66 protein-coding genes (1 of these 66 running past the window's edge) are annotated in these 57,671 nt (G+C 33.8%); 55 read left to right on the forward strand and 11 right to left on the reverse strand.

Annotated elements, in window-relative coordinates:
- Positions 1-67 precede the first annotated feature (67 nt).
- Together QQS35_RS09540 and QQS35_RS09545 are read right to left on the reverse strand one after the other, a co-directional pair.
- On the reverse strand, positions 68-598 hold the full coding sequence (locus tag QQS35_RS09540; protein ID WP_285930886.1) for a M50 family metallopeptidase: 531 nt from the start codon (positions 596-598) through the stop codon (positions 68-70).
- A 389-nt stretch (positions 599-987) separates the two neighbouring features.
- Entirely contained in the window at positions 988-1,869 is an 882-nt protein-coding gene (locus QQS35_RS09545; RefSeq protein ID WP_285931824.1) for a polysaccharide deacetylase family protein, read from the reverse strand.
- A gap of 187 nt (positions 1,870-2,056) precedes the next feature.
- On the opposite strand from QQS35_RS09545, the gene QQS35_RS09550 reads away from it, so the two are divergent.
- From QQS35_RS09550 to QQS35_RS09595, 10 genes are all read left to right on the forward strand, one after another.
- Complete coding sequence (locus QQS35_RS09550; protein ID WP_285931825.1) at positions 2,057-2,911, forward strand: MBL fold metallo-hydrolase; 855 nt, start codon at positions 2,057-2,059, stop codon at positions 2,909-2,911.
- 16 nt (positions 2,912-2,927) lie between these two features.
- Positions 2,928-3,494, forward strand: coding sequence for a nucleotidyltransferase family protein (locus QQS35_RS09555; RefSeq protein WP_285932048.1), 567 nt, complete (start codon positions 2,928-2,930; stop codon positions 3,492-3,494).
- A 59-nt stretch (positions 3,495-3,553) separates the two neighbouring features.
- Positions 3,554-4,036, forward strand: a complete 483-nt coding sequence (locus tag QQS35_RS09560; RefSeq protein ID WP_285931826.1) for a DinB family protein — start codon at positions 3,554-3,556, stop codon at positions 4,034-4,036.
- Between the two features lie 294 nt (positions 4,037-4,330).
- The gene (locus tag QQS35_RS09565) at positions 4,331-4,561 is read left to right on the forward strand and encodes an excisionase family DNA-binding protein (RefSeq protein ID WP_285931827.1); all 231 of its coding nucleotides are present in this window, start codon (positions 4,331-4,333) and stop codon (positions 4,559-4,561) included.
- Between the two features lie 32 nt (positions 4,562-4,593).
- Positions 4,594-5,496: an RluA family pseudouridine synthase gene (locus tag QQS35_RS09570; RefSeq protein ID WP_285931828.1), complete on the forward strand. Its 903-nt coding sequence runs from the start codon at positions 4,594-4,596 to the stop codon at positions 5,494-5,496.
- A gap of 225 nt (positions 5,497-5,721) precedes the next feature.
- On the forward strand, positions 5,722-6,639 hold the full coding sequence (locus QQS35_RS09575) for a glycerophosphoryl diester phosphodiesterase membrane domain-containing protein (protein WP_285931829.1): 918 nt from the start codon (positions 5,722-5,724) through the stop codon (positions 6,637-6,639).
- A 33-nt stretch (positions 6,640-6,672) separates the two neighbouring features.
- A complete protein-coding gene (locus QQS35_RS09580) occupies positions 6,673-7,335 on the forward strand; it encodes a DUF4129 domain-containing protein (protein ID WP_285931830.1) in 663 nt (220 codons plus the stop codon).
- Between the two features lie 7 nt (positions 7,336-7,342).
- Positions 7,343-8,476 (forward strand): DUF4350 domain-containing protein, encoded by a 1,134-nt coding sequence (locus QQS35_RS09585; RefSeq protein WP_285931831.1) that lies wholly within the window; start codon positions 7,343-7,345, stop codon positions 8,474-8,476.
- Positions 8,473-9,402, forward strand: a complete 930-nt coding sequence (locus QQS35_RS09590) for an AAA family ATPase (protein WP_285931832.1) — start codon at positions 8,473-8,475, stop codon at positions 9,400-9,402. Before QQS35_RS09585 ends, QQS35_RS09590 begins: the two co-directional genes overlap by 4 nt.
- Entirely contained in the window at positions 9,353-10,711 is a 1,359-nt protein-coding gene (locus tag QQS35_RS09595; protein WP_285931833.1) for a DUF58 domain-containing protein, read from the forward strand. Before QQS35_RS09590 ends, QQS35_RS09595 begins: the two co-directional genes overlap by 50 nt.
- 156 nt (positions 10,712-10,867) lie before the next feature.
- Here QQS35_RS09595 and QQS35_RS09600 read toward each other — a convergent pair whose 3' ends face one another.
- Positions 10,868-11,863: a stage II sporulation protein M gene (locus tag QQS35_RS09600; protein ID WP_285931834.1), complete on the reverse strand. Its 996-nt coding sequence runs from the start codon at positions 11,861-11,863 to the stop codon at positions 10,868-10,870.
- A gap of 103 nt (positions 11,864-11,966) precedes the next feature.
- Here QQS35_RS09600 and QQS35_RS09605 point away from each other — a divergent pair, with 103 nt between their 5' ends.
- The 4 genes from QQS35_RS09605 to QQS35_RS09620 all read left to right on the forward strand — a co-directional run bounded on the left by QQS35_RS09605 (position 11,967) and on the right by QQS35_RS09620 (position 17,429).
- Positions 11,967-12,794: an RDD family protein gene (locus QQS35_RS09605; RefSeq protein ID WP_331490721.1), complete on the forward strand. Its 828-nt coding sequence runs from the start codon at positions 11,967-11,969 to the stop codon at positions 12,792-12,794.
- A gap of 139 nt (positions 12,795-12,933) precedes the next feature.
- Positions 12,934-13,932, forward strand: a complete 999-nt coding sequence (locus tag QQS35_RS09610; protein ID WP_285931835.1) for a BMP family ABC transporter substrate-binding protein — start codon at positions 12,934-12,936, stop codon at positions 13,930-13,932.
- A gap of 27 nt (positions 13,933-13,959) precedes the next feature.
- Positions 13,960-15,756 carry a sensor histidine kinase gene (locus tag QQS35_RS09615; protein WP_285931836.1) on the forward strand — a complete coding sequence of 599 codons (1,797 nt, stop codon included), beginning with the start codon at positions 13,960-13,962 and terminating at the stop codon, positions 15,754-15,756.
- Positions 15,757-16,220: 464 nt separating this feature from the next.
- A complete protein-coding gene (locus tag QQS35_RS09620) occupies positions 16,221-17,429 on the forward strand; it encodes a DUF4179 domain-containing protein (protein WP_407933957.1) in 1,209 nt (402 codons plus the stop codon).
- Between the two features lie 72 nt (positions 17,430-17,501).
- On the opposite strand, the gene QQS35_RS09625 is transcribed toward QQS35_RS09620, so the two are convergent.
- Together QQS35_RS09625 and QQS35_RS09630 are read right to left on the reverse strand one after the other, a co-directional pair.
- Positions 17,502-17,810, reverse strand: a complete 309-nt coding sequence (locus QQS35_RS09625; RefSeq protein WP_285931838.1) for a DUF5634 family protein — start codon at positions 17,808-17,810, stop codon at positions 17,502-17,504.
- 69 nt (positions 17,811-17,879) lie between these two features.
- Positions 17,880-18,047, reverse strand: a complete 168-nt coding sequence (locus QQS35_RS09630) for a hypothetical protein (protein WP_285931839.1) — start codon at positions 18,045-18,047, stop codon at positions 17,880-17,882.
- Positions 18,048-18,192: 145 nt separating this feature from the next.
- On the opposite strand from QQS35_RS09630, the gene QQS35_RS09635 reads away from it, so the two are divergent.
- The 7 genes from QQS35_RS09635 to QQS35_RS09665 all read left to right on the forward strand — a co-directional run bounded on the left by QQS35_RS09635 (position 18,193) and on the right by QQS35_RS09665 (position 21,395).
- On the forward strand, positions 18,193-18,330 hold the full coding sequence (locus QQS35_RS09635) for a hypothetical protein (RefSeq protein WP_285932058.1): 138 nt from the start codon (positions 18,193-18,195) through the stop codon (positions 18,328-18,330).
- Between the two features lie 17 nt (positions 18,331-18,347).
- Positions 18,348-18,527, forward strand: a complete 180-nt coding sequence (locus QQS35_RS09640) for a hypothetical protein (RefSeq protein WP_285931841.1) — start codon at positions 18,348-18,350, stop codon at positions 18,525-18,527.
- On the forward strand, positions 18,520-18,648 hold the full coding sequence (locus QQS35_RS09645) for a hypothetical protein (RefSeq protein ID WP_285931842.1): 129 nt from the start codon (positions 18,520-18,522) through the stop codon (positions 18,646-18,648). Before QQS35_RS09640 ends, QQS35_RS09645 begins: the two co-directional genes overlap by 8 nt.
- Before the next feature lie 116 nt (positions 18,649-18,764).
- Positions 18,765-19,097, forward strand: coding sequence for an aminoacyl-tRNA hydrolase (locus tag QQS35_RS09650; protein WP_285931843.1), 333 nt, complete (start codon positions 18,765-18,767; stop codon positions 19,095-19,097).
- Between the two features lie 227 nt (positions 19,098-19,324).
- The gene (locus QQS35_RS09655) at positions 19,325-19,756 is read left to right on the forward strand and encodes a BrxA/BrxB family bacilliredoxin (protein WP_285931845.1); all 432 of its coding nucleotides are present in this window, start codon (positions 19,325-19,327) and stop codon (positions 19,754-19,756) included.
- 101 nt (positions 19,757-19,857) lie between these two features.
- Complete coding sequence (locus QQS35_RS23005; RefSeq protein WP_285932050.1) at positions 19,858-20,820, forward strand: aromatic acid exporter family protein; 963 nt, start codon at positions 19,858-19,860, stop codon at positions 20,818-20,820.
- Between the two features lie 71 nt (positions 20,821-20,891).
- Positions 20,892-21,395 (forward strand): L,D-transpeptidase, encoded by a 504-nt coding sequence (locus QQS35_RS09665; RefSeq protein WP_285931846.1) that lies wholly within the window; start codon positions 20,892-20,894, stop codon positions 21,393-21,395.
- A gap of 46 nt (positions 21,396-21,441) precedes the next feature.
- On the opposite strand, the gene prli42 is transcribed toward QQS35_RS09665, so the two are convergent.
- Positions 21,442-21,573, reverse strand: coding sequence for a stressosome-associated protein Prli42 (gene prli42, locus QQS35_RS09670; RefSeq protein ID WP_285931848.1), 132 nt, complete (start codon positions 21,571-21,573; stop codon positions 21,442-21,444).
- A gap of 131 nt (positions 21,574-21,704) precedes the next feature.
- On the opposite strand from prli42, the gene QQS35_RS09675 reads away from it, so the two are divergent.
- The 4 genes from QQS35_RS09675 to QQS35_RS09690 all read left to right on the forward strand — a co-directional run bounded on the left by QQS35_RS09675 (position 21,705) and on the right by QQS35_RS09690 (position 26,313).
- Entirely contained in the window at positions 21,705-23,345 is a 1,641-nt protein-coding gene (locus QQS35_RS09675; RefSeq protein WP_285931850.1) for an acyl-CoA mutase large subunit family protein, read from the forward strand.
- Complete coding sequence (locus tag QQS35_RS09680) at positions 23,332-23,757, forward strand: cobalamin-dependent protein (protein WP_285931851.1); 426 nt, start codon at positions 23,332-23,334, stop codon at positions 23,755-23,757. Before QQS35_RS09675 ends, QQS35_RS09680 begins: the two co-directional genes overlap by 14 nt.
- A gap of 67 nt (positions 23,758-23,824) precedes the next feature.
- Positions 23,825-24,943, forward strand: a complete 1,119-nt coding sequence (locus QQS35_RS09685; protein WP_285931853.1) for a M20/M25/M40 family metallo-hydrolase — start codon at positions 23,825-23,827, stop codon at positions 24,941-24,943.
- Between the two features lie 122 nt (positions 24,944-25,065).
- Positions 25,066-26,313, forward strand: coding sequence for a DNA polymerase IV (locus tag QQS35_RS09690; protein ID WP_285931854.1), 1,248 nt, complete (start codon positions 25,066-25,068; stop codon positions 26,311-26,313).
- Positions 26,314-26,491: 178 nt separating this feature from the next.
- On the opposite strand, the gene rnz is transcribed toward QQS35_RS09690, so the two are convergent.
- Genes rnz through QQS35_RS09705 form a run of 3 tightly spaced genes read right to left on the reverse strand, consistent with a single transcriptional unit; the run spans position 26,492 to position 29,230 of the window.
- The gene (rnz, locus tag QQS35_RS09695) at positions 26,492-27,415 is read right to left on the reverse strand and encodes a ribonuclease Z (protein WP_285931855.1); all 924 of its coding nucleotides are present in this window, start codon (positions 27,413-27,415) and stop codon (positions 26,492-26,494) included.
- A gap of 15 nt (positions 27,416-27,430) precedes the next feature.
- Positions 27,431-28,453 carry an NADPH dehydrogenase NamA gene (gene namA, locus QQS35_RS09700; RefSeq protein ID WP_285931856.1) on the reverse strand — a complete coding sequence of 341 codons (1,023 nt, stop codon included), beginning with the start codon at positions 28,451-28,453 and terminating at the stop codon, positions 27,431-27,433.
- Positions 28,454-28,477: 24 nt separating this feature from the next.
- Positions 28,478-29,230 carry a glycerophosphodiester phosphodiesterase gene (locus QQS35_RS09705; RefSeq protein WP_331490722.1) on the reverse strand — a complete coding sequence of 251 codons (753 nt, stop codon included), beginning with the start codon at positions 29,228-29,230 and terminating at the stop codon, positions 28,478-28,480.
- A gap of 72 nt (positions 29,231-29,302) precedes the next feature.
- Here QQS35_RS09705 and QQS35_RS09710 point away from each other — a divergent pair, with 72 nt between their 5' ends.
- From QQS35_RS09710 to QQS35_RS09725, 4 genes are all read left to right on the forward strand, one after another.
- Positions 29,303-30,922 (forward strand): M20/M25/M40 family metallo-hydrolase, encoded by a 1,620-nt coding sequence (locus QQS35_RS09710; protein ID WP_285931858.1) that lies wholly within the window; start codon positions 29,303-29,305, stop codon positions 30,920-30,922.
- Between the two features lie 756 nt (positions 30,923-31,678).
- Positions 31,679-32,470, forward strand: a complete 792-nt coding sequence (locus tag QQS35_RS09715) for an SDR family NAD(P)-dependent oxidoreductase (RefSeq protein ID WP_285931859.1) — start codon at positions 31,679-31,681, stop codon at positions 32,468-32,470.
- A gap of 109 nt (positions 32,471-32,579) precedes the next feature.
- The gene (locus QQS35_RS09720) at positions 32,580-32,918 is read left to right on the forward strand and encodes an iron-sulfur cluster biosynthesis family protein (protein ID WP_285931860.1); all 339 of its coding nucleotides are present in this window, start codon (positions 32,580-32,582) and stop codon (positions 32,916-32,918) included.
- Entirely contained in the window at positions 32,915-33,148 is a 234-nt protein-coding gene (locus QQS35_RS09725; RefSeq protein ID WP_285931861.1) for a YqkE family protein, read from the forward strand. Before QQS35_RS09720 ends, QQS35_RS09725 begins: the two co-directional genes overlap by 4 nt.
- A 375-nt stretch (positions 33,149-33,523) precedes the next feature.
- On the opposite strand, the gene QQS35_RS09730 is transcribed toward QQS35_RS09725, so the two are convergent.
- Positions 33,524-34,435 (reverse strand): aldo/keto reductase, encoded by a 912-nt coding sequence (locus QQS35_RS09730; RefSeq protein WP_285931866.1) that lies wholly within the window; start codon positions 34,433-34,435, stop codon positions 33,524-33,526.
- Between the two features lie 135 nt (positions 34,436-34,570).
- Between QQS35_RS09730 and QQS35_RS09735 the strand changes: the two genes are divergently transcribed.
- The 13 genes from QQS35_RS09735 to sigF all read left to right on the forward strand — a co-directional run bounded on the left by QQS35_RS09735 (position 34,571) and on the right by sigF (position 45,394).
- A complete protein-coding gene (locus QQS35_RS09735; RefSeq protein WP_285931867.1) occupies positions 34,571-35,116 on the forward strand; it encodes an NUDIX domain-containing protein in 546 nt (181 codons plus the stop codon).
- Between the two features lie 3 nt (positions 35,117-35,119).
- Positions 35,120-36,283 (forward strand): endonuclease Q family protein, encoded by a 1,164-nt coding sequence (locus QQS35_RS09740; protein ID WP_285931868.1) that lies wholly within the window; start codon positions 35,120-35,122, stop codon positions 36,281-36,283.
- A gap of 88 nt (positions 36,284-36,371) precedes the next feature.
- The gene (spoIIM, locus tag QQS35_RS09745; protein WP_285931869.1) at positions 36,372-37,010 is read left to right on the forward strand and encodes a stage II sporulation protein M; all 639 of its coding nucleotides are present in this window, start codon (positions 36,372-36,374) and stop codon (positions 37,008-37,010) included.
- 106 nt (positions 37,011-37,116) lie between these two features.
- On the forward strand, positions 37,117-37,608 hold the full coding sequence (gene fur, locus QQS35_RS09750) for a ferric iron uptake transcriptional regulator (protein WP_285931871.1): 492 nt from the start codon (positions 37,117-37,119) through the stop codon (positions 37,606-37,608).
- Between the two features lie 233 nt (positions 37,609-37,841).
- The gene (locus QQS35_RS09755) at positions 37,842-38,060 is read left to right on the forward strand and encodes a YqzK family protein (protein ID WP_285931872.1); all 219 of its coding nucleotides are present in this window, start codon (positions 37,842-37,844) and stop codon (positions 38,058-38,060) included.
- A gap of 6 nt (positions 38,061-38,066) precedes the next feature.
- A complete protein-coding gene (gene xerD, locus QQS35_RS09760; RefSeq protein ID WP_285931873.1) occupies positions 38,067-38,954 on the forward strand; it encodes a site-specific tyrosine recombinase XerD in 888 nt (295 codons plus the stop codon).
- A gap of 107 nt (positions 38,955-39,061) precedes the next feature.
- Positions 39,062-40,237, forward strand: a complete 1,176-nt coding sequence (gene deoB / locus QQS35_RS09765) for a phosphopentomutase (RefSeq protein ID WP_285931874.1) — start codon at positions 39,062-39,064, stop codon at positions 40,235-40,237.
- A gap of 11 nt (positions 40,238-40,248) precedes the next feature.
- On the forward strand, positions 40,249-41,070 hold the full coding sequence (locus tag QQS35_RS09770; protein ID WP_285931875.1) for a purine-nucleoside phosphorylase: 822 nt from the start codon (positions 40,249-40,251) through the stop codon (positions 41,068-41,070).
- Between the two features lie 49 nt (positions 41,071-41,119).
- Positions 41,120-42,421: a pyrimidine-nucleoside phosphorylase gene (locus QQS35_RS09775; RefSeq protein WP_285931876.1), complete on the forward strand. Its 1,302-nt coding sequence runs from the start codon at positions 41,120-41,122 to the stop codon at positions 42,419-42,421.
- Positions 42,422-42,530: 109 nt separating this feature from the next.
- Positions 42,531-43,730 carry a D-alanyl-D-alanine carboxypeptidase family protein gene (locus QQS35_RS09780; protein WP_285931877.1) on the forward strand — a complete coding sequence of 400 codons (1,200 nt, stop codon included), beginning with the start codon at positions 42,531-42,533 and terminating at the stop codon, positions 43,728-43,730.
- 107 nt (positions 43,731-43,837) lie between these two features.
- The gene (spoIIAA, locus tag QQS35_RS09785; protein WP_285931878.1) at positions 43,838-44,191 is read left to right on the forward strand and encodes an anti-sigma F factor antagonist; all 354 of its coding nucleotides are present in this window, start codon (positions 43,838-43,840) and stop codon (positions 44,189-44,191) included.
- A complete protein-coding gene (gene spoIIAB / locus QQS35_RS09790; protein WP_285931879.1) occupies positions 44,188-44,628 on the forward strand; it encodes an anti-sigma F factor in 441 nt (146 codons plus the stop codon). Before spoIIAA ends, spoIIAB begins: the two co-directional genes overlap by 4 nt.
- Positions 44,629-44,638: 10 nt before the next feature.
- Positions 44,639-45,394 (forward strand): RNA polymerase sporulation sigma factor SigF, encoded by a 756-nt coding sequence (gene sigF / locus QQS35_RS09795; RefSeq protein WP_285931880.1) that lies wholly within the window; start codon positions 44,639-44,641, stop codon positions 45,392-45,394.
- A 190-nt stretch (positions 45,395-45,584) separates the two neighbouring features.
- On the opposite strand, the gene QQS35_RS09800 is transcribed toward sigF, so the two are convergent.
- Entirely contained in the window at positions 45,585-45,866 is a 282-nt protein-coding gene (locus QQS35_RS09800; protein ID WP_285931881.1) for a hypothetical protein, read from the reverse strand.
- Positions 45,867-46,147: 281 nt separating this feature from the next.
- Between QQS35_RS09800 and QQS35_RS09805 the strand changes: the two genes are divergently transcribed.
- The 13 genes from QQS35_RS09805 to QQS35_RS09865 all read left to right on the forward strand — a co-directional run.
- Positions 46,148-46,783 (forward strand): stage V sporulation protein AA, encoded by a 636-nt coding sequence (locus QQS35_RS09805; RefSeq protein WP_285931882.1) that lies wholly within the window; start codon positions 46,148-46,150, stop codon positions 46,781-46,783.
- Positions 46,761-47,180 carry a stage V sporulation protein AB gene (locus QQS35_RS09810; RefSeq protein ID WP_285931883.1) on the forward strand — a complete coding sequence of 140 codons (420 nt, stop codon included), beginning with the start codon at positions 46,761-46,763 and terminating at the stop codon, positions 47,178-47,180. Before QQS35_RS09805 ends, QQS35_RS09810 begins: the two co-directional genes overlap by 23 nt.
- 136 nt (positions 47,181-47,316) lie before the next feature.
- The gene (locus QQS35_RS09815) at positions 47,317-47,883 is read left to right on the forward strand and encodes a stage V sporulation protein AE (protein WP_285931884.1); all 567 of its coding nucleotides are present in this window, start codon (positions 47,317-47,319) and stop codon (positions 47,881-47,883) included.
- Positions 47,880-49,349: a spore germination protein gene (locus QQS35_RS09820; protein ID WP_285931885.1), complete on the forward strand. Its 1,470-nt coding sequence runs from the start codon at positions 47,880-47,882 to the stop codon at positions 49,347-49,349. Before QQS35_RS09815 ends, QQS35_RS09820 begins: the two co-directional genes overlap by 4 nt.
- Before the next feature lie 165 nt (positions 49,350-49,514).
- A complete protein-coding gene (gene lysA / locus QQS35_RS09825) occupies positions 49,515-50,810 on the forward strand; it encodes a diaminopimelate decarboxylase (RefSeq protein ID WP_285931886.1) in 1,296 nt (431 codons plus the stop codon).
- A gap of 154 nt (positions 50,811-50,964) precedes the next feature.
- Complete coding sequence (locus QQS35_RS09830; protein ID WP_285931887.1) at positions 50,965-51,399, forward strand: peptidylprolyl isomerase; 435 nt, start codon at positions 50,965-50,967, stop codon at positions 51,397-51,399.
- Between the two features lie 523 nt (positions 51,400-51,922).
- Positions 51,923-52,270, forward strand: a complete 348-nt coding sequence (locus QQS35_RS09835) for a GNAT family N-acetyltransferase (protein WP_285931888.1) — start codon at positions 51,923-51,925, stop codon at positions 52,268-52,270.
- A gap of 416 nt (positions 52,271-52,686) precedes the next feature.
- Positions 52,687-53,433: a segregation/condensation protein A gene (locus QQS35_RS09840; RefSeq protein WP_285931889.1), complete on the forward strand. Its 747-nt coding sequence runs from the start codon at positions 52,687-52,689 to the stop codon at positions 53,431-53,433.
- On the forward strand, positions 53,424-54,011 hold the full coding sequence (scpB, locus tag QQS35_RS09845; RefSeq protein WP_285931890.1) for an SMC-Scp complex subunit ScpB: 588 nt from the start codon (positions 53,424-53,426) through the stop codon (positions 54,009-54,011). The genes QQS35_RS09840 and scpB overlap by 10 nt, the downstream gene beginning before the upstream one ends.
- A gap of 332 nt (positions 54,012-54,343) precedes the next feature.
- On the forward strand, positions 54,344-55,234 hold the full coding sequence (locus QQS35_RS09850; RefSeq protein WP_285931891.1) for a superoxide dismutase: 891 nt from the start codon (positions 54,344-54,346) through the stop codon (positions 55,232-55,234).
- A 620-nt stretch (positions 55,235-55,854) separates the two neighbouring features.
- The gene (locus QQS35_RS09855) at positions 55,855-56,967 is read left to right on the forward strand and encodes a D-alanyl-D-alanine carboxypeptidase family protein (RefSeq protein WP_285931892.1); all 1,113 of its coding nucleotides are present in this window, start codon (positions 55,855-55,857) and stop codon (positions 56,965-56,967) included.
- Entirely contained in the window at positions 56,967-57,554 is a 588-nt protein-coding gene (locus tag QQS35_RS09860) for a nucleoside recognition domain-containing protein (protein ID WP_285931893.1), read from the forward strand. Before QQS35_RS09855 ends, QQS35_RS09860 begins: the two co-directional genes overlap by 1 nt.
- Positions 57,551-57,671 carry the 5' end (the start) of a spore maturation protein gene (locus QQS35_RS09865; RefSeq protein ID WP_285931894.1) on the forward strand. 413 nt of this gene lie beyond the right edge of the window, so 121 of the gene's 534 nt are visible here — the first part of the coding sequence; it begins with the start codon at positions 57,551-57,553; the stop codon falls past the right edge of the window. The genes QQS35_RS09860 and QQS35_RS09865 overlap by 4 nt, the downstream gene beginning before the upstream one ends.

The following is a 57,671-nucleotide window of genomic DNA, read 5'->3' on the forward strand; positions in this document are numbered from 1 at the left end:
TAATGTTGATAATTAAATGAAATTGGAGGGAAAGCTGATACATTCAGGTTTCCTCTCGATTGTTTAGCTATTTATCTTTATATTCTTTAGGATTATCCCTACTCATAATTAGTTTCATAACTCTATATCCATCGCTTGGCATTCCTTTATAAGCCCTTAAAAATGATGGATATTTTATAGGGAGAATTGTAATAATGAATTGTACCAAAGATGCATTCATAATAGACTTTAATAAAAAAATTATAATGTATTGACTGTCTGAAAATGTAATTGAAATATAACAAATTAAACCTAGTATAAATGAAAAAAATGGACCTGCAATCATAATCATAGCATTGGACACAATGTTATTCTTACCTTTAGGTATGTTATATTCGACAAAACCAACCCACCCACTTAAAGGCTGAATTTTAAATGTTAGTTTACCTACTTTAAAACCAGTACCCTTGAAAGAGCTTCCCAATCTAACTCCTACTGGCTCTTTGAACAATATTAATGCTGTAAGTGCGTGACCAAGTTCGTGAACTAAAGTAGTAAGCGGAAGTATCAAGGAGACGAACAATAAAAAAGTGATTGTGAATTGTATATAGCTATCCATAAGTTCCCCCAATCAATCCAATTATCTTATGGATACATTCTACATTGACCAAAAGACTCCTGCACCTTATTAAATAATGAGGAGCTAAATATTGAATTTTGCCAAACGTAAACTATCATAAGTATCTGTCATTTCAAATACAAATTATGTAAGCAATAGCAATAACTCTTTCATATTGTGTTTTGTACTTTCGTGGCTTTGGCTATCGACAAACAAAAACCAAGCTAGGTAGTTGTCGAGGTATTTCGTATGGAGATTTAAAAGAAAATCTATCAAATCAACAACCTTACAATATTGCAGTTTATATAAAGGGAAAAGAAAATATGATCTTAGAAATTGAACGACAAGCTATAGTGTGGTATAAGCAGTAATAATATTATTTTGGTTATTTATTTTAATTCATAACTATCTAGTTTTACAAATTTAAACCCTTGATCTAGTAAGTTAGGAATTGCCATTTTTATGCCTTCAGCTGTTTGAGAGTTTGGTTGATTCATATGTAAAATAGCAATAGTCCCTGCTTTAGACTTCAATAACTCATGTTTGACTTCATTCGCTGATAAAGTTGCTCCTGCATCACCATTAATATTAAAGTTCACTGCTTCCATACCGAGTTCGTTAAGTAAGGAAACAGAGGAATCATCATAATGGGCAGTTCCCGAGCGGAAGTACTTAGGTTGGTGACCTGTTAATTGATAGATTGTTTTATAATTGGATATGATTTCTTGGATGGCTTCTTTTGAAGAGAGAGTACCTTTTATCCCATAAGCTGATTGACCATTTATGCTAAGTGGCTTATGATTTGTTCCATGATTCTCAATCTGAAATTGATCTAAGCTTGCTAAATATAAAAATACCTCTTTGTTTTCCTCTATCCAACGTTCATTAATAAAAAGGGTTGCTGGAATATTATTTTCTACTAGAAAGTCTATTAATTGCTGATCATAATTGCTACCAGACGATGAACCACATGCATCAAATGTTAAAGCAATGACATGATCATTTGTGTTTAATTGATTTTTAACTCCTCTAACATCCAATCCCCATTCCGATGGAAGTGAAGAATTATCCTGTGATATATCTGATGCTTTTCTGATGGTAGTTGAAAATGATAAAACTTGTAATAATGGAAACTCTTCTGAAATGTTTTTCATAACTGGAGACCTGGAAGACTCTACTGCCAATGTAGCAGATAAAGCGTCTCTTTCTATAGGAAAGAAGATAATCAATAATATAATTATGCTTGTACAAATAGTGACCCACTTTTTCATCACATACACCTAATTTCTACTAATTTATTCTATTATAATTGAAAAATATGGTAAATACTTATATTTATGTTGAATTTGGTGAAAAGTTCAGTAATGATAGAGGTAAACAGTATAGAAGTGTCAAATAATACTTAATGAAACGTAGCTAAAACACAAAGTGAATCTAGTGAAAGGCAGGAGGATTTGAATGAAAATTGAATTTCTAGGGACCGGAGGAGCTATGTCTATTCCTCGTCCACTTTGTAATTGTATTGTATGTAAGGAAGCTAGAGAAAAAGGTGTTCCTTATAGTCGTACTGGTCCTAGTTTATTTATACACGGCCCTAATGTATTAATTGATACACCGGAAGATATATACTATCAAATAAACCGTTCAACTATTAAAAATATAAATGCGGTGTTCTATTCACATTGGCATCCAGATCATGTCATGGGCAGAAGAGTACTCGAGTCTTTAAATGCTGATTGGGTAGGAAATCCTCCAAAGCCTAGTCAAACGGATGTGTACTTACCAGAGCAAGTAGGAAAGGACTTTGAGAATCGTCTTGGAAGTGGAGAACATTTACAATTTTTTGAAGAACAAGGTTTTATCAAGCTCCATCAACTTAGTGATGGTGATAGCATTGTTTTAAATGACACAACCATATCTCCCTTTCGTCTAGCTGAGAATTATGTTTATGCGTTTTTATTTGAAACCTCTAACAAATTTATATTAATTGCACCAGATGAATTAAACAATTGGGAGCCATCAAAACAGATGAAGGGTGTTGACTTAGCAATCTTGCCGATGGGTATTTGTGATTTCCATCCATTAACTGGTGAACAACAAATAGATGTATTACATCCTGTGCTAAATGCTGAAGCCACTTTTAGTGATACAATTGATATTATTAAGAAACTACAAGCCAAACGAACAATACTTACACATATCGAAGAGGTGGATGGCTTAGGTTATGAAGAGCTTGAGAAGTTGAAAGTAAAACTGAAATTAGAAGGTATACAAATTGAGTTTGCTTATGACACGTTGATAGTTGACATTTGAGGTGAGATGATTGCGTCTGGAATTAAAATCAGAAAACGATATTGTGAAATCTATAGAAACAGACGCTTGGATGATGGATATCTTAAAGGCTGCGAGTCAATTGAATTTGCCTGATTGGTGGATATGTGCGGGTTTTATTCGTTCCAAAATATGGGATGCGCTACATGGATTTGATGAAAGAAGTCCAATTGAAGATATTGATGTTATTTATTTTAATGAAATAGAAATGGATGAAGAAGTAGAAAAAAGTTATCAACAAAAATTGTTAGAGATTTTACCGAACATACCATGGTCTGTTAAAAATCAGGCAAGAATGCATATTGTTAACGATATTAAACCTTATACTTGTTCGATTGACGCTATTTCTAAATTTCCAGAAACTGCTACAGCAATTGGTGTGAAATTAGATTCAAATTATCAAGTGGTTCTAACAGCTCCACATGGTGTAACAGATGTCATCAATCTTCATGTAAAACCAACTAATTTGTTTTTGGAAAATGAAAAATTGCACGCAGTATATAGGGAAAGGGTTATAAGGAAAAATTGGACATCAACATGGAAAGAAATAAAAATTAACTTTTGAAAAATTAATCTCTAATAAAAAATGATTACTTTTAACAAAATGACACGAGGAGTGATAATATGGTAAATATGTATATGAATGAGTTGATTCACGAACTTGAGTTGGTAACAAACACAACACGAAATTTGATTGAGAAAGTTGACTACAAAGACTGGGATTTTCGACCTCAAGATAACATGCGAACGTTAATTGAGTTAGCCCATCATTTAGTACTCATACCTAAGTCAGACTACTATTGTCTGATGAAAGAAGTTCCTCAAGATGAATATGAAAAGTTAGAAACTGATTTACTAGATGTTACAGATTCAAAGACTTTATCTGAGCAACTAAACCAGAATTATAAACTTCTAACTGATTACATATTAAGTTTAAGTGAACAAGAACTATTAAATATAAAGACCGCTCCGTTTTATCTGGAAGATAAATCAACACAATTAAAATGGTTTATAGAAATCATTACACATATGTTTCATCATCGTGCTCAATTTTTTAATTATTTAAAAGAGCTTAAGTACGAAGTGAATATGTTTGATTTGTATTAATGCGTTGTTTTTTACAAGCGGATTCACTTTAAACAAGTGATGTGCTTTTATATGTAGTTGGAATTTTTTTAACACCTGAGTCAATTTCATAATTACCTTATTCAGTCATCTACGACAATAGATAGTTTGGAAATTGTTTTATCCAATTATATATTGTTGTAGGTGACGACAAAATTGGTATTATGAAATTGATTAACCTTAGTAGTATAGTTTTTGAATCTTTCTGGTAAATCATATGAAATGACGTATAATAAAAAAGCAGCACATTTTTGGATTGCAAAGGAATGAATTCTAGTGTATTTAACTGTTGAAGAAACTGCAGATTATCTTAATATGGAAGAAAAGTATTTGAGGAAATTAATTACACAAGGTAAAGTCCGAGCTATTTACGATGGTGAACGATATATTATAAATAAAGACCAATTTGAAACTCATTTGGAACAGATGGACAAGTACAAAGCGTTAATGGAAGAAATTTTAAATGAGCCAATCCCAGAAGATATTGATGTGAAGGACGAGGATTAAAGGGAACTGTTTTAAAGAATAGGAGTTTATATATGAACAAAAAAACAAAAAAAAATCAAGCAACTGCATTAGAATTTACTGTTAATGAGCAATCTGAACTACTACCGTTTTTGTTAGAAGTTCTTTCAAATAGAAGTCGAAACTCAGTTAAATCAATATTAACAAGAGGTCAAGTCACGATTAATGGGAAAGTAATAACGGCACATAATCATATGCTTCAAATTGGTGAGAAGGTCACTATACAAAAGAATAAGGTGGCAAAAGCAAAAGCCGATTCACCAATCGATTTGAATATTTTATATGAGGATTCTGATGTAATCGTGATTGACAAGCAGCCGGGATTATTATCGGTTGCATCTTCTAAGGAAAAGGACGTAACCGCTTATCGGCAATTAATGACACATGTGAAAAGTGAGAATACGAACAACCGAATTTTTATTGTTCATAGGCTTGACCGAGATACTTCAGGTGTGATGATGTTTGCTAAAAATGAAAAGGTAAAACGTATATTGCAGGATGCTTGGAAAGAGAAAGTGGAAGAACGTACATATATCGCACTAGTTGAGGGTGCTGTGAAAAAGCAGTCTGATACGATCTCAACGTGGTTAAAGGAAAGTAAAACGTTAAAAATGTATTCAAGTGATCAACCGAACGGTGGACAGCATGCTGTAACACATTATAAAGTACTCAAAACAAATGATAAAACCAGCTTATTGGAAGTGCAATTGGAGACGGGGAGAAAAAATCAGATTAGAGTACATATGGAAGCAATAGGTCATCCAATTGTCGGAGATAAGAAGTATGGTGCAAAAAATCTCGGAATTGGCAGATTAGGTCTCCATGCAAAAGTATTAGCTTTCTCTCATCCAATAAGTGGTAAAATACTGCGCTTTGAATCAGCTACACCAAAAGTTTTCTACAAATTATTTAAATGAATTGAGACTAAAAGGTTGATGACATTAAGTCATCAGCCTTTTTCAGGAGCTAAGAAAGATAAAAAATTTGAGATGTCTAGCTCTAGCTTGTTGGGGTTGAGCAAGGCACCCCGAGCTTTTCTAAATGAACTAGACTAAAAAAAATACATATTTTTACACCAAGTGAAGCTAATTAATGATAAAATATTCGTTGTAACACTTTGTTATTTTAAGGAGGTTGTCAATATGAATAATCAATTGAATAAGCCAAAGGGATTTGGAGAAATATTAGATCTTACCTTTCGTTTGAGTAAAAACCATTTTTCTAATTTCATTTTAATATTTTTAGTAATTATGGGACCGTTATATCTACTTCAATCGTTTGTTGAGTTGCTTTCTGGAACAAGTTTTTTTCGAGAAGTTGGCACAGGGAGTAATCCTTTTGAACAATTTGCATCAAGTTTTGATATAGCAGAAGCAGAAGCAACAAGCAATTTAGGCGCGGACCTTGGAATTGTTTTCTTGGGGTTGTTGACTATGGTTGTACTACCATTCGCTTATGCATCTATATTAATTGCCGTAAATGATATAAAAAAAGGACTAGAATTCACCGTTAAAGATGTTATGAAGCGAGCGTTTTCTGAATTTTGGACCATCTTTGGAAGTAGTCTTCTATTTGGATTGCTTTTCTTTAGTTTAGTATTTGTACCACTTTTCTTTATTATAATTATTGGTGTGATTGGTGCAGTTGCAAATCCAATAGTAGGCATTATCCTTTCTATTATTTTATTTTTAGCTGTTGCAGCAGTAGCCATCTTTCTATTAACAAGATGGAGCTTCTTTCTAGGTGCGGTCGTATTTGAGCAAGATGCCCCAGGTTTAGGGAGAAGCTGGAGACTTACTCGAAAAAGGACATGGTTTGTAATTGGGTTATACATTGTATTGTTTTTAATCACATTTTCCATTAGTATTTCGGTCGAAACTGTTTTAGGAATGTTGTTAGGTTATAGTGTATTATTTACGGTATTAGTTAATGTTGTAGCATTGGTTACATCTATGTTTCTCGCTGTCGGATATGCAATCGTTTATCTCGATTTAAAAGCAAGGCATGATGCAGATGATTTAAAAGAATTAATTGATGATTATAACTCAGTAAATAATTAATTTCTCTTAAATGATAGTTAGGTGATGATTTAGTTGAAAAAAGATGAAGAAGCAAGAGATCAATTGCGTAATATATTGGATGAAAAAGAATACACCGTTTATTATCAAGATAATCGGAGTTTTATTGAGGTATGGTGGGATAAAGGCAAAGCTTGGATATTAGATATGCTTGAAAAGTTGTTTTCTTCCTTTCAACCTTCTGATACGGCCACTAATGGTGTTCTTATTGGTATTATTATTGTTACAATCGCTCTTATTGCACTAACCATCTATTTTAGTGTGCGAACGTATAGGCGTAAACGTATATTTCAGGATAAGAAGCCATTACAGTTCATGGATGAAATACATTGGTCTTATCACAAACATTTAGAAGAGGCGAACAAACGTGAGGAATTGTTAGCTTATAAGGAAGCGATTCGGCACATGTTTTTAGCAGTCCTATTATTTCTTCATGAAAAAAGTCAACTTGAAGCTAGAATTTGGAAAACAAATTGGGAATATTATGACGAACTTAAAAAAGTTAGTCAAAAGCAAGCGGATCTTTTCTTTAAGCTTGCAATACTATTCGATGAAGTAACTTACGGAGAACGTCAAGTAAATCAAGAAGAATATTTGCGTTTCAAACAAGAAACAATGAAGTGGTTTAATAAAGATGAAGCTGAAAATGTTCTTCACTCGGATGAAAAGGAGGAATGAGGAAACGTTGCAAATATCATCAAAAAGCAAAACATGGATCATCCTTGCTGTTGTGCTCCTAGTATTTACTGTGATTAGTTTTATTCTAACTTCACAACGTCCAGAAGAATATCCTAATTTTGTTTCTCATTCTCCTTCACCATCTGGAGTGAAGGGAATCTATACTTATTTAGAGAATGAAAATGGATTGACAAACCATTGGCCACACCCACCAACAAGTTTAACCGCAGAGAATCAAAATCAGATGTTGATTATGATTGAACCGTTTTTTATTCCTGACCAAGAAGAAATGGATGCTTATTTTAGTTTTATGGAAGCTGGAAATACGATTTTTTTACATATGGTTAATCCGGATGGCATGCTCAACGTGGAGACATTACCACTTATAGAAGAACCATCTAATCCTAATCAAGTAGTTGGTTCAAATGGTATCAATTATAATGCTATTGTGTCATCATCAGTTAGATTAAACGTAAATACAGATGATGAGAAATTATATTCAGACGAACAGGGAGTACTTGCATTTAAAAGATCGGTTGGAAAGGGGCAATTAATTGTTTCAGTAACTCCAGAGTGGATGACAAACGATAGGATACTAGACAAGGATCATTTTGAAATTATTCTATCACTGATCAATCAAGAAAATCCAACTGATATCTTTTTTGATGAATACATTCACAATGGGAAAAATGCTTCTTCGATGCTAGAAATTTATCCTAAATGGCTTTTAGTAGTTCTTCTGCAAGCTATTATTATTTCGATTTTATGGGTGTGGTTAAAAGGAAAGAGATTTGGACCAATTTACATTCCTAGAGAAGAGACAGTACGTTTTAGTGATGAACGAATAAAGGCATTATCAGCTTGGTACCTAAAAAAGCATAGGTACGCTGAGGCATTAATGATTCAATCAGATTATCTGAAGCAAAGTTTACAAGAGCACTGGGGAATCTCCTATAGTAAAGAGGGATTATCATTACAGATTTTATTAGAACGTAAATGTAAGTACCTATTAAAAGAAGAAATCAGCCAACTTACACAAGAGCTACCTAACGTCTTATTAAAACAGGAGCTTAGTAAGCAAGAGTTTTTATTATGGTCGAAAAAAATCAATCGATTACGGAAAGAGGTGGAAGAAGGATGAGAAATGAACTAACATCCTTGCTTGAAAAATACGAACAACGAATTATAGGCCAAAGTAAGAATCTAAGACTACTACTATCTGCAATTCTCGCGGGAGGTCACGTATTAATTGAGGGGGTTCCTGGCACAGGGAAAACGCAGATGGTTAAAACACTAGCTAATTTGATTAGTGGAAAGTTTAATCGAATTCAATTTACGCCTGACTTACTTCCTAGTGATATCACAGGTAGTACAATTTACAATATGAAGGATAGTAGTTTTCAAACATTAAAAGGACCTATTTTCACAAATATCTTGTTAGCTGATGAAATTAATAGGACTCCCGCTAAGACCCAAGCAGCTCTCCTTGAAGCAATGGAAGAAAAACAAGTAACAATACAGGGAGAAACTTATCTATTACCTGATGTTTTTTTTGTAGTGGCAACACAAAACCCAATCGAATTCGAAGGTACTTATCCTTTGCCGGAAGCACAACAAGATCGTTTCTTGTTTAAATTAAATGTTGATTTTCCATCTTTTGAAGAAGAAGCGGTCGTATTGAAACAGGTGATAGAAGATAAAAACATATCGAATAATATAGAAGCAATTATTGATTTAGAAACATTTTTAGCGATCCGTAAAGAGATTGAAGAAGTTACGATAAGTGAGAGTATCCTGCATTATATAATGCAAATTGTTCGGAATACGAGAGAGACTGAATCGATTCGTTTTGGCGCTAGTACACGGGCGGCAATTTCTATCGCAAAAGCTTCACAAGCGTGGGCTTATTTAGCTGGCAGAGACTATGTAACCCCTGATGATATTAAAATGGTAGCTAGACCAGGTTTAAGGCACCGTGTCCAGATATCCCCGCATATGGAATTGGAGGGAGCGACCGTTGACCAAATCATTGAAGAACTTGTGGGGTCGATTCCTGTTCCGAGGTAAAGGCATTTTACCAACGAAACGATTAATCGTCTTAATTATTGCAGTATCCCTGTCACTTATTGTTGTTACAGTATGGAATAAATCATTACTTTTTGTTATTGGTGTAGACACTCTTGTATTGTTGTTAAGTTTAGTAGATTTAGCTGTCATTCCGAGTAAGCATGCCTTTCATTTTAACCGGACAATTCCCGCAGAACTGGAAAGAGGACTAACTTATTCGGTTCAGGTTAAAATTAAAAATTTATCAAATCGTCCCATCTCATATCGATTTATCGATGGATTGCCACAAAGTTTTAAGAAAGTTAATCCTGTTTTTGGAAAAGTTGAAAAAGAAGAAACAATGGTAGTTTCCTATCAAATTATTGCTCCTGTTAGAGGAAAGTACCAGATAACAAACTTACATTTTCGTTTCTCAAGCATGTTAGGATTATGGGAAAAACAATTTACCGTGGAACTTGAGGATACAGTGAAAGTAATTCCAGATTTGACTGATACAAAGCAATATTTAGAAAGCGCACAAAGATTTTTACAATACGAAGGTACGATTATTCGCAAGAGACAAAAGGGCGTAGGTGAATTTGCTAAAATCCGTAATTATGTTGTTGGGGATGATCCAAGAAAAATTAATTGGCGGCAAACAGCAAAGTTGCAAGAAGTAATGACAAATGAATACGAGCCTGAGCATGGTAAATATATTACAATCTTGATTGACTGTGGCCGGATGATGGGAGCAGAGCTTAAAGTTGGAAATCGATTGGAAAAAGCGTTGGAAGCTGTTCTTACAGTTGCAGCTGCTGCTCTGAAAAAAGGTGACTATGTTTCTGTCCTAGCGTTTTCAAAGGATATAAAAATGTATGTTCCACCGGCAAAAGGAATGGAGCACTTACAAAAGATTCTTCAAGCTATTTACAATCTACAAGTAGATGCCAATGAATCAAACTATGCTGCTGTTTTTCAATATCTTGAATCTGTTCAGAAAAAACGCAGCCTTATTTTACTATTTAGTGATGTGCATACATTTCTTCATGAAGAAACTACGCTTATTTTCTTAAAACGATTGAGGCTTCGTCATTTGTTTTTCATGATTGGAATAGAAGATCATACATTATTACAAAGAGTTAAAGATGAGCCGAGAAATGTACAAATAGCAATGATGAAAAGTATTGCTCAACAACAACAACAAATTAAAAAACGGGAAAAAAACAAATGGGAGAAACAAGGATTACAAATGATTGAAGCAAAAGAGGAACAATTAGCGATTGCAGCCGTCTCTTATTATATTGACACAATGAATCGAGATCTGCTTTAGAATATACCATTAATTAGGTGAGGAAATATGTAAGTTAACCTTTAAAACACTATTAAATCCGACGTAACTGCAATGTTTACTTCCACTCTGGGCAGTCGCTTTTCGTAGAGTTACGTCGGATTTTCTATTAACTCTGAAGACTGCTTAACGAAACGTTTAACTTGTGTGTGGGGGAAGTGAGTTGGTGTTACTGGAAAGTTTTTTATTTAACAAAAACTTTCCACTTATTATATAAAGGATTAGACCTAGAACTGTTACGAATGCGACAATATATTTTGTTTCAAGTGAAAAGGATGCGGGTGTAATAAACCCTTCAATTATCCCTGCAATTACAAATAAAGGAATGGTTCCTAACAAAAGTTGAACAGAACGTTGTGCTTGCCGTTTTAATTGAAACACTCTGGAATACACACCAGGAACAAATAACTTATATCCCATTAATAAGCCGGCACCGCCTGCAATAAAAATAGCTGTTAATTCAATCATTCCGTGAGGTACAATATGAGCCCAAAATTCATAAGATTTTCCGTGATGCCAGAATAATCCTGCCAGAGCGCCAACGATAATTCCATTATAGATTAATAAATATATAGTTAGTAATCCGAATGTAATACCACCTGCAAAAGCTAGGACTGCAACTCGTATGTTGTTCGTCATTATGTAAGCTGACATAAAAGAAGAGTCAACTGCACCCGTATTTTCTCCCAATTGCTCTGGGGCTACACTTTGCGCCATTTCTGCAGGAAGTAAACTATAAAGATGGAGTGGTTCATTTAGTATGGTTATAAAACTTGCTATTGCTCCAAATACAAATAAAATCATTGCAATTACAATGAATTTCCACTGCTCAAAAAGTAACCCTACAAATTTTGTGCTGAAAAAATGCTGTATTTGTTTTAAACTTGAAATTTGATCTTTGTACAGTAAGTTGTGAGACTTTGATACGAGCCCATTTAAATAAGCGGTTACTTCTTCATTAGCAAAATATGTTTGACTATATGAAAGATTTTGGGTCGTTTTTTGATATAGACGATGAAACTGATCGATGTCCTGCCCGGTTACATGATTTCTTTTACTGTCAAGGGAGGATAATAGTTGTTCTAATTGTTGCCAATCATTGCGATGCAATTTTATGAACTGTTTTACATTCATTGTGTCACCTTCTTTTTTAGAGTTAATACATAGACCGAAGTCCGTAAAATTTTTAATAATACTCTTTATATTATAATAAGTAAGTCATAAAATAGAAACCTTTATGGAAAAATTTACTATGAAAGTGGTGTTTACCATTAATCAAGAACAAGTCAACATAAAAACGCCTGAATATGTATCCTTACAATTTCAATCAGCAGGACTAGGAAGTAGATCAGCAGCATTTATTATTGATCAGCTTTTATTGTTAATTACAAATATTTTAATAGTACTTACATTTATTTTTGTGGTTGATGCACCGATTGCTTATGTAACTGGTGTGAGTTTACCACTTGCAATTACGATAATACTAATATTTGTTACTAGAGGTGGGTATTTTTTTATTCTGGAGTATTTCTTTGGTGGTAGGACTGTTGGAAAGAGATTATTAGGAATAAGAGTTATCCAAGAAAATGGACATAGCATTACTTTACTATCTAGTTTCATCCGTAATTTGATAAGGTTAATTGATTCACTTCCAGTAGCATATTTTGTAGGTATTGTTATGATTTTTTTTCACTCTAAACATAAAAGATTAGGGGATTTGGTAGCTGGAACAATTGTCGTTCATGAACGGTCCATTAAGAAAAAGAGCAAAGTAACCGCTATTGAAAAAGAAATAGAAAAAAGAAACTTGAGTAAAAATAATCTTATCATTAACGAATCCTCATTAAAATCGTTTGATATGAAAGATTGGAAACTATTAAAAACATATAGTAACCGATTAATGCAACTACCAGTAGCAGAAAGAAATCAAATGACTAGGAAAGTAGCAGGAATCTTGTTTCCTAAGCTAGGAATTGACTATAGTAAATTTAATAGCCACCAATTAGAAAATTCATTGTTAATATTATATTTAACTCTTAAAGATGAATGGGAGTTTGAACTTTAGAATCTAATAAGAAAAATAAAAAAATAAGTCATTTTTCTACAAATGTCGAATTTAGTAGAAAAATGACTTTTTATGTACCTAAAAGTAATATAATCCGGTATAATCGAATGTGTAAGGAATGTTGAGAGGGGAATCGCAAATGCAACAATCAAAACAACTAAGAATAATATTATGTATTGCAACGGTTGTTGTTACAATAATTACAGTTGTAATTATCTTAAAATCGAAAGAAATTATGAATGCCTTAGAATTAGGTGCTGATGAAGAAAATACAAACATTGTTGTTATGACATCTGATGTTATCAATGATCAAAGTTGGGGCGGGCTAGCTTATAAAGGAAAGCTTAGAATGGAAGAACAGTTCCCAGTGAATGTAGAAATGGTCAGTGAGTTAACTACGGAAAATTTGATGCAAGAAGCTTTGAGCGATACATTAGAAGAGAATCCCAACATAGTTATTGGACACGGACGGGAGTTTTCCGAAGTTTTTACGGAAATAGCACCAAGTCATCAGAATGTCCAGTTTATTACAATACATGGTGACGCTACATATGAAAATCAATCTGTCTATACATTTGATCAAAATGAAATAGAGTATTTCGCAGCAATTATTGCGGCGATTAAAACAAAAACAAATAAAATTGGGCTAATTGATGCGTATGAGGCCAGAGAAAAAAATCCAGGGTTTGAAAAAGGTATCGAGCACTATAACCCTGATGCTACATTTTATTATGATGTGGTGAAAAGCAGGAATAATGGAAAAAAAGCTGTTCAAATCATGGAAGAAATGATTAATGATGGTGTTGACGTAATATACTCAAAAGGTAATGCTTATAACCAGGATGTCATTAATATGGCTAAAGAAAAAAGTATTTATGTAATTGGTTACCTTGAGGACCAATCCTATATGGGGAAGGATGTTGTACTCACAAGTATAATAAACGATGTACCTCAAGCATATATTGCAATTTTATCTGATTATTTTAGTGAAACTGGTATCCCATCAGGCAAAACTATCTTGAACGAGAACGATGGAGTCTATCATATGTCACCTTTTGGTCCGATGGTAACGGAAGAAGAAACTGACTTTATTCATTCTGAAATTGATAGATTGAGAGAAGAAAACAATACTTTTTAATAAAGTTAAGCAGTTAGGAGAATTGAAATGAAGTTTAGTTTAGAAAAGGTATCATTTCGAAATCGAATACTAACAATCCTCCTACTAATTACCTTTTTATTTAGTAGTTTTGCTCTTGTTCTTGTGCATTCAATTAGTGATGTCAGTGATGTGACTAGCAAAATTAACAATGAAAATATTCCTAATATTGGTTGGTTGTCCTATTGGGAAAAGGAACTGGATATTAAGGAGTATATGGTTAAAAACTATATGGAAAATGATTTTGAAGTTGATTTTATTAGCACCTATGAATTAAATGAATTGGAAAGTAATAAGCAATGGAGAGACAAACATGGACCCGTCCCAGAGTCATTAGAAGATATTTCCTTGGATATTGATTTCCTTGATTTTATGATTATAAATAATGTGAATGGATTACTTGCATATAATGACCTTAATGCGGCGAAATCTTATATAAATGAAAATTTTTTACCGCAATTAAATAGCATAAGACAAGAGATAATCGTTAAGAAAGAAAAGGAAATGGAGTTACTGGAAGGAAACACTGGTGCGTTTCCTTCCATTATTGAAAAGTCCTTGTGGTTGTTAATTTTATTATTATTGGGATCTATTATTTTATCTATTGTTTATTCCATTCGAATTAGTGCTAACTTAACAAAACCGGTTGCCAATATGATAGAAAATGTAAACAGAATTGCAAATGGCAATTATGGATTAACACTGGAACAGTCCAAACAGGTGGAGTTAGCACAACTAACACAATCTATCAATCAAATGTCATTGAGCTTAAAAGATTCTTTTCAAACAATTATCACAGAAAAGGTAAAGACGGAACAAATATTTGATTCACTACCGATTGGCATTATTACCGTTGAAAAATGCACTTCTCATTTTGAATTAAATAGTACAGCAATAGATTTTTTGCAAATGGATGAAAATAAATTTAATAAGTTGATCAATAGGGAATACCAAGGAGATAATCAAGCGTTTTGGCAGGTGCTTCTGAGTAGAGAAAACTGTCATAATAAAAAAATTAACTATGTCAAAGAGAAAACTCTTTATCAGATGATGGTTTCTCAAACTGAAATCATTGATCGAAGTCATAATGTTACAGGTAGAGTATTCTACTTTGTTGATATTACTGATTTTGAAGCACTAACAAAAAGAATGCATCAATCTGAAAAACTTGCACTTCTCGGTGAAATGGCTGCAGCATCTGCACATGAAATACGCAATCCATTGGCCGTTATTCATGGATTTATATCATTAATGAATACATCCATGTCTGAAGAAAACAAAAGTCAATATCATATTCCCCTATTAATAAAAGAAGTTGACCGGTTGAATCATATTGTGGAGGATATGTTGTTAATGGCAAAGCCTAGCGAACCTATTATCGAAAAAGGAATGATAAAAGAAGCTGTTGATGATATATTACCATTAATTTCTAATTCTTCGGATATTGAATTCAATGTCGATATCGATGATATCCCCATTTTAGTTGATTTAAAACAGATGAAACAAGTACTACTAAATTTAATTCGTAATAGTATGGAAGCTGTAGAGAAGGATGTTAAAATTACGATTTATTCACAGGTTGAGAATGATAAGTATCAATTGTATATAAAAGATAATGGTCCAGGTATCTCTGAAACTATTCAATCTCAGTTGTTTGAGCCATTTTTAAGTTCAAAAGAGAGTGGAACAGGTTTAGGGTTAAACATTGTCAAGCGGATTATAGAAAACCATAACGGTAAAATAAAATTAATAAATACTAGTGAAAAAGGAACAACCTTTTTAATAGAATTACCGCTAGCAATCTAGTGAGCTTAAGAATAAAAAAATACTGATTACGTAATCAGTATTTTTTTATGGTTTATCCTCTTTATATCCTATTAGAACCATTTTTAAAGAAATTAGCACTATTTGATTGTGAACACACTAACGTTAATATAGGGAAGGTTTTTGGTTCTTTGTATAGAAATTACTTATAAGTATGGTTAATTAACTATGTATATAAGCGGGTGTACAGATGAATTGTTCAAAATGCAGAAGAAATTTTAATAGTTATTATAATAAGACAGAGTCTTACGAAAATATGCTTTATGTTGAGAAACATTTTAGTCAATGTGCTAAGTGCAAAAAGGCATATAAAAAATATATGAGTCCTAACTTACTAGTATCTATGACTTCGTTTATCAAGGGTTTGTCAACGGTTGCTCGAATTATTATTGTAGCAATACTTTTTTTGTTAATAAGTTACCTATACAACTGATGGAGTAAACAAAATTCTTGATTGGTGGAATAACCAAAGCAGTAGTGATGAGCAAAGTATCGTTGAGATAGAGAAGTTTGGAATTGGAAATAACCTAAATATAGTATCAGAAAATAACGGTGTAAAATTAACAATCACCAATGTGTTAGCTGATGCTTTTCAAACATACATATTTTTTGAGATAGAAGATTTAGAAGAAAACCGACTGTTTACGATTGGCACCTCCCCATCTATTTCTATGGGAGATAAGTCGTTAGGTTATGTTCAGCCAGACAGAAGTTTAACTGATGTTTCTGCAATTGGAGCAAATAAGTTAAGAGGAAAAATTGCCATGGAACCATTAAAAGAAGATAAAGCAGAAATTGATTTAGAAATAAAAGAGCTTATAGAAATTGTTAAATCTAAAACAGGTGAATTGGGAACAGAAAAGACGGGTCAAAAAAGTGTTCAAGGCAATTGGTCCTTTACAGTTCCGATTGAAAAACAAGAAATAATAAAAAAAGAAATTGGTTTTGATACGGTAATGGAAGGGCACCCTATAACATTTGATACATTAATAATAGCTCCAACAGTAACCTTTCTAATGTATAATCATATGGTTAATGAAGACCATCGTGATAATGTTTTTCTCTTTAACGCGTTGAAGACAGAAAAGCAAACATATGAATTAGAAAATTCAAGTGCTTATCCTAACGAATCGAATATTGGTCGTGAATGGCATTCACAATACACAGCGTTTAAAACTATGTACTATAATATTCAGGATTCATTCAATTTAAATTTGGCTATTATTCAAGAACAAATACCTGTCGATCAAGAATTTAGTATTGATCCACATAAAGCTTTCCCTCAAACATATGAGTTTTTAGGAACAAAACTAGTAGTAAATAAGTCAGAAGAAGAAAAAAAATTGTTATTTGAGATTAATTATAATGACAATCGAATTTTTGAGCAATTGGATATCGAATTATATTTTCAGTCAGGAATTTCACGTTCTTATTACGAAACAGCTGGTGTATATGTAAATGAAAGGGGAGAAGTTCAAAATCAAGAAACTTTGAACGATATTGGGGGAAAAGATAAGATTAGATTTTACCCAACTGAAATAGAATTTCATCTCGAAAATGAAGAGCCTATATTACCTACAGGATTTAAAATTCATACATATCAAGTTACTAAATTTCTTGATGAACAAGTGCATTTAGAATTGAAGAAAAAATGAATAGATTAACGTTTCAGATGATTTAATGGAACACAGAATACCCCCCTTTTGGAAGTGTTCTGTGTTCCTATATTAGTGTAATATTTTATTAAAGGCTTCATCCAAACTCATAAAATTATGTTTATCTAACTGTTGTGGCTCATCTGTCTCAATTGCCCATTTTTCCTCTATAAGTGCTAATTTATCGCTATCGTTTTTATTGAACTGTTGATGTATCATATAAGCCTTATCATCTTTTTTAATAGTATACCCAATAAAATACTGATTTTCTGGCCCTTCTTCTTCAAACATACCGATTTCGTCTAAATCATAAGTCTCCATTAGTGATTGGAAAGTTTCCTGTAGGTTAGTGATTAGCTCTTCTCGTGCTTTATACTGCATAATATTTCTCCTTTAAATTTTGTCTAACTTTTAAACGTCAAAAAGGATAAACCTAAGCGTCTTAATTGTTCATTTGTCTGGATGATTCCGCTTTTTTTCTTTTACATTATCCTGGACAGCCTGCTCGAATGGCTGCCTTTCTTCTTCCGTATCTTCATTAAATTCTTCTTCTAAAACAGTGTCTAACTCATCCAAAGCATCAGAAACACTTATTTCGTTACTTTTTTTGTTAGTCATAAGATATATTCCCCTCCTTATTTTTATTATGAACAAAGAAGCATTGGTATATGAGGTGGTTGATATAACATTTATTTCCTTGTCTACACTCGATTACTTTATCGCAAACTAAAGTTAGTTAAAGTAAAAAGGAGTGAAAATAGATATGCGAAAACGTAGTGGACAAAAGCATGCAGCGTTAACTAATAATAAAACACCAAAAGAAAGCCTTCCAGATAGTGAAATCATTTTTAATAGGAGCGAACATAATCGCCCTAAGCATGGACCAGGTTCCAAGGGTTAATAGAAAGGAGAAGGGTGATGGCAGAAAATAAATCGTACTTTTCAAATAAGAAAAAGTTTGTTGATCCAGATACTAAAGATATTGAACACCAGATAACATATCCAGGTCAAGAAGAATTCAACCTAAGAAATGTTTCGTATTCACCAGGCGAAAATAATTATTTGAGTCAAAGTGGAGATGAGAACGAAAATGACTAACAATAAAAGAATTAACAACAGAAATAAGAACAAAAAATCTCATCCTTTTGCAGAGGAATTGTCAGACGGGGGAGAAAGAGATAAGGTAATTAAAAACCAACAAAAAGAACAGGCAGATTAAAGAAAACAGTTGGTTGATTCCAACTGTTTTATATATTCATAAAATTAAACTTGCAAAATCCCCCTGAATCCTATAGCGTTGAAATAGAAATTAGATATCAGTAGAAGGTGAAAATCATGAATGAAATCGTACAATATTTTGTTGTTAATAATGATTTGGAAATGTCAGCGGGAAAAGTTGCTGCGCAAGTTGCACACGCAGCAACACAAGCAGTTTTTGTTTATCATAAAGAAGCTGATTTTAAAACTTGGCTGGAAACGGGACAGACGAAAATTATATTAAAAGCTGAACAAAGAAAGCTAGAAGAATTAAAGGAAATAGGTTTTGTTTCGATTCAAGATGCTGGTAAAACAGAAATTGAAGCGGGTAGTTTAACAGTAATATGTTTACCACCCATGAATAAAGTTGATGCACAAAAATATACAGCTAGTTTTGGCCTTTATAAGTAATCCATGTTTCTGACATTTTTCGTCATTAATATAAGAAAAAGCAGAAAAATCGCAGTTTATGCGGTTGCCCGGGAAATATTTACATAATTTTAAAGGGAAATAACTTGTTTGCTATACAAATATTATTGTCTGTTTGAATCCATAAAATTGAAACAAGCTTAAAAAATTGGTACTATTAGTATAAATATTGCTAGAATGTTTAGCATTACAATAGGAGTTGATAAAAGATGGATTTTAATCTTTTTATGAGTGATGTAGTTAATGGTGCTCGAAAGGAAATTACCGAAGCAGGTTATAACGAATTGACTACACCTGAAGATGTTGACAAAGCATTCCAGCGTGAAGGTACTACACTAGTAATGATTAACTCTACATGTGGATGTGCGGGTGGTGTTGCACGACCGGCAGCAGCTAATGCTATCCATTATGATAAGCGTCCGGATCATCTGGTAACGGTGTTTGCTGGTCAGGACCGAGAGGCTACGGAAAAGGCAAGACAGTATTTTGAAGGCTATCCACCATCTTCCCCATCTTTTGCGCTACTTAAAGATGGAAAAATAGTAACAATGGTTGAACGTCATGATATTGAAGGATTTGGCCCGGTTGATGTTGTGAATCGATTACAAAGAGTGTTTGATGAAAACTGTTCTGAAATTTAATTAATTCAATTGGTATATTCTTAAAATCCCTTGTCATTTAAAAAGTGACAAGGGATTTTATATGCTGTACATTAGAAATATTATATGAAGAGGGAGGATCTATCGTGAAAATAGGTTACCGCACAATAAAAACAGCATTGGGCACGCCTCTTGCAATATGGATTGCTGAACTGTTACAACTTGAAAACTATGTTTCTGCTGGCATTATAACTCTACTGTGTATTCAACCAACACGAAAAAGGTCTTTTCTTAGTTCATGGCATCGATTCGGTGCGTGTTTATTAGCTATTTTGTTTTCTTATATTATATTTGAAATTATTGGTTTTCATCCCATTGCAATTTGTATTTTACTTTTGTTATTTATTCCAATGACGATTAAATTAAATTTAACGCCTGGTATTGTAACTAGTTCAGTTATTTTACTACACTTATATAGCTCTGAAAACATTAATTTGGACTTAATAATTAATGAGCTATTACTAATTACGATAGGAATAGGAATAGCGTTATTATTAAATCTATATATGCCTAGTTTGGAGATGAATTTAAAAAAGATGCAAACGAAGGTTGAAGATAACTTTCGCATCATTTTAGAAGAAATCTCTATCTATTTAAGAGAAGGTAGACAAACTTGGACAGGTAAAGAGATAACTGATACAGAAAATTTACTCAATGATGCAGAAAGGCTTGTCATGCGTGATCTAGAAAATCATGTTTTGCGAGGAAATCACCCTTATTATGAGTACTTTCTAATGCGTAAAAAACAATTTGAAATACTAAGGCGTATGCTCCCTTTAGTAAGTCAAATGTCAGAACTATATGAGCAATCTTACCATATGGCGGACCTTTTTGAAGAACTAGCAGAAGCAATTCATCCTGGTAATACTGCTATTGTTCATTTAAAAACAGTTCGTGAATTGAAGGAAAAGTTTGGAGAAGATGACCTACCTAAGACAAGAAAAGAGTTTGAAACTCGAGCAAATTTATATCGTTTACTTCATGAAATTGAACAGTACCTAATATTAAAGAAAAATAATACACCAAAAAGAAAGCTTGAGGCTTAGGCTTTAAGTATCTAATATAAATACTCCATTATGGTTAAGCTATTAAAAAAGCTTTTTAGTAAGGAGTGCTTATGACAAACTTAGTTATTGCAATTCTTATGGTTTTGTCTCCGATATGGCCATTAGGAGAGAACCCAACGCCAAATGCTCCTTTTCTCATTGTTAATAAACAAACAAATCAAATTGCTTATATTAATAATAGTAAAATAGAAAAAATATACCGGGTAGCAACAGGAGCGACTAATCAACTTACACCTGATGGAATGCATACAGTGGTTGTAAAGGCTGTAGAACCTTATTATCGTAAAAAGAATATTCAAGGTGGCTCACCGGATAATCCACTTGGCTCAAGGTGGATTGGGTTTGATGCTGAAGATACAGATGGAAGAATGTATGGAGTTCATGGAACAAACCAACCGGAATCGATTGGGAAAAATGTTTCAGCAGGTTGTATTCGAATGAAAAATGAGGAAGTAGAAGTTTTGTTTTCAACAGTACCGATTGGAACAAAAATTTTTATTACGGAATCGAAAGATGACTTTGAATCGATAGCTAAAAAATGGAATGCAATGTAAAAACAGACTGTATGTTCACTATTTGTGAGTATACAGTCTGTTTTTCTTAGTTAATAAATGCTGCAAGTCCGGCTGTGAATGTTGAAAGGACCATAGCAATAATCATAATATAAATAATAACCTTAATTCTTTTTTCACGTTTTGATTTTTTTCTTGGTGCATTTGTATTTGTTGACATTTTAAAGCCTCCTTAAACCCTTTGCTATTTGTATTTTACATGGAATTTATGATTTGGACAAGTCAGATAAAAAAATACTAATATATGGTTAGAGTGAATAGAATAGAGAAAAGAAGAAGGAGGATTATGTTGTGGAAAAAAATAAAAATCAGAAAGATTTGTTTCATATCTCGATTCCATTTGAAAAACAAAAAAAACTATCCTTCTATACGGATTCTTCGATTCCAATTGAAAAATATTATAATCCAATTAATCAAGATAATTATTTCTTAGATAAAATAGGCTATCCAGGGAAATATCCTTATACAAGAGGAATTCATCCAACCATGTATCGTCAGAAGTTATGGACAATTAGACAATACGCTGGATTCGGTTCTGCTTATGAAACAAATGAGAGGTTTCGGTATTTATTAAAGGAAGGTCAAAACGCATTATCTGTTGCATTTGATCTTCCAACACAGCTAGGTTATGATTCGGATCATCCATTAGCAGAAGGAGAAGTTGGGAAAGTAGGTGTTGCAATCGATACGCTTCATGATATGGAAAAACTATTTAATGATATAAGGCTGGACCACATCAGTACTTCGATGACAATAAATGCTCCAGCAATTATTTTATATTGTATGTATATTGCTATTGCAGAAAAACAGGGCTTGTCATCAGAACAGATAACTGGAACAGTTCAAAATGATATTTTAAAAGAATATATTGCACGCGGTACTTATATTTTCCCACCAAAGCCCTCTATACGTTTAACTACTGATCTACTTGAATATTCGCATAAACATACACCGAAATTCAACTCCATTAGTATTTCTGGTTATCATATTCGTGAATCTGGCTCAAATGCTATCCAAGAATTAGCATTTACTTTTGCAAATGCAATGACATATATTGACGAAGCACTGCGTAGAGGGATAAAAGTAGATGAGTTTGCATCTAGACTTTCTTTCTTTTTTAGTGCTAGTAATGATTTTTTTGAAGAGATTGCCAAGTTTAGAGCTGCGCGTAGAATATGGGCAACTATAATGAAAAAACAATACCAGGCAAAAGAACCAAAATGTTGGCAATTACGTTTCCACACTCAAACAGCAGGCTCAACACTAACCAAACAAGACCCAGATAATAATATTATCCGAGTTACCTTACAAGCCTTATCAGCTGTGTTAGGTGGGACACAAAGCCTTCATACAAATGCAAAAGATGAAGCTTCGTCTTTGCCGAATGAAGATGCAGCAAAGACTGCTTTACGAACACAACAAATTATTGCTTTTGAGTCTGGTGTTGGAAGTAGTGTGGACCCACTCGGTGGTTCCTATTATGTTGAATATCTCACTAATGAAATAGAAAAACAGGTTTATGAATATATAAATGAAATTCAAAGAATCGGCGGAACAATTAATGCAATTGAAACGGGTTACTTCCATAATGAAATTCAAAACGTTGCTTATGAAACTTATAAACAAGTAGAAAATAAAGAAAAAACAATTGTAGGTGTAAATAAATTTGATACGGATACCAAAAGAGAGTTACACACCCCAAGGTTATTTTCTTCTGATCATAGTCAGATTAATTCCGTGAATGAAGTTAAAAAAAGAAGAAATGAATTAAAGGTTACCAGGTGTTTATCCGATTTACGTAACGCTATCACAACAGATGAGAATCTTGTTCCATTCGTTCTGGCAGCAGTTAAATCATATTGTACGGTAGGTGAAATATGCCATGTATTCAGAGAAGTGTTTGGGTCATACTCGGCAAATGAAAAAACATGAGCAGATCCGTGTCTTAATTGGAAAAGTCGGATTAGATGGTCACAATCGAGGTGCTATTATTCTTGCAAAAGCACTAAGAGAGAAAGGTATGTACACTGTGTATTCAGGTTTAAGACAATCTCCGGAACAGATTGCAGCGCAGGCAATGAAATATAATGTTGATATTATTGGTCTCTCATCACTATCTGGTGCTCATAGAAGCCTCTTTCCGAAAGTCGCATCCGAACTTTCTAAATTAGAAGGTAGACATATTCTTATTATTGGAGGAGGATTAATTCCTGATAGCGACATTGCATTTCTAGAAAAAAGAGGTATTACAAAAGTATTTAATGATTCTAATATTTCGATAGAAGAAATTGTAAACTCAATTGAACAGTTAGTGTTCAAGAGAAAATACTCCTTAAAAAATTGACATTATTAAACCGATTCGCTAACGTTATAATTATTCGTTGTAACATACACAGGAGGTACTAGTAGTTATGGTAAATGAAGATAGACTAGTAAATGAATTTATGGAACTTGTTAAAATCGATTCAGAAACGAAAGATGAAGCTAAAATCGCTGAAGTGCTGAAGAAGAAATTCGGAGATTTAGGTCTTGACGTGATAGAAGATGATAGTAAAGTGAATACAGGGCATGGTGCTGGTAATCTCGTCTGTACACTTAAAGGAACTAATAAGAATGTTGATTCTATTTATTTTACTTCTCACATGGATACAGTTGTCCCGGGAAAAAATATAAAACCGTCAATTAAAGATGGCTATATCGTTACGGATGGAACGACAATCTTAGGAGCCGATGACAAAGCAGGACTTGCTGCAATGCTGGAAGCGATTCGTGTACTTAAAGAAGATAACTTAGAACATGGTGATATCCAGTTTATAATAACTGCTGGTGAAGAGTCTGGTCTTGTAGGAGCAAAAGAACTTGATATGAGTTTAGTGAAGGCAAAGTACGGCTATGCCGTTGATAGCGATGGGAAAGTTGGAAATATTATTGTAGCAGCACCTACCCAAGCTAAAGTTAATGCAATAATCAAAGGGAAAACCGCACATGCTGGTGTCGCACCTGAGAAAGGCGTTTCAGCGATTACAATAGCTGCAAAATCAATAGCAAAAATGCCATTGGGAAGAATTGATGAAGAAACAACTGCAAACATAGGTCGTTTTGAGGGTGGCTCAAAAACGAATATTGTATGTGATCATGTTGAAATTTTGGCAGAAGCGCGTTCTTTAATCCCAGAAAAGATGGAAGCACAAGTAGAAAAAATGAAAACGGCATTTGAAGAAACTGCCACGCAAATGGGTGGAACTGCTGACATCGAAGTTAAAATCATGTATCCAGGATATAAAAGGGAAGCTGGAGATCACGTAGTGGAAATTGCTAGGAGTGCAGCAAAGGCAATAGGAAGAGAAAGTGAATTATTGCAAAGTGGTGGTGGTAGTGATGCTAACGTCATTGCTGGACATGGGATCCCCACTGTTAATTTAGCAGTTGGTTATGAAGATATCCATACAACAAATGAGCGAATGCCAGTTGGAGAGCTTGTAAAAGTATCTGAATTAATTATTGCAATAGTAAAAGAAGCTTCAAAATAAGCAAAGTTAACAAGTCAATCTTTTAGTAGATTGGCTTGTTTTCAGTAGTAATTGATTTATTAAAAGTTGAAATGCTATGATATAATGGTTCTAGAACGAATGTTCTGTGAGGGAAGATGTATATGTCGAAATGGTATCCAAAAAAAGGTCGTGTTATTTTACATGTTGATATGAATAGTTTTTACGCCTCTGTAGAAGCTGCTTACAACCCTGAATTGAAGGGGAAAGCTTTAGCTATTGCAGGTAATCCAGAAGAAAGACGCGGAATCATTGTGACAAGTAGTTATGAGGCTAGAGCAAAAGGTGTAAAAACAACAATGCCCTTGTGGGAAGCAAGGCGTCTTTGTCCTGAGCTAATCGTGATGCGTCCGAATTTTGAGCGTTACCGAACAGCCTCTAAAGAAATGTTTAAAATTCTATCAGAAGTAACGCCATTTGTTCAGCCGGTTTCTATTGATGAAGGCTATATGGATATAACTGACTGTGAAGAACAAGGCTCTCCTCTGCAAATCGCTGAAACTATTCAAAAACGGATAGCAAATGAATTAGATTTGCCTAGTAGTATCGGAATTGCACCTAATAAATTTTTAGCTAAGATGGCGTCTGATATGAAAAAGCCGATGGGAATAACTGTCTTAAGAAAAAGAGACTTACAGAATAAGCTTTGGCCACTTCCTGTTGGTGAGATGTATGGAATTGGTGCAAAAACAGCAGAAAAGCTCAATAACGTACAAATATTTACAATTAAAGATTTAGTAGAAGCAGACAGTTATTATTTGAAACGATTATTAGGTATCAATGGTGAGCGTCTGCAAAATAGGGCAAATGGTATTGATCCTAACCCAGTTGACCCAGATGCTATTCATGATTTTAAAAGTATTGGAAGCTCAGAAACGTTACCACAAGACACAACAGATGAAAATGAAATTCGTAAATTATTTAGACAATTATCTAGAAATGTAACAAGAAGACTAAAAAGAAAACAATCTGTTGGTCGGAATGTGCAAATTATGATACGGTTTTTCGATCGAAAAACGATTACGAGAAGTATAAAATTACCCGACTTCATAGAGGAAGAAGATGACATTTTCACAGTTAGTTATGAATTATTTGAACAACATTGGAATGGGGATCCTGTCCGTTTATTAGGTGTTACTATACAAGATATTGCCGAGAAAAAGGAAGTAGCGCATCAATTAGATTTATTTACTTATGAGAAGGAAGCAAGTAAAGAAGGACTGTATCAAGCAATCGATAAATTAACGGAAAAGTACGGTAAAAATCCATTTACAACAATTAAACATACGGAAGAAGACAATCAACCAAGAACTAGTTTTCAAAAAGACTTCTTGGATGATTATAAAAAATAAACCACCCACAGTAATAGAGATATTTCAGCTGTGGGTGTTTATTTTTATTGAATAAAGACTTCATGTATATCTTGGTTCTATTATTCTACGAAGTGTGAGTATATTTTCTTTTGAGACCGTATAAAAGCTAAATCATAATATACTAAAACAAACTCCCCTTTATGTTTTAGAAAGGTTTTTATTTTGCTGGTATCTCTGTTTCATAAAAGTCATAAGCAATTGTTGTGTCGGGAAAGACTTTCTGTGCTTCATCCAATAGAAGTTGAGAACTTTCCTTCTGATATCGCGAAGAAATGTGAGTTAAAATTAACCTGTTTACATTAGAGTTTCTTGCGAGTTTGGCAGCTTGCTCTGTAGTAGAATGAAAATAGTCATGAGCAAGTTTCTCCTGATTGCGTTCGAAAGTAGCTTCATGAATAAGAACATCTGCTTCTTTCACAAACGCTTGTAAATCTGGAATATACCGTGTATCCCCCATTATGCAAACAATTCTTCCAGGTTTTTCTTTTCCAATAAAGTCTTTTCGATAAATAACTTGTCCATTTTCTAACTGTACTTGTTCATTTTCTTTAATTTGCTGATAAATTGGTCCAGGCTGTATTCCGACTTCTTTTAATTTGTTTGACTGTAATTGTCCAGGTTTACTTTTTTCTTCAATTCGGAACCCGAAACTTTCTACTCCATGTTCTAACTTCTTTGCAAAAACTCTGAAGTGATTGTTATCAATAATGAGCCCTTCAAACAGTTCGATAAATATTAATTGATAGGTAAGTCTTGTACCACTTACATTCAAGCTAGTTTCAACAAACTCTTTAATCCCCTTAGGACCATAAATGGTTAAGTTAGTTTCACCGTTTTGAAATGATCGACTACTTAAAAAACCGGGTAATCCATAGATGTGGTCACCATGTAAATGGGTGATGAAGATTTTTTCAATCTTTCTAGGTCTAATATTTGTGCTTAATATTTGATGTTGTGTTGATTCACCACAGTCAAACATCCAGTTATTCCCTTGTTCTTGAAGTAAATCTAACACGATTGAAGAAACATTTCTCTCTTTTGAAGGAACACCTGCACCTGTTCCTAGAAAATTCAACTTCATTGTCTTCCCCCTAGATTATTGCCAACCACGAGCATATTGTTTTGGAGCTTCTATATTTTCCTTAAGTTCATCAGCTGCAGCTTTGGCCCAATATGGATTTCGTAATAATGCTCGAGCAAGAAAAATTAAATCTGCTCGTTCATTTTGTAGAATTTCTTCAGCTTGGATGCCGGTTGTGATTAATCCAACAGCGCCAGTAGCAATGTCTGCTTCTTTTCTAATCTGTTCTGCAAAAGGTACTTGATACCCAGGGTAGGGTGTAATACTTGCAGGAACAACACCACCAGAACTGCAATCAATTAATGATACGCCTTGTTTTTTCATGAGTTGTGAGAAATAGATGAAATCATCTATGTTGTTTCCTTCTTCTTTATACTCGTTTGCTGAAATACGAACAAATAATGGGCCATCCCATTCTGTTTTAACTACATTAATAATCTCAGATAACAATCGATATCGATTATCACGGTTTCCACCATATTGATCTTGTCTGGTATTTGTAAGAGGAGATAAAAACTGATTAATTAAATAGCCATGGGCACCATGAATTTCAATAATATCAAATCCTGCCTTTGCAGAACGTTTAGCAGCTTGTTTAAAAGCATCAATTGTTTGAATTATATCAGTTTCAGTCATTTCAATAGGTGTCTGATAATTTTCATTGAATTTTGTTGCGCTTGGTGCATAAATGTTTCCTTCTAATTCTGCTTTTCTGCCAGCATGAGCTAATTGAATACTACTTTTTGCGCCAAACGCTTGAACACGCTTGCTAATTTGTTTTAATCCTGTTATATGATCATCATTCCAAATACCTAAATCTTTAGATGAGATTCGCCCCTCAGCCTGTACTGCAGTAGCCTCAACCATTACCAAGCCAACTTGACCTGCAGCTCTTGATTCATAGTGTGCGATATGGAAGGGGTGTACAGTTCCATCTTCGGATTCACACGAATACATGCACATGGGAGACATAACAATTCGATTTTTAAGAGTTATGTCATCAAAGTTTATAGGACTGAATAGTTTATTGTTTGTCATGATTAGGTGGCCTCCTAAATTATCTTAATTACTTCTCTTGTTAAATAACCTAAGGGTTTCTTTAGCAACATGTGGAACATCGGTAAAGATTGCTTTACATCCTAATTTATAACAACGCATCATTTGTGTGGGTCTATTAACCGTCCAGACGGAAACGTATAGATTACTCTCCTTTGCTTTGTCTAAGAGAGATTTGCTTAAAATTCGGTTTTTAATATGTAAACCTGAAGCTCCTTTGCTCTTCGCAAAAGGTATCAAATCAACTATCTTTTGTGAAGTCAAATAAGCAGTTGTTACATTAGGGTCTATCTTATTAAACCTTTTTATACTTTTTGAGTTAAAGCTAGAAATTACTGTTCGATCTAGTACTTGATAGGATTTTAGAAGGTTATACACAATATCCTCCAAATCCTTGTACTCTATTACATTATTTTTTAATTCAATATTCAATTTTAAATTTTTGTCTTTTATCCAACGCAAAAATTCATCAAGTGATATGATAGAAGTATTAATATATTGGGAGGAGAACCAAGATCCTGCATCCAATTGTTGTAGTTCTTTAAATGTATAATCTTGCACAAATCCAGTACCATTTGTTGTACGTCTAACGTTTTCATCGTGAATTAAAACTGGTACTCGATCTTTTGTCAATTGAACGTCCGTCTCAATGCCATCTGCATCCAGTTGATAAGCTAATTCAAATGCAGGCATTGTATTTTCAGGTGCTAGTTTGCTAGCACCACGATGGGCATAAACAATTGTATTCAAAAGCTTCACCTCTTCATTTAAGGTATTCCTACTGATTGTGGTACATTTTATAAAAAAAGTCAATTTGAAAGGAAGATATCCATGCAAAGATGGCAAACCAAATCGGACTTAATTGAATTATTATGTTCACTTGTTAATTTTCCTAGTATTACTGGATCTGAAGCTGAAATAGCAATAGCGGAACACTTAAAAAACCTATTAGTCGAAACGGATTACTTTAAAAACAATCCAAGTTTACTTCAATTACATCCTTTAAAAGATGGGCGTCAACTACTTACCGCCTTAGTGAAACAAGGTAATACAAGTGAAACTATCATTCTATTAAGCCACTTTGATGTTGTAGCAATTGATGATTATGGCTCCTTAAAGAATATGGCTTTTCACCCGAAAATATTAACAAAAGAGATCAACAAAAGAAAAGAAGAGTTATCTGAATTAGTGCAAAATGATATAGAAACAGGCGATTGGCTATTTGGAAGAGGTACCATGGATATGAAAGCGGGTCTAACCCTTCAACTGTCTATGCTAGAAAAGGCGATGCATGGTGAATTCAAAGGGAATATCCTTTTGTTATCTGTTCCTGATGAAGAGGCAAATTCATTAGGTATGCTCACGGCCTTACCTGTATTGGAACATTTAAAAAACTTCCATAACTTAAATTACCTTTCGTGTTTAAATAGTGAACCAATGTTTAGCAAGTTCCCAGCTGATAAAAGTAACTATTTGTACACGGGTTCTATTGGAAAAGTACTACCTGGTTTTTTATGTTATGGAAAAGAAACACATGTCGGAGAACCATTTGCTGGATTAAATGCAAATTTAATGGTTAGTTACTTGTCGCAAGAATTAGAATTAAATGAAATGTTCGTTGAAAAGGTTGGAGATGAAATAACACCTCCACCAGTTAGTTTAATGCAGAGAGATTTAAAAGAAGCTTATTCAGTTCAAACGCCTACTACTGCAGTAGCAATGTATAATGTACTCTATTTAAAACAATCTATTGAGACACTGAACAAGAAATTATTTAATGCGGCAGAGAAAGCTAGTAAATCTATTGTAGAACATTTTTATGAGAAAATGACTAGTTACTCACAATATACAAAGGAATTTGTTAAACCAACAATCAATGTTCATGTGTTTATGTATGAAGAACTCTATGAAATTGCTATTAATCGGTTTGGAAAAGAAGAGGTCGAAAGAAGGCAAAATTTATTGATTAGTCAAAGAGAAGAAGGGGACCGTGATTTTTCAACGTTATTGGTTCAAGACTTGGCGGCCTTATGCAAAGATATGGCACCTATGATTGTATTATTTTATAGTCCACCTTTTTATCCATCTGTTTCATCATCAACGAATCCTTATATAGCTAGCGTTGTAGAAAAAATACAAAAATACACAGCTGAAAATTTTAGTTTATCGATGAAAGAAATCGCCTATTTTCCTGGGTTATCAGACTTAAGCTATTTAGGTCCGGTTAGTGCAGGAAGCGATTTAACTTCATTAATGAAAAATTTACCGTTGCAAAACAAAGGTTTTGAATTTCCTGAACATCTGCTTGAATCAATTTCGATGCCAGTGATTAATGTTGGACCTAATGGGAAAGACCCGCATCAATGGACAGAACGATTAGAGTTAACTTATAGTTTTGAATACTTGCCAAAAATATTAACAAACACAATACATGCATTATTTAAATCTTAAAATAAGTCAGTTTTCAAAATTTAATTTTTTTTTATGACAGATAAAATATAAAGTTTGCACTTGCTTTATCGTAACCTCCTTGCATTCTATCTAAGATAAGTGTTAAATCAAGTGCTATGGAAAAATACTCCTTTTCGGGGGCAGCACCTTAGCCTCCCTCGGTCAAAAAGAACGTTTTCTTGAAAAAGAACAACACTTTTTCTGCGTGCAATGTCATTTCACTGGAGCTTTCCTTACCCTTTGGGGTCTTCGGAAGCTACTCTTCCCCCAGGACAAATGTTTTCGATGGGCCGAGTAACCGCAGGCCCAAGGAAAGCTATGGAAGCAATGCATCGCACGCAGAAAATTGTTCTGTATTTTCAAGGAGTGTCGCATTTTTCCTTCGCCCGGTCTAATTTTATTTTTAATGAAAATAATCCAAGAAATATTAATTAATATATATTTCTAGATTAGGAAAATGTAAAAGTCGAGCTAGAGTATGAAGACTCCTACGGGCCCAGCAAATGTTTTGCTGGGGCGAGTAATCGCAGTTCCACGAGCTGAAGATCCACTCAGAAGTAATCTTCTTCTGAGTTAGCTGAAGTCGTAGCCGTGGAAAGCGTAGTATTCTGCCGGAACGGAGTTTTACCACTCAGTTATCATTGCATAAAAGTTAAGATTATGTAGTGCAAACTTTTTATCAAATACAACGGCTGTAAGCAACAATGTTAACGAAGTCAAAAATAATGAAAATTAATTTAAGAAGAAGGTGAAAAAATGTCAAAACTTCAATCTAAAAATATAATAGTTACAGGTGGTTCATCTGGTATTGGCGAAAGAATAGCTTGGTATATTGCTGAAAATGGCGGAACTCCTATTTTAGTTGCTCGATCAGAAGATAAATTAATAGAACTAAAACAGCAAATTAATGAAACATTTTCTGTTAACTGCCAATATTATGTAGTTGATTTAATCAAATTAGATGAGTGGGAGAATTGTTTGCAAACAATAATTAGAGATTATAATAAAATAGATGCGGTTATAAACAATGCTGGTTTTGGTGTGTTTGACTACATAGAAGATACAAAATGGGATGATGTTGAACGTATGTTTAAATTGAATGTTTTTGCTCTAATTCGAGGAGTGCATCAAACACTTCCACATTTAATAAAAAATAAGAAAAGTCATATTATTAATATTGCATCACAAGCAGGAAAGATAGCAACACCAAAGTCATCTATATATAGTGCTACGAAACATGCTGTAATTGGATTTACCAACGCTCTTCGATTAGAGGTTGAAAGAAAAGGTGTTTATGTAACAGCTGTTAATTTGGGTCCAGTCAGAACTAACTTTTTTAATGTTGCTGATCCAAGTGGAGGTTATCAAAAATCAGTAGATCGATATATGCTTGATCCAGATGATGTGGCAAAAAAAGTCGTAGGAGTTTTATTTACAAATAAAAGAGAAATTAATATGCCTGGTTGGATGAACGTTGGTAGCAAATTTTATCAATTGTTTCCTTCTATTGTAGAAAAAATGTTAAAAAAACAATTTAATCGAAAATGAACTTGTTTTATAGGTGGATGATTGATTTTCTTATAAACATGGTCTTGGAAATCTTTTGTTCTTCAATTTATAATGTAAGTAAGATGCTTAATCAATAGGAGGAATAACTTTGAAACTTACTTTAACTTCATCTGCTATAGAAAAAATAAATGAGTTAAATAAAGCGAATCATAATTATATTTGGTTGTACTATGATACGGATGATTGTGGTTGTGGTGTCAGCGGTATGCCGAGTGTACGCTTAACAAATTCAACAGATGATGCGTTTGAATCAGTTGAAAACGATAATGGAGAATATGAGGTAATTATTCATAAACAACAAGCAGTTTTTTTTGCTAATCAATTAACACTTGATCATTTAGGTAATAGTTTCAGATTATCAAGTCCTGAAGGGATTTTAAACCCTATTATTCCTGATAATGATTTAGTAAAAGGTGTAGTAGTATGAGAAAAGAATCCAATAAAAAAGATGATAATAAGTCCACACTAAAAGATAGGTTAGATCAAGATATACTTTCTAAGTTGTCCAGTAAAAAAGAAAGCATGCGTAAACAACAAAAGGAAATGGAAGAACAAGATAGACAAAAAAAGCTTGCCGAAAGAAAAAGAAAAGAAGAAAATATAAGTTTTGAAGAGCTATTTTTTGAAAGTGATATGGACTGGAAAAAATATAAATAGAATAAAATAGACAAGGCGGCTAACAGTCCCTTGTCTATTTTTTAAGTTATTTTTTCATCAGCTTGTAGCTTTTTTAAAGTAACAGTTGATAGAAAGACTGCACTAACTTTAGTGTGATTCTTTTCTGTCTTTATAAGATAAGTATGGGTCTAGCGCTGCGAAAAAACACTCGCTTTTGAATAGCCCCCCCAATTATTGGACACACAAAAATTGGAGGTGCTCTTTTTCTATGTGAGATGTTATGCTGACGGAACGGAATACCACTCAAGCATCATTGCATCGTAAAATAATTTTTGCGAAAGTTAATCATACTAGTGTAGACTTTATAGTTGTTTTGGTTAACAACAATCGTTTAGAAGAAATTTAAAAAGTATATTATCTATGCTTATCATAGGTAATAGCTTTTGTTATGTTTTGCAACTCCTCATATTGCTCCGTTGACAATGAAGAAGACTGTAGTGCGTTAACATTATTATTAACTTGCTCTATAGAACTTGCTCCAAATACCGCACTAGTTACTGCACGGTGTGAAAGGATGTACCGAAGAGATAAAGAAGTAATCGTTTCACCACTTACTTGGTTCAAGTTATTCGCAATATCTTCTAGTTCCTCATGTGAATAATCTAAATATCCTTGTTTCCCTTTTTCGGTCACTTTTTTTATAGCATGGTCACTAAGCATCCCTTTTGCAAGAGGTCCTCTTGCAACTACACTAATATTGTTATCTGCAAGTAAATCTAATACTTCCTCTTCTGGCCTGCGATCTAATAAACTGTATTGCATCATAACACTAACAATAGATGAATGCTTAACAAATTCTTTAATAACGTTTGGTCTAATTGATGAAATCCCATAATAACGAATGAGACCATCTTGTTTTAATTCCTCGAATGCCTCGATTGTTTCTTCAATTGGGTCATCAATCGTTCCACCATGTAACTGGTATAAATCAATGTAATCGGTTCTTAATCTGCGTAGGCTTTCTTTTACTTGTTCTTTTATATAAGCTTTTGATGGATCCCAAAACCAAGTACCATCGTCTTTTAAATGGTTCCCAACTTTGGTTGCTAAGACTACTTGATCCCTTTTTCCTTTTAGTACGTTCCCAACAATTGCTTCATTTTCACCTTGGTCATATAAATCAGCGGTGTCTAGGTAATTAATACCTGAATCAAGTGCTTTATCGATAATTTCTTTGGCCTTTTGTTCATTCGTACCTAAAGACATACAACCAAGTGCTAATTCAGATACAATTAAGTCTGAATTGCCTAGTGTTGATTTATTCATTCTTATCCGCCCTTTCCTTTTTTCTTTCTATGTTTATTGTAGGAATAATGCATGTCAAATACAACTAATGTGAATGCTAAATTATGTTAATATAAGATGATAGAAGATATTCTTTGTTAAGGGAGAGTAATAAAAATGAATAAATTTGAAGAGAAAACTACGAGTTCGAAACAAATATTTGAGGGGAAGGTGGTAAAACTGCAAGTGGATGAAGTTACTCTTCCAGATGGCAACACTTCAAAAAGAGAAATAATCAAACATCCAGGTGCAGTAGCAGTTATTGCTATTACTCCCGAAGAAAAAATAGTTTTTGTTGAACAATATCGTAAGCCCTTAGAAAAAAGTCTTGTGGAGATTCCTGCTGGAAAACTTGAAATAGGTGAAAAACCGGAATTATCTGCAAAGCGTGAGCTGGAAGAAGAGACAGGATATACAACAGATGAGTTAGAGCTCGTTACATCATTTTATACTTCACCAGGATTTGCTGATGAGATTATATATTTGTATTTTACTAATACACTTTATCCGTTAGCTGAAGAAAAAGCACTTGATGACGATGAATTTGTTGAATTGATGGAGTTATCATTAGAAGAAGCTGAGGAATTAGTAAAAGAAAATAGAATACATGATGCTAAAACAGCTTATGCTATTCTCTATCTAAAATTAAGAGGAATGAAATAATTTATGGATTCATTTTATGCAGATTTACATATCCATGTTGGAAGAGATATGAACAATAAGCCAGTAAAAATTACTGGATCAAAATCATTAACGTTAATCAATATTTTAAAAGAATCTAGCAGAAACAAGGGTATTGATATGGTTGGTGTTATTGATAGTCACGTACCATCCGTTCAGCAAGAAATTGAGTTATTGATAAATAATAATAAAGCTATAGAGTTGGTAGATGGTGGGATTAGATTTGAACATGTTACGATGCTATTGGGCTCAGAGATAGAAGTATATGATGAATCATGTTACGGCCCTATTCACGTGTTGTGTTTCTTTCCAACTATCCAACATATGAAACAATTTTCAAACTGGTTATCGACTAGAATGACAAATATAAATTTAAGTTCTCAAAGATTTTATGGGGCGGGTAAGGAACTTCAATATAAAATAAAAGAATTAGAAGGATTGTTTATACCTGCACATGTATTCACACCATTTAAAAGTGTCTATGGTAAAGGTGTGAAAACCTCCATTACGGAAGTATTTGATCCAGATTTAATTGATGCGATTGAACTTGGATTGAGCGCAGATACAACGATGGCCGATCATATATCAGAGTTACATCGTTATACTTTTCTTACTAATTCAGATGCCCATTCACTTTCTAAAATTGCAAGAGAATATCAAAAAATTAATAGTAAGGAGGCTTCATTTAAAGAATTAGAGTGTTCACTTCATCAGGTTAATGGAAGACATATTATTGAAAATTATGGCATGAACCCACTATTAGGCAAATACCACCAAACAGTCTGTAAAAATTGTCTTTTAGCTTATTCCGGTGAGGGGCAATGTCCTAAGTGTGGATCCATTAAAATTATAAAAGGAGTAGCAGATCGAATTGATGAATTACAGGACACGGTTGAACCTGTTAGTACAAGACCTCCTTATATTTACCAAGTACCTTTGGAGTATATTCCTATGCTTGGTCCAAAAGCATTTAGACGATTATTAGATCGTTTTGGTACCGAAATGCGTGTGATACATGAAGCGAGTGAACAAGAATTGAAAGAAGTTGTCCATGAAAATATTGTGCAGGCAATCATTAAAATGCGAAAAGGAGAACTACCAGTAATCGCTGGAGGTGGCGGTAAGTACGGTAGTGTAAGAAAAAACTAGTAACTAATATTTTCTGGTCTATTTTAACAGAGTAACTCATAGATTCTTACTACAAGCAATAGTTTTAGTAGAAGAACGGAGGATACTCATGTATAAATCTAAAAATTTGGCTTCGGAACATATAAATAATCATGCTGCCATCTATTTTTTTATGTTAGTTTTATTTTTAATAGGTATTATTTTTGGTGCTGTTATTGTTAATAGTATGAATTTTGCTCAAAAAGAGGATTTGTTTTTTTATATTGATCGTTTTTTTGGACAAATAATGGAAGGTCCTGTTATTGAGAAAAAAGAGATGTTTAAGAGTACATTTCTGTATCACTTGAATTATTTACTTTTATTATTTGTTTTAGGATTATCGATTATTGGCTTACCTATTATTTGGATTCTCTTATTTGTAAAAGGGTTAGTAGTTGGTTTTTCAGTTGGCTTTTTTGTAAATCAAATGGGCTGGCAAGGGCTGTTACTTGCAGCAGCATCAATAGCCCCACAAAATTTGTTAATTATTCCAGTTTATTTAGTGGCAGGAAGTTTAGCAATGATATTTTCCTTAACCCTACTAAGGAAAATATTTACTCGAAAACTCCAACAACCGATTATTCAGCCATTTTTAAGGTATATATCGCTGTATCTTTCCTTGCTAGTTGTCATTGGTCTAGCTGCATTAATTGAATCATTTGTATCAAACGAAGCAATGGAGCTAGTAATTCAATGGATGTATAAATGATAATTATTATAATTTAAAATTAATTATTGTTTATTATTTGTAATGATTGTAATTGACACTCGTTTCATGTCTGCTTATAATTGAGAAAGTGAGGGAGGTTTCAGACATGGAACATCGAATCGACCGGATTAAAAAACTATTACATGCGCAAAGCTATAAGCTTACTCCACAACGAGAAGCAACAGTACGTGTGCTATTAGAACGAGAAGAAGATCACTTAAGTGCAGAGGATGTATACCTCCTTGTAAAAGAGAAAGCACCTGAAATCGGATTAGCGACTGTGTATCGCACCCTGGAATTGCTATCCGAACTAAAAATCGTAGATAAAATAAATTTTGGTGATGGTGTGTCTCGTTATGACCTCCGTAAAGAGGGAGCTGCCCATTTTCATCATCACTTAGTTTGTACTGAATGTGGTTCAGTAGAAGAAATTGTAGATGATTTGCTAGAAGACGTGGAAAAAATAGTGGAAGATGACTGGGGATTTAAAGTGAAAGACCACCGTTTAACATTTCATGGTGTTTGTAGAAAATGCCAAGAGAAAGAAGCGGATGAAGAACAGCAAATGGAAGTAGAAGCAACCATTCAATATGATTAAAAAGCCTTTTCGGTTGAAAAAGGCTTTTTAGTTTATAATTAAAATCGGAATCTACTTACCGATTGATATATATGCTAACACTGTTACGACTGCAGTATCCTATGTTAAAATATTTATTGTTAAATCTTACCGAGGTTTACGTATATTTGTCTAGGTTTTTGGCATATCTTGTATTGTAGGAAAAGTACAACCTGTCTTGGGTATTGTTATTATTCTTATCAAGGAGATATGTTATGAAGCCTATTTTTTCATTACTAAAGGATACAATTAAAATATTCGTCATATTTACGGCTTGTACCTTGCTTTTTTATTTTGGATTGCGTGCAATGCATGCCGAATATGAAGACTTTCACCGCTATGATCCTCCAGAAGGAACTGCTGTAAAAGTATCTAGTAACAATCAACAGAGTATAATTGATCGCTTATCTATTTTTTTTCGACTAGGGGAGTAAAAAGTTATGCAAGATACATTAAAGGATTTCTTCCATTATTTAAAGGTAGATAGAGAGTTATCTGATAATACACTGCAATCATATAAGCGGGATCTTAATAATTATGTGAAATTCCTTCAAGATAAACTCCAAATTAAAGATTGGTCCTTGGTTTTAAGAACACATGTGATGCAATATTTATATCATCTAAATAATGAGGGGAAATCCTCCGCAACTATTGCTAGATCGTTATCCTCTTTAAGACTGTTTCATCAATATCTTGTGCGAGAATATGGGATCAAAAATGATGCTAGTTTACATATTGAATCTCCAAAAATGGAAAGAAAACTACCACAAGTATTATCCTCACAAGAAGTGGAGATATTGTTCACGATAGAAGAAGTCGACCCGCTTAGCATTCGTAACAAAGCTATGCTCGAAATTCTTTACGCAACCGGATTAAGAGTCTCAGAGTTAATAAGTTTGAAGCTTGAAGATTTGCACTTAACAATGGGTTTTATCCGTTGTTTAGGAAGTGGTTCAAAAGAAAGAATTGTACCTTTAGGTGATATTGCAAAAGAATCTGTAGAATCTTATTTAACAAATAGTAGGGATATTCTACTTAAAGGCAAAATAAATAGTGCACTATTTATTAATCATCAAGGTAATCCTCTAACAAGGCAAGGATTTTGGAGAATATTGAAAGGTGTCTCACGTAATGCTGGAATAAAAAAAGAAGTTACGCCTCATACGCTAAGACATTCGTTTGCAACGCATTTACTTGAAAACGGAGCAGACATAAGAGCAGTTCAAGAAATGTTAGGTCATGCTGATATTTCAACTACACAAATTTATGCACATGTTTCCAAAGCTAGATTAAAAGATATTTATAAATCGTATCATCCTCGAGCGTAAGTAAGCCTATTTTTTTCGTTTAAGTTGTTAGACATCTTACAACAGAAAAAATGTGGCATAAAAGATAGTAAAGTAGGGAAAGTAAATGGTATAGGAGGGAATAGTTTATGAAGAACTTTAAGAGAGTATTTTTAGTTGTTTTAGATTCAGTTGGAATAGGGGAAGCTCCAGATGCAGCAGAATTTAATGATAAAGGTGCAGATACACTTGGACATATTGCGGAACATATGAATGGATTACATATGCCCTCATTAGGTGAATTAGGATTGAGTAATATTAAGGATATTAAAGGGATAGATAAGGCGACACCGCCTAAGGCTCATTATACGAAAATGGAAGAAGCTTCAAATGGAAAAGATACGATGACAGGACATTGGGAAATAATGGGTTTGCATATTGAAAAACCATTTCGAACATTTTCTGAGTTTCCTCCTGAACTTATCAATCAATTAGAAGAAAAAAGTGGTAGAAAAGTTATTGGTAATAAACCCGCATCAGGTACAGAAATCATAAAAGAACTTGGGCAAGCGCACATGGAAACGGGGGATTTAATTGTTTATACTTCTGCAGATTCAGTCTTGCAAATAGCTGCTCATGAAGACATTATTCCTATTGAAGAACAATACCGAATATGTGAAATTGCTCGTGAACTGACTTTGGATGAAAAATATATGATAGGCAGGGTAATTGCTAGACCATTTGTTGGTAAGCCAGGAGCATTTGAACGAACTTCCAACCGTCACGATTATGCGTTAAAACCATTTGGTCGAACTGTGATGAATGAATTGAAAGATAATGATTATGATGTTGTTGCTTTAGGGAAAATAGCTGATATCTATGACGGTGAAGGTGTTACAGAATCAATTCGTACAAAGGATAATGAAGATGGAATGGAAAAATTTATTCAGTCCATCGATAAGAACTTCCACGGTTTGAATTTCTTAAATTTAGTTGATTTCGATGCTAAATATGGTCATAGAAGAGACCCGCAGGGATATGGTGAGGCACTAGAGTCTTTTGATCACCGGTTACCTGAAGTATTAAATAAATTAAAACAAGATGACTTATTAATAATAACTGCAGATCATGGTAATGATCCCGTCCATCATGGTACAGATCATACCCGAGAATACGTGCCGCTACTGGTTTATCATAAATCAATTTCAGAAGGTGTTGAACTACCAATTCGTAAAACATTTGCGGATATTGGTGCAACAATAGCTGATAATTTTCAGGTGAGATTGCCTGAATATGGTACAAGCTTTTTAAAAGACATTAAATAGGGGGAAAAAATATGAATATAATTGAAGTCAATGAAGCTGCGTCCTTTATTAATAATAAGTTGACGATTAAACCAACAATTGGTTTAATTCTAGGTTCCGGTTTAGGTGTGTTGGCTGAAGAAATTCAGAATCCTATTACCATTTCTTATAATGACATACCTCATTTTCCTGTATCAACTGTGGAAGGGCATAAAGGTCAATTGGTTATAGGTCAACTAGAAGGTAAACAAGTGATTGCGATGCAAGGTCGCTTTCATTTCTATGAAGGTTATTCGATGGAACAAGTTACTTTCCCTGTAAGAGTTATGAAACAAATAGGTATTGAGAACCTATTTGTTACAAATGCAGCGGGTGGCATAAATGAAAAGTTTCAACCCGGAGATTTAATGATGATTACGGATCATATTAATAACATGGGCACCAATCCGCTTATCGGTAAAAATGATGAAGAAATAGGTGCACGTTTTCCTGATATGTCAGAGGCATATAATAAAAACTTAATTGACCATGCTAAACGTTGTGCCAAACAATTAGGGATTTCTGTACAGGAAGGTGTTTATGTAGGGAACACAGGTCCATCTTATGAAACAGGTGCAGAAATTAGAATGCTACGCACTCTCGGTGGGGATGCGGTTGGAATGTCTACTGTACCGGAAGTAATTGTTGCTAACCATTCTGGTTTACGTGTGTTGGGTATTTCTTGTATTTCAAATATGGCGGCGGGTATTTTAGATCAACCATTGTCACACGATGAAGTAATGGAAACCACTGCAAAAGTTAGAGAAGATTTCTTAAAGTTTGTAAAACAAATGATTGAGACATTACCTTCATAAATGTTCAAGCGAAGAAGTAATTAACAATGAAGAAATGAGGTGTGCGTATATGAGAATGGTCGATGTCATTATGAATAAAAGAAATGGCAAGCAATTAACGGAAGAAGAAATTCGCTTTTTTATAGAGGGATATACGGAGGAAACCATTCCGGATTATCAAGTATCTGCTTTGCTTATGGCTATCTATTATAAAGGAATGACCGAAAAAGAAACAGCTGTATTAACACAAGCAATGGTTGACTCTGGAGATACAATAGACTTGTCACCAATTGTTGGATCAAAAGTAGATAAACATTCAACAGGAGGCGTAGGGGATAAAACAACGTTTATTGTAGGACCTTTAGTTGCGTCCGTTGGTGTACCTGTTGCAAAAATGTCTGGTAGAGGTCTTGGTCATACAGGTGGAACACTGGATAAGCTAGAGTCCATTGAAGGTTTTAAAATTGAAATGACAGAACAAGAGTTTATCGATAATGTTAACAAGTATAAGTTGGCTGTTGCGGGCCAGACAGGTAATTTAGCTCCTGCAGACAAAAAGCTTTATGCATTAAGAGATGTTACAGCAACAGTGGACTCAATACCTTTAATTGCTGGATCGATTATGAGTAAAAAACTAGCGTCCGGAGCCGATAGCATTGTGTTAGATGTAAAGACTGGTTCTGGTGCTTTCATGAAATCGATAGAGAATTCAGAAGCGTTAGCTAAAGAAATGGTAACAATCGGTAAGAATTTAGGTCGGAATACAGTAGCGATAATAAGTGATATGAACCAGCCATTAGGTTTTGAAATAGGAAATGCAAATGAAGTAAAAGAAGCAGTTGAGGTATTACAAGGGAAGAAAGTAAATGACCTAAGAGAGTTGGCACTTGCGTTAGCTTCTCACATGACAGTTTTAGCAAAAACGTTTGCTTCCTATGATGAAGCATATAAAGTGCTTGAAGAAAATCTCGAAAATAGAAAAGCGTTTGAAGCTTTTCGTTCCTTTGTGGGAGCGCAAGGTGGAGATGTAAGTATGATTGATGACTTAACAAAGTTACCTTCTTCCAAGCATCAAGTCGAAGTTAAAGCTGAAACAGATGGTTATGTTACGGCAATTGATGCAGAGTCTATTGGAATCGCAGCGATGTATCTAGGAGCAGGAAGAGCTACGAAAGATGATAAAATAAATCATGGGGTGGGAATAACACTAAAGAAAAAAATTGGGGATGAAATTAAAGCTGGTGAAGCACTAGCTGTCCTTCTAAGTGATACAACTTCACCAACAGATTCGATAGAAAAAGTGCTGAATGCATATGAAATTTCTTCAAATAGTTTAGGCGAAAAAACACTCATATATAAAGTAATTCAATAGGTGAAAACGATGTTTAGGTAACCCGATTTTAATCGGGTTATTTTTTTTGGTTATAAAATCTTCAATTTATGGAAAAAATATGAACACTAATGATTTTGGAGGTTGAGACATGAGAAAAATTATCTTTCCGCTATTTATGGTATTCACTTTATTTGCAACTGTTGGAATAGTTACTGCTAATGCGGAAGAAAGCGATAGTGGAAACGAAACAACAGAGCAAGAAGATAGTTTGAATTTAGCAAAAAATTCAAAATCAGCTTTATTATTAGAACGTGACACAGGGAAAATATTGTATGAAAAAAATGCACATGAACAATTACCCCCAGCGAGCATGACTAAAATCATGACACTTATTCTAATTATGGAGGCACTAGATGATGGCAAAATAAAGCTAGATGATACAGTCAGAGTCAGTGAATATGCTGCATCAATGGGTGGATCTCAGATCTTCCTAGAAGCAGGAGAAGAAATGGTAGTGAATGATTTGATAAAAGGAGTAGCTGTTGCATCGGGTAATGATGCTAGTGTAGCACTTGCAGAAAGAATTGCAGGAAGCGAAGAAGCTTTTGTATCCATGATGAATGAGAAGGCTAAAGAACTAGGACTAGAAAATACGCGTTTTCAAAATACTACTGGTCTGCCAGCTGATGACCATTTTAGTACCGCTTATGATTTAGGTTTAATGGCAAAAGAGTTACTTGTACATGAAGAGATAACAGATTACACAAGTATTTATGATGATTATTTAAGGAAGGGTACGGAGGATGAGTTTTGGCTTGTAAACACAAATAAATTGGTGAAATTTTATGACGGTGTAGATGGTTTGAAAACAGGATATACATCAGAAGCAAAGTATTGTCTTACTGCTACAGCGAAAAAAGGTGATATGAGAACAATTGCTGTTGTTCTTGGAGCAGATACAACGAAAAAACGTAATAGTGATGTTACACAAATGCTTGATTATGCTTTTTCTCAATACGAGACGAAACAATTGTTTGAGCGAAATCAATCCGTATCAAAGATTAATATGATAAAAGCTGCTACCGATAATGTGGATGTTGTAACTGGCGAATCTGTTTCTGTCATTCATGAAAAAGGTGAAAAATTTGAAGATGTTGAATCAATCGTGAAAATGAATACTGAAATAGAACTTCCTTTATGGAAAGGTGATCAAGTTGGAACATTAGAAGTAAGAAAAAAAGGAGAAATCCTCTCAGAAACACCTTTGATTGTGCAAGAAGATGTAGAAAAAGCTAGTTTATGGCAGTTATTTAAGCGTTCTATGGATGAAATGGTGAAAAAAGATTAAATTTAACTAACTTTTACGAATGAGCACTTCTTTTGTCGACAAGAAGGATTTTAGCCATCAAATAAAGAAAAAGGTTCACTACAGAAATAGGTAAGGAGGAATCAGTAGTGAGTCTTTCCGTTAAATTAACAACGAAAGAAAATGTATTGTTAGTTCGTCTATCAGGTGAGCTAGATCATCATGCAGCTGAAAATTTGAAAAAAGAATGGCAAATAGCCATGAGAGAAAAAAATGCTCAACACGTTATATTGAACCTTGAGCAATTGTCATTTATGGATAGTTCCGGATTGGGAGTCATACTTGGTAGATATAAGGAAGTTAAACAAGCGGGAGGGGAAATGGTGGTTTGTTCTATTTCACCTGCAGTAAAGCGTTTATTTGATATGTCTGGTTTATTTAAAATCATTCGCTTAGAAGAAAGTGAACAGTTCGCCCTTTTAAGCTTGGGGGTGGCTTCATGAGAAATACAATGAATTTAGAATTTGCTAGCCTAAGTGCCAATGAGTCTTTTGCTCGAGTTACAGTAGCAGCATTTGTTTCACAATTAGATCCAACAATGGATGAATTAACGGAAATTAAAACGGTAGTGTCTGAAGCGGTTACGAATTCTATCATTCACGGCTACAATAACGAACCTGAGCAAAAGATATATATATCATGTACATTAGATGATGATGTAGTGGAGTTGGTTATTCGTGATTATGGAGTAGGTATTGAAAATATCGATGAAGCAATTCAGCCTTTGTACACTTCAAAGCCAGAGTTAGAAAGGTCAGGAATGGGTTTTACCATTATGGAAAACTTTATGGACAAAGTAGAAATAAATTCGAATACCCAAGAAGGTACTACAGTGAAGTTAATTAAACATTTCAAGAAGAGTAAAACCTTATGCAATTAAGGGGATGCCTATGGAAATAGAACTAAAGAAAACAAAAAAAGACGAGCAGTTAACTGATGAAGAAGTAAAACGACACATTCAGCTTAGCCAAAAAGGCGATCAAGATTCTCGTGATTTATTGGTTGAAAAGAATGTCCGTTTAGTTTGGTCAGTTGTCCAGAGGTTTATTAATCGGGGGTATGACCCTGATGATTTATTTCAAATCGGGTGTATAGGTTTACTAAAGTCTATTGATAAGTTTGACCTTTCTTATGATGTCCGTTTTTCTACGTATGCTGTGCCAATGATAATTGGAGAAATTCAACGTTTCATTCGTGATGATGGTAGTGTAAAAGTAAGTAGATCTTTAAAAGAAATCGGAAATAAAATCAGAAGAAAAAAAGATGAATTAACTAAGGATATGGGGAGGTCCCCCACAATAAATGAATTGGCTCTTGAACTGGATTTATCACCAGAGGAAATTGTACATGCTCAAGAAGCGTCTAAGCTTCCTCATTCTATTCACGAGACAGTGTATGAAAATGATGGTGACCCTATAACTTTGTTAGATCAAATTGCTGATCAAGATTCAAAATGGTTTGATAAAATTGCATTACAAGAGACCATTAGACAGTTAGAGGAGAGAGAAAGATTAATTGTTTATCTTAGATACTATAAAGATAAAACACAATCAGAAGTTGCTAAAAGGCTAGGAATATCTCAAGTACAAGTATCGAGACTAGAGAAAAAGATATTAGATTTTATAAAAGAACAGATTGGTATGTGAAAGTAGGATTGTCCATTAGGATAGTAGTCCACTTTTGATGTAGATTATGCTCTAATTTAAAGGATAATAAAAAGGGATGTAATCAAAAAACACATAAGAAAACGCAGAGGTGCTATCACCTCTGCGTTTTCAATTTAATATTTTTTTATTAAATCAAAGCACCTTCTATTTGAAAGCAAACAGTTACTTTCTAACAAATTGTATTTTCACCCTTAATGTATTCACCGCTTTGGTCATCAATATGGTCAACACCACTCTCGCAGTTCCCTGTATTTTCCCACTCTACAATATACTTACCTTTTTTGTGAGTTATTGTTACGATTTCAACTTTACCTATTTCTCCAGTGTATTTTTCAATGACAATTGCATTAACTTCTTCTTCTGTTATTTTCGGACTTGTACTCATAATTCCACAACCATTGACGACAAACAGTATAAAGACTAAGAATATAATAAAACCATATTTTTCCACATCCCATCCTCCTTACTATATAGACGTAGTTGATTATAAAATGTTTCACCCTATCCTTGTTCTAAGCGCCTGTAGTTTAATAATTTTTGCATATTTCTGTGGAGGGATTTGATTATAGTGAATTTCCTATCTTTCAGTTCACGTTCTAATACAGGAGTATAACAGCAATAGAGGCTTTTTCTTATTACGAAGATTTCCTATTTAGTTTTTGATAAAATGCATGTTTCCATGCTTTCCTACTCATACTAATAGTGGTGATTTCCGAAGAAGGAGGAAATTAAATGGGGGAAATTATTTATTTGCGATTAAAAAAAGATTTGTTAGTGTCTCCAAACACAAAGATTCAACTAAAAGATATCGCTTATATCTCAGGTGACCGCGCTCTTGTTGAGGATATAGGTCAAACATTTATCTATCAAATATCAGAAGATGATCAGAACGTATCGGTAATAGATGGGTTTCTGGTTGTTGATCAATTAATAAAAAATTTCCCTGATTTAGAAATTCAACAATTAGGCCCCACTCAAACCATTGTAAGAATAAAGGAAAAAATAAAAAAACCTTCCATCCTATTAGTGTGTTTTATATGGCTACTATTATTTATAGGGTCGGCGATGGCGATAATGAATTTTCATTATGATGTAAGCATGCAAGAAGTACAGCAAAAGTTGCATTTTTTGTTAACCGGAAAAGAATCAAACTACCCGTTATGGATGCAAATACCATATTCTTTGGGATTAGGAGTAGGGATGATTTTATTTTTTAATCATCTTTTCAAAAAACGTTTTAATGAAGAACCAAGTCCGCTTGAAGTTGAGATGTTTAAGTACCAACAAGACCTGGATAATTATGTTACAAAACATGAAAATAACTTAACTCATTTAAATAACAAGCATGATAATAAGTCATCTAGTTGAAATTATTATCGGTTTTGCCTCTGGTCTTGTAGTTGGAACTGGTTTTGTAGCATTTTTAACTGTATTGGGGATTATACCGAGATTAGTTCAATTAAGTAAATCTCAACTCTATGTAAAACCGTATGAAGTGGGTGTCATTCTTGGAGCGCTATTTGGTACCTATCTCTCATTTACTGGTGCTGTTATAAATGCATCTATGCTATTTGTAATGATTTGGGGTGTATTTCATGGGATATTTATAGGAATGCTGGCTGCTGCTTTGACAGAAGTATTAAATGTTTTTCCCTTGTTAGCAAAACGAATTGGGCTAGAAAGTCATATTCTTTGGTTTTTAATGGCAATTGTATTTGGAAAAATATTTGGTTCTTTATTTCAGTGGATTGTATTTGTTAGGTAATTTAATCAATTTCATAATACCAATTTTGTTGTCACCTAAAACAATGAGTAGTTGGATAAAACCATTTCCAAACTATCTATGTCGCAGATGACTGAATAAGGTAATTATGTTTTCTTTTCTGAAAGGAAAGATATTTATGGTAGTACAAAAAAAAGTAATTGTAATAACCGATGGTGATGAGTATGCGCGTAAAACGCTGGATTATTTAGCAGGTGAGATTGGTGGGACCAGTTTATCTTACTTATCTGATAATCCAACACATGTATCACCAAGTGAAGTGAAACATGCTATTTATAATACGTCAAAAGATCCGGTTTACGTCTTAATTGACGATGCTGGAATACCTGGTGTTGGAGCAGGTGAGAAAATACTTTTAGAATTAGTAGATGATCCCAAAATAGAAATTATCGGTGTCATTGCAGTTGCTGCACACACGAAAAATACAGAGTGGTCAAGATTTACCTTTGCAATTGATCATTATGGTGAATTGATTCCGTATGGAGTCGATAAGCAGGGTGTTCGATTGCCGGAAATAGGGAGGATTAACGGAGATACCGTTTATTCATTAGACCAGTTAGATCTTCCAATCATAATAGCAATTGGTGATATCGGGAAAATGCAAGGAAAAGATGATATTAAAAAAGGTTCTCCCATAACTAGGAAAGCAATTGAAATTATTTTAGAAAGAGGTGGCTTAACTTGAGAGAAACTAAAGAGAAGAAACCCATCTCAGCAAAAATAAAAGAAACAGAAAGATACTTTGAAGAAAAAGTGGGTGTTGGTACTTCTTTTGACGTAGGATTTAGAGATTTTAAAATCTTAAAAAAAGATATTCATTTATATTATTTAACAGGTTTGAATGAAACCGCAATTATCGTAGAATTAATGAAAAAGCTAGTTGAAATTAATGACCATGAAAGTAATGTAAGAAAAATTCCTGAAATTATTGAAAACAGACTAGTTCACCAGCAAGTAACGAAAGTGAAAACGATGGATGAAGCGGTAGATCAATTGTTATCGGGTCTTATTGTTATCTTTGTCGATGGCGAAGAAGAAGCTTTTGTTGTTGATGTAAGAAGTTACCCTGGTAGAAGTCCTCAAGAACCTGACACGGAAAAGGTTGTTCGTGGCGCAAGAGATGGCTATACAGAAAACATTATTCAAAATACCGCTTTAACTAGGAGAAGAGTAAGAGATGAAAGATTGCGACACGAAATTGTTCAAGTTGGAGAACGATCCAAAACTGATATATGTATATCTTATATACAGGACATTGCAGATGAAGGGTTAGTTAAAAAAATTAAAGATGAAATAAATAAGATTGAGATTGATGGTCTTTCAATGGCTGATAAAACAGTCGAAGAATACCTTGTAAAACAAGGGTTTAATCCTTTTCCGCTTGTAAGATATACGGAAAGACCCGATGTTTCTGCAAATCATTTATTTGAGGGGCACGTATTAATCATGGTTGATACATCACCAAGTATGATTATTACTCCTACAACTTATTTCCATCATGTTCAACATGCGGAGGAATATCGTCAGTCACCAGCTGTTGGTACCTTTATCCGTTGGGTTCGTTTTATTGGTATTTTTGCTTCCATTTTTCTATTGCCATTTTGGCTTTTAATGGTAATGGAACCTTCGCTCTTACCGAAAGAATTACAGTTCATAGGACCAAATGAAGTAGGGAATATTCCAATAGTTGTACAAATTATTATGGCAGATATAGGTATTGAATTTTTAAGGATGGCTGCTATTCATACACCGACACCATTATCAACTGCAATGGGTTTAATAGCTGCTGTTTTAATTGGCCAAATTGCTATTGATGTGGGTATGTTTAGTGCGGAAGTAATTCTTTATGTTGCGGTGAGCGCGATAGGTTCATTTGCTACCCCTAGCTATGAATTAAGTATTGCAAATAAAATCAGTAGGGTAATTTTAATAATAATTACTTCTGTCTTTGGCGTACCTGGCTTAGTTATAGGTTTCACCCTGTATATATTACTTCTATCTTGTATTAGATCCTTAAATACACCATATTTGTGGCCGTTTCTTCCATTTAACGGTAAGGCAATTATGCATATATTGTTTCGTGTATCTGTACCTCTAACGAAAGATCGTCCTAGTATTGTACACCCACGAAACAATTATAAACAACCATAATGTATATGTTGAACAGAAGGTATGAATGTGTTAAATTAATTTTATGTTTATAAAATAAGATTGGGAAGTATAGAATTATAAATCCCTTGTTCCACCATTATCATTCAGAGGAATAATAATGGTGATAAGGGATTTTTGTTTTTAGAATTTACCGGAGGTGTAACGATGTTTCCTTTTAAAATAAATGATAACGGTCATCTAGCAGTTAATGGTTTAGATACCGTTGACTTAGCAAATAAGTATGGTACACCTCTATTTGTGTACGATGTAAACGAGATTAGAAATAATGCTCGTGCATTTGTTGATACATTTGAAAAGTATGGTGTTAAAGCTCAAGTTGCTTATGCCAGTAAGGCTTTTTCTTCTGTGGCGATGCTTCAAGTTGCAAAACAAGAAAAACTTAGCTTAGACGTTGTGTCACAAGGAGAACTGTACACAGCATTGCAAGCTAATTTTCCGGTAGAAAAGATTCATTTGCATGGAAATAACAAAAATTATCAAGAGCTTGAAATGGCAGTTAAAAATGAAATTGGTTGTATTGTCATTGATAATTTCTATGAAATAGAGTTATTGCAAGAAATACTAGAAAACTATAATGCTAAAATGGATGTTTTAATTAGAGTGACACCAGGTATCGAGGCGCATACTCATGATTATATTTTGACAGGTAATGAAGATTCTAAATTTGGATTTGATTTATCAAATGGCCAAGCAGAACAAGCATTTAAGGTGCTAAAAGAAATTGAATCAATTAATGTAAAAGGCCTCCACTGTCATATCGGTTCTCAAATATTTGAAACTGACGGCTTTGTTATGGCGATTGGTAGATTATTTGAAACGATTAAAAGTTGGAAGAGAGACTATGGATACTCACCAGCAGTTTTAAATCTGGGTGGTGGCTTTGGTATTCGCTATACAGATGAAGACGATCCATTACCACTTGATGGTTATGTGGAGGCTCTTGTTAAAGAAATCCAGGAACAAGTAAATGATACTGAAATGGATTATCCAGAAATATGGATTGAACCAGGAAGGGCTATTGTAGGTAACGCAGGATTAACATTATACACAATAGGTTCAAAAAAGGATATCCCTGGTGTGCGCAGATATATATCTGTAGATGGAGGGATGACTGACAATATTAGACCTGCTTTGTATCAAGCAAAATATGATGCAGTGTTAGCAAATAAAGCAGATCAACCATTAACAGAGAAAGTGTCTGTTGCCGGTAAATGTTGTGAATCTGGTGATATGCTAATTTGGGATGCACTCTTACCTTCTGTTGATCACGGTGATTATTTAGCCGTTTTTAGCACAGGAGCATACGGCTATTCGATGTCTAGTCACTACAATCGTTTTCCGAAAGCGGCAGTAGTATTTGTGGAAGATGGTAAAGATAAGTTAGTTATCCAAAGGGAAACATATCAAGACGTTGTAAAAAATGATTTGTCTTATGAGTGATTTAAAGGGAGATAACAACTTAAAAATTGTATCTCTTATTAAATAATGGTAGGATTCGATATGGGGAGTTTATCTTCCCGATCTGATTACGAATGCAAAATTAGGAAACTGTAAACATGAGACCTTTTAACATGTTAATAAAGGAGGAAAAATAATGAAACAAGCAACGATTGAATTTGAAAATGGTGAAAGAATAATTATTGAATTATTTGAAGATGCTGCACCCAATACGGTAGCAAATTTTGAAAAACTTGCAAATAGTGATTTCTATAATGGAGTAGTATTCCATAGAGTAATTCCGGGTTTTGTAGCACAAGGCGGCGACCCAACAGGTACTGGAGCGGGTGGACCAGGTTATACAATTAAATGTGAAACAGAAGGAAATCCACATAAACACGTAGCAGGTTCCCTATCAATGGCACATGCTGGAAAAGATACAGGTGGAAGTCAGTTTTTCCTTGTACATGAGCCTCAACCACATTTGGATGGGGTGCATACTGTTTTTGGACAAGTTACAGAAGGATTGGACACAGTATTACGTATTCAGCAAGGTGACGAAATGAAATCAGTAAAAGTGGAAGAAAAGTGAGTCATTTGACTCGCTTTTTTTCTTGAATTATATTTTTCCCGTGAAAATAACTATTTAATTAGTTAACTCAGTAAATCTCATAACTGATAGGGGATAAAAAGTAAAAATTTACAACTATCATTGGAATTTAAATGACAATTAAATAAAAAAATAGTATATTTTATACTGTAAGGAATGGAAGCAAATCTTACTGTTCGCTAGTAAAAGGATTGAATTTAATAATTTTTTTAAAGGAATGTGCATTGTGAATCAAAACAAAAAGAATTGGATACTTTTTAGCGTTTTACTGACTATTGGTTTTATTTGGGGCTTTATTTATTGGTTTTTGATTGTACTAAACTAGGATATACTAGTGATGTTTGACAAATTATAGAAAATACGTCATAAATAGTGTATAATCCATTCAAGTAATGTAAATGGAAACTCGGTTATAAAAGAAGATTTAGAAATTTTCGTTAAGTAGTCATTAATGCTATTTGTGGTTTCTACTAGTTGTTAAGTATTTTCTTAATGAGGGGTTAATATGTTAATTCGCTATAAAAAAACATTCGAAAAAATTGCTATGGGCTTATTATCTTTTATGCCTGATGAAAAAGAAGTGAAGAAGTTACAGTACACCATTAAAGAATATGAATCAAATCCAGATTGGCATCTTTACTTATGGAAAGAGGAAGACATTTTAGGTGCTGTTGGTATAAGAATAAATGAAGATGATAAAGTAATTATCCAACACATTACGGTAAATCCTTCACATAGAAATGTGGGGATAGGGAAAAAAATGATTCAAGGAATTAAAGAACAGTATAGCCATCAATATGAGATACGTGCTACGGAATTAACAGAAGGATTTTTAAATAAATGTAAATTCTAATTTGAATCCAGCTCTTATATAGAGCTGGTTTTTTTCGGATTGATACTGTTAAGGAAACTATAACAACATAAAATAGATTGTCTTTTTATTAATTCTGTTGAGTTAGTTAAATTTGGAAATAAATTTATTCTTCCTATATAACTTTACCTTTGCTATATTAGAAAACAAAGGCTTTTTTTTGCGTAGGAAATTATAGATTTAGTGTCATATGGGTAACTGACTATTGTTGCATGTCCGTCCAGCTCCAGCGTCTATCCGAGGCTTGTATTTACTTATTTACCTGATCATAAAGGAATACTACATAGAAAGTCACTTTTCGAATCAAGGGTTGTACTTGTCGGCTCGCGTTTTTATTATTTAATTTTATTATCTATTATTTTTATATCTTAAGCTCACTGGAAGGATGTTCAAAAAAGATGTATCAAACATACCAAGTTAAAATAGATGCTTTTGAAGGTCCGCTTGATTTATTATTACATCTCATTAATCAATATGAAATAGATATCTATGATATTCCTGTTTCTCAAATTACTGAGCAATATATGGTTTATATTCATACGATGCAACAACTGGAATTAAATGTAGCCAGTGAGTATCTAGTGATGGCAGCTACCTTATTAGCGATTAAAAGTCAGTTATTATTACCTAACCAAGAACTTGAAACAGAAGATGAGATGTTTGAGGAAGATCCAAGGGAAGATTTAATGAGAAGACTGATAGAGTATCGTAAATATAAAGAGGTAGCGAATGAATTAAAAGAAAAGGAGCTCGATTCAAATAAAATATTCACAAGACCTCCAAAAGCATTTGAAGAGCTTACTACAGACAAGTCTGTAGTAAGGGGTGATATATCAATTTATGATATGATTGCTGCAATGAGTAAGGTGTTTGATCGTAAAAAGTGGAATCGGCCACTTGAAACAAGAATACAAAGGACAGAAATCCCTATTCAGCAAAGGATGGATGAGGTACTTGAACAAATTAAAGGCATGAAACATGGTGTACCTTTTGAACAATTGTTTCCTCATTACTCTCGATCACACATTGTTGTAACTTTCATTGCTATTTTGGAATTGATGAAGTCTAAGAAGATATACTGTACACAGGAACAGCATTTTGATGAATTATTGGTATATAACATGGAGGATGAACTGTGGAATTAAATGAATACAAAGCAATTATAGAAGGATTATTGTTCGTTTCTGGGGACGAAGGAGTCAGTAGAAAACAACTGGCGCGTTTACTTGAAATAGATAAAAACACTGTGGATCATATTATCGATGAGTTAAAATATGATTATGAAAACGCTGATAGAGGAATTACGATGATGCAGTCAAATGAAATCTTACATCTAACTACCAAACCTGAACATACTAGTTACTATCAAAGGCTAATGGAATCCCCCCAATCCTCACGATTATCTCAAGCCGCTTTAGAAACTCTTGCTATTATTGCATATCAACAACCAATTACACGAGCGGAAATTGAAGATATACGGGGGGTCAACAGTGACCGCCCTGTTCAAACGCTTCTTTCTAAATCATTAGTCGAAGAAGCAGGAAGAAAAGAGGGGGTTGGTAGACCGATTATGTTTGGCACTTCAAAAGATTTCTTGATTTATTTTGGATTAAAATCTATTGATGAGCTACCACCTTTGCCTGAAAATATCTCTGAATCTGATGTAGAAAATGAAGCTGATTTATTTTTTGAAAGATTTAAGGATTTAGAAGGGGATAAATGATCAGTAACCGAGAACTTCGGAGAAATTCAAAACATGAAAAATAACTCTAGAGGCTTGGATTTGAATCCGAGCCTCTTTTTAAAAATCTCTTTTAATATTAGATTTCAAACAATTAGTGCAGATTTAGGATTTTCATTGAATCAAATATTGAATAAAGTGATAGGATTAAAAACTTTCCAATAGTAAAATAACAACTCCTGCTAGTTCAAAAATCGAATCCAACAATTGAGTTGTTTGAAGTGTTTTTTGGATAATAATTAAATGTCATTTATATGCATTAGCTCAATCACCCAATTTTAAGTTTTTACATAGGATGTTTTGAGGTGATAACTGTGGAAAATAATAAAAAAATTTACTTACAATCATTATTGGCATGGGCCGATGAAATAGAAAGTAAATTAAATAGGACAGGTGAAGGAGTTTCAAAAGGGGAAATAAATGATTGGTTATCTAATTTAACAAAATGGAAGATGTTAATTAAAAATACATTAGAAGAAAATGAACATGTATCAGATGAATTTATTTATAACATTCAAACCAAAAGTCAGGCTCTCATAGACTCGTTAAAAAGTATTATTGAAAAAGATAGAAATGAATTAACTAGTCTGCAACCAGGTGAACATCAACTTCCCCCCCTTCCCTATGCCTATGATGCTTTGGAACCTTATATTTCACAAGATATTATGAAGTTGCATCATAAGAAACATCATCAATCTTATGTTGATGGTCTAAATAATGCAGAAAAAGAGTTATATATAAAAAAACCAGATTCCAAACTTATTAAGCATTGGTTGAGAGAACAGGCATTTAATGGTTCTGGACATTATCTCCATACTATATTTTGGAACAACATGTCTCCTAAAGGTGGAGGTACTCCTGGAAATGTTTTGTTAAGTCAAATGAAGAAAGATTTTGGGTCGTTGAAAAACTTTCAACAATTATTTTCCAAAGCTGCCGCTTCCGTAGAGGGTGTTGGCTGGGCTATACTTTTATGGCAGCCTAGGGCTGGTAGATTAGGTATTCAAACTGTAGAGAAACATCAAATGTTTAGCTTGTGGGATAGTGTTCCTCTATTAGTTTTAGATGTATGGGAACATGCGTATTATTTACAATACGAGAATGATCGAGCATCTTATATCAATAATTGGTGGAATGTTGTTAATTGGTCTCACGTAGAGGAAAGGTTTGATAATGCTAAACAATTAATTTGGCCATTATATTAAAAAGCTCTTTTCGCAAATATTGTTGTATTTCAATATGCACACTTGATATAAAGTCTGCAATAACTTTATCGTAACCTCTTTGATTCTATATAAGCATGAGTGGTTAGTCTCTAGCACTACGGAAAAATACTCCCTTTCCATGGGGAACGCTTCAGCCTCCTCGCGAGCAAAGAACGCTCCCTGCGGGGCCTTCAGACTGTTCCTTTCCCATAGGAGTGTCGTATTTTACCTCCACTCGGTAAACTTTTCTTTCGAGTGAAAATAGCCCAATATTAATAACTATCTATCTTTAAAAAAGGAAAACTGTTAAAAGTGAAGGCAGAATGCGTAGACTCCTACTGAAGCCGTGCCCGTGGAAAGCGGAGTATTACCACTCAACGCAAAAGAATTTGCAGAAAAGTATAGAATATAGTTAGTGCGGGCTTTATATATTATCTGTCATAAATAATAAAACAGCTATTTAAAAAAAGTCCTTTGTCGCTTATTTAATTAAGAGATAAGGGACTTTTTTTATTTGTAGGAATAATATGTGCAATACATATTATTTTTATTTTACAATCATAAGCCCGTCCTTTTTGCATAAAATTGTACAGACATAGGTAAGGTTGGGAGGAACCAAAGTGAAGCGTCTATTTATTCTTATTAGCTTAGTCAACTTGTTACTTTTTGCATTTCCGATTCATTTATTTGCAAAACCTAGTATATCTGCAAATAATGCTGTTCTTATTGAACAATCAACTGGACGTGTACTTTATGAAAAACAAGCGAATCAAGCACAGTTGATTGCAAGTATTACCAAAATAATGACTGCAATTATAGCGATTGAATCAGGTAAAATGGATGAAACTGTTACTGCTAGTCACCGTGCAGCATATACGGAAGGATCTTCTCTTTATTTAAAAGAAGGAGAAAAAATGAAATTAAGAGATTTAGTTTATGGATTAATGTTAAGATCAGGAAACGATTCTGCAGTAGCGATTGCTGAACACGTGGGTGGAAGTGTTGAGGGGTTTGCTCATTTAATGAATGAAAAAGCCCGTTGGATAGGTATGAGTAATTCTCATTTTGATAATCCACATGGATTAGATTCAGATAAACACTATTCCACAGCGTATGATATGGCACTCCTTACCAAATATGCAATGGAAAATGCTGAGTTCAGAGAAGTAACAGGTTCTACTTCTTATAAATCCGAAACAAGGACGTACGCATGGGGAAACAAAAACAAACTACTTACTAGGTATTATAAATATTCTACGGGTGGTAAAACAGGTTATACGAAAGCAGCAGGGAGAACGCTTGTATCCACAGCTGAAAAAGACGGTATGGAATTAATTGTAGTTACATTAAATGCTTCAGATGATTGGAAAGATCATATGCGTCTGTTCGAATGGGGATTCGATAATTTTAATCTAACAAAAATACAGGAAATAGGTAAAGAGTCTTATCAAATTAAAAATACTGAAAATACAGTCGAAGGTTACCTTAGAAATGAAATAATTGTCCCGTTAACAAATGAAGAGAAAAAAGAACTAGATACTACCACATATGTAGATCAGAATTCATTTGAAAATAGTGAGGTAATAGGAAGGAAAGTGTACAGTTTAGAAGGAAATGAAATTGCGGAGACTAAAATCTATACAGATAAAAAAGAAGAAAAGAAAAATAATGAAGAAAAGGGCTTTTTACAAGAGATAGTCAATATCTTTAATCGCATAGTTGGGGTTTCATAATGGTTAATTATATTTGGGCTGGTATGGCAATCATAGGCATTGTTTATGCGATGTTTAATGGAACGATGGACAAGGTGAATGAAGCATTATTTGAAAGTGCAAATGAAGCTGTAACTTTGTCTATCGGTTTAATTAGTGTACTCGTATTTTGGTTAGGTTTAATGCGAGTTGCCGAACAAGCTGGATTATTAAAGAAACTTACGAATCTTTTTAAACCTCTGGTTACTAGGTTGTTCCCTGAGATTCCAAAAGATGATCCGGCAATGGGTTACATTTTATCAAACTTTACCGCTAATTTATTTGGATTAGGAAATGCAGCGACCCCTATGGGAATTAAAGCTATGGAAGAAATGAAACGGTTAAGTGGTTCAGATAAAGCTAGTCGTTCAATGATAACTTTTTTAGTTATAAATACATCAAGTTTAACTTTGATTCCAACAACAGTGATTGCTATTAGAATGCAATACGATTCCATAGCGCCAACTGAGATTGTTGCAACTACAATCATGGCCACCCTAGTTACATCGACTGCTGCAATTATTGTTGATCGGCTATTCTATTTAAGAAGGGTGCGAAAAACTAAATGAGCATTGTAACAACAATTAGTACTTGGATTATACCTTGTATTATTTTAATGGTTTTACTAATTGCTACGTGGAAGAAGTTACCAACATATGAAATTTTTGTGGAAGGAGGAAAAGAAG

It is taken from the genome of Aquibacillus rhizosphaerae (assembly GCF_030282825.1).
In the GTDB taxonomy this organism is placed as follows: Bacteria; Bacillota; Bacilli; order Bacillales; family Amphibacillaceae; genus Aquibacillus_C; species Aquibacillus_C rhizosphaerae.

Coding starts and splice junctions, on each gene's coding strand:
- QQS35_RS09540 (WP_285930886.1), bottom strand. CDS start 598: ATGGATAGCTATATACAATTCACAATCACTTTTTTATTGTTCGTCTCC.
- QQS35_RS09545 (WP_285931824.1), bottom strand. CDS start 1,869: ATGAAAAAGTGGGTCACTATTTGTACAAGCATAATTATATTATTGATT.
- QQS35_RS09550 (WP_285931825.1), top strand. CDS start 2,057: ATGAAAATTGAATTTCTAGGGACCGGAGGAGCTATGTCTATTCCTCGT.
- QQS35_RS09560 (WP_285931826.1), top strand. CDS start 3,554: ATGGTAAATATGTATATGAATGAGTTGATTCACGAACTTGAGTTGGTA.
- QQS35_RS09570 (WP_285931828.1), top strand. CDS start 4,594: ATGAACAAAAAAACAAAAAAAAATCAAGCAACTGCATTAGAATTTACT.
- QQS35_RS09575 (WP_285931829.1), top strand. CDS start 5,722: ATGAATAATCAATTGAATAAGCCAAAGGGATTTGGAGAAATATTAGAT.
- QQS35_RS09590 (WP_285931832.1), top strand. CDS start 8,473: ATGAGAAATGAACTAACATCCTTGCTTGAAAAATACGAACAACGAATT.
- QQS35_RS09600 (WP_285931834.1), bottom strand. CDS start 11,863: ATGAATGTAAAACAGTTCATAAAATTGCATCGCAATGATTGGCAACAA.
- QQS35_RS09605 (WP_331490721.1), top strand. CDS start 11,967: ATGGAAAAATTTACTATGAAAGTGGTGTTTACCATTAATCAAGAACAA.
- QQS35_RS09610 (WP_285931835.1), top strand. CDS start 12,934: ATGCAACAATCAAAACAACTAAGAATAATATTATGTATTGCAACGGTT.
- QQS35_RS09615 (WP_285931836.1), top strand. CDS start 13,960: ATGAAGTTTAGTTTAGAAAAGGTATCATTTCGAAATCGAATACTAACA.
- QQS35_RS09625 (WP_285931838.1), bottom strand. CDS start 17,810: ATGCAGTATAAAGCACGAGAAGAGCTAATCACTAACCTACAGGAAACT.
- QQS35_RS09630 (WP_285931839.1), bottom strand. CDS start 18,047: ATGACTAACAAAAAAAGTAACGAAATAAGTGTTTCTGATGCTTTGGAT.
- QQS35_RS09635 (WP_285932058.1), top strand. CDS start 18,193: ATGCGAAAACGTAGTGGACAAAAGCATGCAGCGTTAACTAATAATAAA.
- QQS35_RS09640 (WP_285931841.1), top strand. CDS start 18,348: ATGGCAGAAAATAAATCGTACTTTTCAAATAAGAAAAAGTTTGTTGAT.
- QQS35_RS09645 (WP_285931842.1), top strand. CDS start 18,520: ATGACTAACAATAAAAGAATTAACAACAGAAATAAGAACAAAAAATCT.
- QQS35_RS09650 (WP_285931843.1), top strand. CDS start 18,765: ATGAATGAAATCGTACAATATTTTGTTGTTAATAATGATTTGGAAATG.
- QQS35_RS09655 (WP_285931845.1), top strand. CDS start 19,325: ATGGATTTTAATCTTTTTATGAGTGATGTAGTTAATGGTGCTCGAAAG.
- QQS35_RS09665 (WP_285931846.1), top strand. CDS start 20,892: ATGACAAACTTAGTTATTGCAATTCTTATGGTTTTGTCTCCGATATGG.
- prli42 (WP_285931848.1), bottom strand. CDS start 21,573: ATGTCAACAAATACAAATGCACCAAGAAAAAAATCAAAACGTGAAAAA.
- QQS35_RS09680 (WP_285931851.1), top strand. CDS start 23,332: ATGAAAAAACATGAGCAGATCCGTGTCTTAATTGGAAAAGTCGGATTA.
- QQS35_RS09685 (WP_285931853.1), top strand. CDS start 23,825: ATGGTAAATGAAGATAGACTAGTAAATGAATTTATGGAACTTGTTAAA.
- QQS35_RS09690 (WP_285931854.1), top strand. CDS start 25,066: ATGTCGAAATGGTATCCAAAAAAAGGTCGTGTTATTTTACATGTTGAT.
- rnz (WP_285931855.1), bottom strand. CDS start 27,415: ATGAAGTTGAATTTTCTAGGAACAGGTGCAGGTGTTCCTTCAAAAGAG.
- namA (WP_285931856.1), bottom strand. CDS start 28,453: ATGACAAACAATAAACTATTCAGTCCTATAAACTTTGATGACATAACT.
- QQS35_RS09710 (WP_285931858.1), top strand. CDS start 29,303: ATGCAAAGATGGCAAACCAAATCGGACTTAATTGAATTATTATGTTCA.
- QQS35_RS09715 (WP_285931859.1), top strand. CDS start 31,679: ATGTCAAAACTTCAATCTAAAAATATAATAGTTACAGGTGGTTCATCT.
- QQS35_RS09725 (WP_285931861.1), top strand. CDS start 32,915: ATGAGAAAAGAATCCAATAAAAAAGATGATAATAAGTCCACACTAAAA.
- QQS35_RS09730 (WP_285931866.1), bottom strand. CDS start 34,435: ATGAATAAATCAACACTAGGCAATTCAGACTTAATTGTATCTGAATTA.
- QQS35_RS09735 (WP_285931867.1), top strand. CDS start 34,571: ATGAATAAATTTGAAGAGAAAACTACGAGTTCGAAACAAATATTTGAG.
- QQS35_RS09740 (WP_285931868.1), top strand. CDS start 35,120: ATGGATTCATTTTATGCAGATTTACATATCCATGTTGGAAGAGATATG.
- spoIIM (WP_285931869.1), top strand. CDS start 36,372: ATGTATAAATCTAAAAATTTGGCTTCGGAACATATAAATAATCATGCT.
- fur (WP_285931871.1), top strand. CDS start 37,117: ATGGAACATCGAATCGACCGGATTAAAAAACTATTACATGCGCAAAGC.
- QQS35_RS09755 (WP_285931872.1), top strand. CDS start 37,842: ATGAAGCCTATTTTTTCATTACTAAAGGATACAATTAAAATATTCGTC.
- xerD (WP_285931873.1), top strand. CDS start 38,067: ATGCAAGATACATTAAAGGATTTCTTCCATTATTTAAAGGTAGATAGA.
- deoB (WP_285931874.1), top strand. CDS start 39,062: ATGAAGAACTTTAAGAGAGTATTTTTAGTTGTTTTAGATTCAGTTGGA.
- QQS35_RS09770 (WP_285931875.1), top strand. CDS start 40,249: ATGAATATAATTGAAGTCAATGAAGCTGCGTCCTTTATTAATAATAAG.
- QQS35_RS09775 (WP_285931876.1), top strand. CDS start 41,120: ATGAGAATGGTCGATGTCATTATGAATAAAAGAAATGGCAAGCAATTA.
- QQS35_RS09780 (WP_285931877.1), top strand. CDS start 42,531: ATGAGAAAAATTATCTTTCCGCTATTTATGGTATTCACTTTATTTGCA.
- spoIIAB (WP_285931879.1), top strand. CDS start 44,188: ATGAGAAATACAATGAATTTAGAATTTGCTAGCCTAAGTGCCAATGAG.
- sigF (WP_285931880.1), top strand. CDS start 44,639: ATGGAAATAGAACTAAAGAAAACAAAAAAAGACGAGCAGTTAACTGAT.
- QQS35_RS09805 (WP_285931882.1), top strand. CDS start 46,148: ATGGGGGAAATTATTTATTTGCGATTAAAAAAAGATTTGTTAGTGTCT.
- QQS35_RS09810 (WP_285931883.1), top strand. CDS start 46,761: ATGATAATAAGTCATCTAGTTGAAATTATTATCGGTTTTGCCTCTGGT.
- QQS35_RS09815 (WP_285931884.1), top strand. CDS start 47,317: ATGGTAGTACAAAAAAAAGTAATTGTAATAACCGATGGTGATGAGTAT.
- lysA (WP_285931886.1), top strand. CDS start 49,515: ATGTTTCCTTTTAAAATAAATGATAACGGTCATCTAGCAGTTAATGGT.
- QQS35_RS09830 (WP_285931887.1), top strand. CDS start 50,965: ATGAAACAAGCAACGATTGAATTTGAAAATGGTGAAAGAATAATTATT.
- QQS35_RS09835 (WP_285931888.1), top strand. CDS start 51,923: ATGTTAATTCGCTATAAAAAAACATTCGAAAAAATTGCTATGGGCTTA.
- QQS35_RS09840 (WP_285931889.1), top strand. CDS start 52,687: ATGTATCAAACATACCAAGTTAAAATAGATGCTTTTGAAGGTCCGCTT.
- QQS35_RS09860 (WP_285931893.1), top strand. CDS start 56,967: ATGGTTAATTATATTTGGGCTGGTATGGCAATCATAGGCATTGTTTAT.